Below are 53,560 nucleotides of genomic sequence, written 5' to 3'. Positions count from 1 at the left end.
ATTGTCTAGGTAAGTTTTGACTATATCGAAGCGTTCTTTAGGCAGTAGGCGATAGTAGGCGATCGCCAAAAATGATGACTGAGAGAGAAAACTCATAGACAAGGGTGGGTATTCTAGACTTATATCTTCAATCAAGCAAGCCCAACGTGGCCTCCACCCAAAAGATGCATGATCTCTATATCCTGCTGCCTGTTCATAACCGCTACTCGATTACGCAACATTTTATTCGGCATCTTCAACGACAAACTTTCCAAGACTATCATCTTGTTCTGCTGGATGATGGTTCCACCGATGGCACCGCAACAATGGTCGAAGCCTCAATTCCCAATCTTACAATTATCCAAGGTACGGGTGACTGGTGGTGGGCAGGATCCTTGCATCAGGGTTATCTTTGGCTAAAAAACAAAAATTTGACTATAATCCCGTCATCTTAATCATGAATGATGACACTGAATTTGACGCTGATTTTCTTCAAAATGGATTAAGCCAAATCAAAAATAAATCTAATACACTACTTATGGCTGAATGCCATCAAAAAGGAAATATCGGCAAAGGAACAAAAATCAATTGGCAACAGTTCAAATTCCGCCCAGTACAAAATAATGAAACTCCGGACTGTTTTTGCACCAGCGCCCTTTTCCTTCAGTGGCAAACCTTTGAAAAAATTGGAAGCTTCTACCCTAGATTATTACCCCATTATATTTCTGATTATGAGTTCACTTATCGTGCTAAACGTAAAGGATTTCAGCTTTTAACTCATCCTGACGTGATTATTAACTGGGATAATGAAAATACTGGACATCACCATTTAAATAATTTTATTGAATCTACTTTTCGGCAATCTTTACAAAAATTTTTCTCGCAAAAATCTGCCCATAATCCAGTGACTTTTAGTATTTTTATTTGGTTGGCTTGTCCGTGGCATTTAAAATTGTGGAACTGGAGTATCGTTTGGACAAAAGCTTTTGTAAAAATATTTTACCTTCTTTGGCGAACAACAGTCTCTAAACCCACAAGTTTAATCGTCCACTAAAATTTATAAATACGGAAAATCTTTACGAGATCTTAAAAGAGACAGCTAATGCAGACCCCCGTTGCTTTTTTAGTCTTTAATCGACCTGATACGACCCAGCAGGTCTTTAATGCCATTCGTCAGGCTAAACCCCCAAAGCTTCTCGTTGTCGCCGATGGGCCAAGGGGAACCCACCCCGATGATATTGAAAAATGCGCTGCTGTCCGAGCAATTATTGATACCGTAGATTGGGACTGCGAAGTTATAAAACGTTATTCTGATGAGAATCTTGGAAGTTATAAAAACAACTCAACTGGCTTAACTTGGGTTTTTGAACAAGTCGAGGAGGCGATTATTCTAGAAGATGATTGCTTGCCAAATCTAAGCTTTTTTCGTTTTTGTGAAGAGCTATTAGGATATTACCGAAACGATACCAGAATAGGATTAATTTCAGGGGATAACTTTCAATTTGGTCGTAAAAGAACAAAATATAGTTATTACTTCTCCCGGTATACGCATATTTGGGGATGGGCAACATGGAAACGAACATGGAAATATATGGACCTTAAAATGAAAAATTGGCCAGAACTAAATAATTCGTCTGATTTAAGGTCTATTTTTTCTGATTCTAATACGTATAGATATTGGATAAATAAATTTCAAGCGATGTATCTAAGGAAAAGAAAGCCTGCCTGGGATTATCAGTTAATGATTGCGGCATCATCTCAGAATTTATTGACAATAATTCCAGAAATTAATCTGGTTTCTAATATTGGTTTTGGATCAAGGGCAACTAATACAAAACTAGAAAATAGTCCCTTTAGTAATATGAAGAGTGAATCTATCAATTTTCCTTTAAGACATCCTAGGTACATTATTCCTAATTTTAAAGCGGATCAATTTACACAAAACTATAAGTTTGGCTTTTGGCCTCGCGTCTATAGAAAACTCAGAAATTTAATCTAAGAAAATGAATCTGCAAGAACAATGTCCAGTCTGTACTGCCCAGCAATCAAAATATTTATTCCCCGTTAAAACAGGGAAACTGGTGAAATGTAAGAATTGTCATCTCATCTATTACACTCCACAACCCTCACCACAGGAACTAGAAAAATTTTATAACTCCGAAGCCTATCGTAGCGAATTCTCTGGAAGCCTAATGTCTGGCACTGAATTTGCGACCAACAGATATTTACAGTTTGAAAGTGCACTCAAAAAGTATGCCCCACAGATTTTAAGACAATCTTCTCGAAAGTTACTTGATATCGGCTGCGGTACAGGTGATTTTTTGAAAGTTGCCAAACAATATAACTGGCAGATTTCAGGAACAGAAATATCCCCAATTGCATCAGCTAAAGCAAATCAGCTTCTTGGGGAAACTTGTGTTGCTACGGGTGATGCTTTGTCTCTAGAATTACCCTCTAATCACTATGATGTGGTAACCCTATATCATGTTATTGAACATTTACTCAATCCTAATACTTTAATCCAAAAAATCTATCAACTGCTTAGACCAGGTGGCATTTTCTTTATTGAAACACCAAATATTGCTGGATTCGGCGCTAAGCTTAAAGGCCATAGATGGTCTCAGATAAAACCCCCAGAGCATATTATTTATTTCCAACCCAGTTCTTTGCAATATTGTCTTCAACGTGCTGACTTTAAAACAAATTTTATCTTTACCGCTTCTCCGTCTGTTATCGAAAGTACCCAAAACATGCCTTCTATAAAAAGAAAAATTATTAATGCTTGCTATGATTTTTTCCTTTAATAAATATGGGAGCATTACTACAATCTATTTCCATTAAGCCTCAATAAGACTTCGATATATTTCCAAGAGATAATTAATATTTTGATCAGCAAAATAAATATCATCTAAGTTTTCTAAAACTCTTTGCTTAAGTGTAAGCCATTTTTCTGGATTAGCTTCAATAAAAAATAATGCTTGTGTCAAAGCTTTTTCATCACTTGCTGGATAAGTTAAACCCGTAATTTCATTTTGGATTGCATAGCTCACGGAGCCGATATTTGAACCAATCACTGGTAAAGACTGACTATAAGCTTCCAAAATTGTTAAGGGAAAACCTTCATACCAAATAGACGGAAAAATTAAGGCGATCGCCCCTTGCATATATTGAATAACTTCTTCCCGCGTTCTTTGTCCTAAATATTGAATTTTATGATTCTCAGAGGCATATTGTTCCACTACTGACTGTAAACTACCACTGCCGACAATATATAAAGGATATTCAGATTTTAAATTTTGATATGCATTTAATAAATTTAGAATTCCTTTTTCTGTTTCTAGTCTGCCAACAAAAAGATAATATTTTCCAAAGTCAATAGTTTCAAGTCGCTTAGTCTCGCCTTGAAGAAAATTGGGTTTTAAATAAATTTTTTCCGCAGGAATCCCCATCTCAACAAGCTTATTTCTAACGAATGGACTTACCGCAATATAGGCAGTTATAGTTTCTGTCCAAGTTCTCAATAAACGGTGAACTTGTAACATCAATGCAACCGTTACTGTCTGTAATCTTGAATTTCGATAACATTTATAATAAATACTAAATAGTAAAGACCTATTAATGCATATCTCACAGGGGCTATTATTCCGAAAAAAAGTTCCTTTAGGGCAACTCAAACGGTAGTTTTGAATTGTAACGACCGTTGGAATTGTTCTCTTTTTAGCTGCATAAAAAATGGATGGCGAAAGCAATGGTAGAGTATTATGGACGTGAATGATATCTGGTTTAAAATCATCAATAATCGCTAAAAGCTCCCTGTAAGATTTGCTAGACCATATTGTACTAAGTGCTAATCTTATGGCATCTAAAAAATCACCTACGTCGATGTCTTTATTGTCCTTCGTCCAGACTTGAATAGAATGATTGCTCTGTTGTAATAAAGCAACTTCTTGATCAAAAGTAGAGTCTTCTCCTGCTCTATTACGATATCTATTATGAATAACTAAAATTTTCACTTGGCTTTTTAGTCAGAAAATTACAGCTTAAAGTATTTTTTCACATTCTTCCCAAACAGCCAGGCATCGACCAAGGCTTATCAGTCGGTCTCTGTGAGATCGAGCCAGTAGCGGAGTTCCGTAAAACAGCATTAACCCAGATTTTGGAAATTTCCCATACACAAATACATTATAGTCTGGGGATATTGTCCCAAATTTTTGATATTCACCATGAGCCAAGTGGCGATCGCCAATCTCCTTGAAACCTTTGAACGGTTTGGCATTAACCTCGGTTTAACGCGCATTACCCAACTATTGGCGAACCTTGGTCATCCAGAGCGCCAAGTACCGATTCTCCATGTGGCGGGCACGAACGGGAAAGGGTCGGTCTGTGCTTATTTGTCTTCCATTTTGGCGGCGGCGGGCTATCGGGTCGGGCGGTTTACGTCACCCCATTTGGTGGACTGGACAGAACGGATTTGTTTGAATAATCAGCCGATTCCTTCCGAGCAGTTACTGACGGTTTTGGAACAGGTGAAAGCAGCCATTGATCCCAACCAAGAAACACCGACCCAATTTGAGGTGATTACGGCGGCGGGATTTTTGTATTTCGCCCAGGAACAGGTAGATATTGCGGTGATTGAAGTGGGTTTGGGGGGACGCTTGGACTCGACGAATGTTTGCGATCGCCCCCTCGTTTCTGTCATTACCTCCATCGGCATGGATCACTGGCAACGGTTGGGCAACAGTTTAGATAAAATTGCCGGAGAGAAAGCGGGCATTTTAAAACAAGATTGTCCGGCGGTGATTGGAGAAGTACCGGAGATCGCGGCGAAAGTGATTCGTGAAAAAATCAGTGAGTTAAATTGTCCAGCCACCTGGATTCAATCCGCCCAAGCCATTTATCCCCCTTCAGGAGAGGGACAGAGAAGGAGGATAGCGAAATACGGTGATTTTGAATATTTTTTGCCGCTTTTAGGGGATATTCAACTTCATAATTCGGCGATCGCCATTGAAACTATTTATGCGTTGCGCAAACAAGGTTGGCAAATTGCCGATCAACAATTGCGCGATGGCCTTGCGAAAACTCGCTGGGCGGGTCGCATTCAATGGCACCAATGGCAGGGGCAAAAAATTCTCATTGATGGCGCTCACAATGGCGTGGCGGCGGCGGAATTACGCAAATATGTAGACACCCTCCCCCAACCCGTCACTTGGGTCATGGGAATGCTCTCCACCAAGGATCACCAAAATGTCCTCCAAGCCCTCCTACGAGACGGGGATCACTTGCATCTCGTACCAGTGGGGGGTCATAGCAGCGCCGATCCCCAGAGTTTAGCAATGTTGGCCCAGGTGATTTGTCCGGCCCTCGCCTCCTGTCAAACCCATGAAACCTTATTTGAAGCCCTTGATCAGGCGATCGCCTCCCCCCACACTAGGGTGTTATGTGGTTCGTTGTATCTTTTGGGAGAATTTCTAAGTTATGCAGCCAAAATTTAAAACCCGCAAAGCCTGGAATCAGGCCGAAATGCTACTCCAACCAGCTTTTATTCGGGTCGTCGATAATTTCCGTGCTCAATTAGAAGATTCCCCCTGGACTGGGGAGTACGAAGATATTCAAGACCCCTACCCTGGCTACGTTTTGCGCCTCAAGAAAGACCACATCGAAACGACGGTTAATATCTGGGATCTCTGTTATCAGATCTGTTTTGTTGCCTATCCCACCGGAGCCCTCGTGGAAAATGGCTGTGCCGTGGAAATCGATGAAACCCTGTTCGAGGCGTCCGGGGCCGTGGATTGGCAAAAACTGGAAGCGAAAACCCAACAGTTGATCCACAATATGTTTGAGCAATTTGATCACTTAGGGGGGTAATCGTTGATGGTCACGCAAGTGCAGATTCACGGGGGATTATTGGGGCTTTGTGTGGGGGATGCCCTGGGCGTGCCTGTGGAATTTTCTGAGCGCAGCGCTCGACAGCAGGACCCTGTGACAACGATGCGGGGCTATGGCACCTACAATCAACCCCCTGGCACTTGGTCGGATGATAGTTCCCTCACCTTTTGTCTGGCCGAGGCGATCGCCGAAGTGGGTCTGGGCGAAGAACTCCCCGAACATCTGGGCCGCAAGATGGGTCTCTGGCTCAAGGAAGCCTACTGGACACCCCACGGCGAAACCTTTGATGTGGGCAACACGACCGCTGCCGCAATTCACCAAATTTTAGCGGGTATCAATCCCCTGGAAGCAGGTGGGGTCGGGGAGCGGAGTAATGGCAACGGCTCCTTAATGCGTATTTTGCCCCTCGCCTTTTGTGGTGAGCGACTGCCCTACGCCGATCTTTTGGATCTCGTGCACAACATTTCCTATCTGACCCACCGTCATCCCCGTTCCCTCATTGCCTGCGGCATTTATATTTCCATTGCCCTGGAACTGTTGCAGGGGAAGAGTATTGAAATTGCCTACCAGCAAGGGATACAACGGGCCGAAGAGTTTTATCGCGATTCCATCTACAAGCCGGAACTCAGCCACTACCAGCGTATTTTTGACGGAAATTTAGCAACATTGCCCATCCATGAGCTTCAATCGAGCGGTTATGTCGTCCATGCCCTCGAAGCCGCCCTCTGGTGCTGTTTAAACCATGAAAACTATCAGGATACGGTGTTGGCAGCGGTGAATTTGGGGGACGATACCGATACCACAGCGGCGATCGCCGGGGGGTTGGCCGGACTTTACTACGGCCTCGACAATATTCCCCCTGATTGGTTGGCGCAAATTCCCCGGCGGGATGACATTCTCCAGTTAGGCGATCGCCTCTTCAGGGCTATCTGCTGACCGAGCAGGGGCAAGCAGTCCATTTTCTTTAATGTAAAGTTAAATTAATTCTTCTCCATTAACAAACCCTTGAATCAAGCGCATCGGCACTTTGTATCAAGTGTCACATTTTTTTAGGGGCGGGACTTTTACACTGCAAAGCTTAAACACGACTTAAACTTTTAAGCTTCTTTCCTCCCACACACTATCCCAAAGCCCCTTGAGAAAATCGCATTAACCATGAGTAATCTCGGAAGACGTAAATTTATTCTCTACAGTTCCGCCGCCCTCGGTTCCAGTATTCTCCTCAAAGCCTGCGGCCAACCCACAGAAACCCCTGATACCCCCGATAGTGGCAGCACAACCTCAACCCCCAGTGGTGACACGATCAAAGTTGGCATTCTCCACTCCCTCAGTGGCACCATGGCCATTAGTGAAACCACCGTGGTCGAAGCCGAACAACTCGCCATCAAAGAAATTAATGCCGCTGGTGGCATCAATGGTAAACAGATTGAGGCCATCATCGAAGATGGTGCCTCCGACTGGGATGTCTTCAAAGAAAAAGCCGAAAAACTCATTGACCAAGATGGTGTCGCCGTCGTTTTTGGCTGCTGGACTTCCGCCAGCCGAAAAGCGGTTAAAGATGTCTTTGAAGCAAAAGACCACATGCTGTTCTACCCTGTCCAGTACGAAGGCCAGGAATGCTCGAAGAATATCTTCTACACTGGGGCTGCCCCGAACCAACAAATCGAGCCCGCCGTGGATTGGCTCCTCGAAAATAAGGGCACAGAATTTTTCCTCGTCGGTTCTGACTATGTATTCCCCAGAACCGCGAACACCATTATCAAAGCCCAGTTAGAAGCCAAAGGTGGCACCACGGTCGGCGAAGACTATCTCCCCCTCGGTAATACTGAAGTGACGCCGATTATCACCAAAATCAAAGCAGCGCTTCCCAACGGCGGCGTGATTTTCAACAGCTTAAACGGTGACAGTAACGTTGCGTTCTTCAAACAAATTCGCGATGCGGGCCTCACCCCGGAGCAATATCCGGTCATGTCGGTGTCGATCGCCGAAGAAGAAGTCCGTCAAATTGGCCCCGAATATCTCACGGGTCACTATGCGTCTTGGAACTACTTCCAAACCGTGGAAACCCCTGAAAATGAAAAGTGGGTGGCAGACTTTAAGGCGGAGTATGGTGAAGACCGGGTGACCAATGACCCCATGGAAGCGGCCTACATCATGGTCTACATCTGGAAGCAGGCAGTAGAAGCGGCGATCGCCAATGGGGCGACCGATGCCTATGACCTCGAAGCCGTGCGGAGTGCCGCCATTGGTCAAGAATTTGCGGCTCCCGAAGGCCCGGTGACGATGAATGTTAACCACCACCTCTCAAAGACCGTGCGCATCGGCCAAGTACGGGAAGACGGGATGTTCGACATCGTCTGGGAAACCGACGGCCCCATCGCCCCCCAAGCCTGGAACCAGTATGTTGAATCCACCAAAGGATTTGCCTGTGACTGGAGCGACCCCACAAAGGGTGAAAAATATGCCATCTAGGGTTTAACGCCCAGATGTTTTCCGGGAAAGCTGGGATTCCGCCCTACAGAATCCGGCTTTCTCGCGGTTTTATTGCGCGTATTGTGGTGGGTTTGCCCTGTGACAGAACTTTTAATCGGTATTTTTAACGGAGTCAGCATTGGCTCTGTGCTTTTGGTTTCGGCCTTGGGTTTGGCGATCGCCTTTGGTTTGATGGGGGTGATCAACCTGGCCCATGGCGAATTAATGATGCTGGGCGCCTACACAACCTTCGTGGTCCAAAATGTATTCCGGGGGTTCGGAGAACCTTTTTTTAATCTCTACATTATCTTTGCGATTCCCCTGGCTTTTTTTGTCGCCGCCGCAGTAGGCTTTGGCCTAGAGCGGGGCGTAATCCGCTATCTCTATGGCCGTCCCCTCGAAACCCTCTTGGCCACCTGGGGGGTTAGCCTAATTTTGCAGCAGTTTGTCCGCAGTGTGAACTGGGCGATCGCCTTCGGGGTCATTGCCTTTCTCCTTAAAGATGTGATCCGCTGGGCCGTGCTCCAAGCTTTAAATCTCGCCAAGATCCAATCTGCGACCCTAAAAACGTGGCTGGATAAATTAAACGTGGTTGCCGCCTTTGCCCTTGGTTTTGGGGTGATTTTCGCGGTTAATCTGACGAAAAATGACGCCCTCACAAAGCCGTGGTTTAGTGCCCGAAATGTGGATGTGACTGCGCCGCAATGGCTCCAGGGGGGACTTTCCCTGGGTTCCGCCCAACTGCCCTACAGCCGCATTTTTATCATCGTCTTGACCCTGATCTGTCTGGGGGCAATGTACTGGTTTTTGAACAAATCCAACTGGGGCCTCCGAATCCGTGCCGTCACCCAAAACCGTGAAATGAGTTCCTGTTTGGGGATTCCTACGGCTCGCGTTGATGCTTTGACCTTCGCCCTGGGGTCTGGTTTAGCCGGGATTGCCGGGGTGGCGATCGCCCTGTTGGGTTCCGTCGGGCCAAATACTGGCCAAAACTACATCGTCGATGCCTTTATGGTGGTCGTGGTAGGGGGCGTTGGTAATTTGCTCGGCACCATTTTGGCGGCCCTCGGTTTGGGGATTATCAACTATCTCATCGGTTCTGGCACATTTGTTACCGTTTTTACCTCTCTCCAAGCCCCACAATTTCTCTTGGATTTGGCCACTTTTTTTGCCACCACCAGTATGGCGAAAGTGATGACCTTTGTGATTATTATCGGCTTCCTCCAGTTCCGGCCTGCGGGTCTCTTCCCGCCGAAAGGCAGAACCGCAGAACTATAAGCCCTTGTTCCGATAGCCCAGCCCATAAACAGCACCATGAATGTAGGTTTAACCCGACGTGACCAGCGCAAACAACAGCGCACCAAACTTCTCATTGAGGGAGCAATCATCCTTGCTCTGGTGATCATTACGATGGTCATCTTGCCCTTGATTTTGCCGGAATTTCGCCTCAAACTCGTGGGGCGTTTTCTCTCCATGGCGATCGTCGCCCTGGGGATCGACCTCATTTGGGGCTACACTGGCTTGCTTAGTCTTGGCCAAGGGATTTTCTTTGCTCTCGGTGGCTATGCCCTGGCGATGCACCTCAGTTTGCAACTGCCTGATGGTGCCATTCCCGAATTTTTTATGCTCTATGGCGTCGAAAAATTACCCCTCTTTTGGCAGCCTTTTTACTCGCTACCCCTGACTCTGATTGCCATGGTGCTGGTGCCGGGGATCGTTGCGGGGATCTTGGGCTATCTTGTCTTTCGCAATCGCATTAAGGGGGTTTATTTTTCGATCATCACCCAGGCGGCCTTGTTGGTCTTTTTCAATTTTTTCAATGGTCAGCAAAAACTGATCAACGGCACCAACGGTCTCAAAACAGATACCGCCGTTTTCCTAGGGCAGCGGGTCGGGGATTCAGGGATTCAGTTGCTGTTTTATGAAACAACGATTGTGGCCTTGCTGTTGGTTTATCTCCTTTGTCGCTGGCTAACGAGTGGTCGCTTTGGTCGGATGTTGATCGCCATTCGGGATGATGAAACGCGGGTGCGGTTTACGGGCTACGATCCCACCTGGTTTAAGGTAGTTGTTTTTGCGATCGCCGGGGCGATCGCCGGAATTTCCGGAGCCCTTTATACGGTGCAAAGTGGGATTATCACGCCGAACTACATGGAAGTGGCCTTTTCCATTGAGATGGTGATCTCCGTGGCAGTGGGGGGCCGGGCGACCCTGATCGGCGCAATTATTGGCACGATTTTGGTCAATTTTGCCCGCATTTATTTGAGTGAAAGCTTCCCAGAAATTTGGCTGTTTTTCCAAGGGGCGCTGTTTTTAATCGTGGTGACGGTGCTCCCCGACGGCATTGTGGGCTGGGTGCGGGATGTTCTCTGGGTCAAGGTGGCCCGTCTGTTGGGGATCGGACAACCAGTGAGTTATCCGGCGATCGCCGATGATCCCGATGTGCAAAATATCCAAGAAGACCAATTAGTGACAAAGGAGTAGGGCGAGGCCATGGAAAATATCTTGGAAATTGAGAATTTGACCGTTAACTTCGATGGCTTTAAAGCCCTCAATAACCTCACCTTCCGCATGGGTAAAGGGGAGCTACGGGTGATCATTGGCCCCAATGGTGCGGGGAAAACTACGTTTTTAGATGTAATCACCGGCAAGGTTAAACCCACCACAGGCAAAGTCAAATTTAAAGGTAAAACCATCAGCGGTCTCCCAGAACATAAAGTGGCCCGCCTCGGCATTGGTCGCAAATTTCAAACGCCTCGGGTCTACCAAAATTTAACGGTACGCGAAAACCTAGACCTCGCCTGTAATCGCCACAAAAACGTTTTACCTACTCTTTTTGGGGGAACCAAGGCCACGGAAAGAACCCAAACCCTAAGTCTTTTAGAAACCATTGGCCTCACCGAAAAAGCCGATATCCAAGCGGCCTGGTTAGCCCATGGGGAAAAACAGCGTTTAGAAATTGGCATGCTCGTAGCCCAGTCTCCGGATCTGTTGCTGGTGGATGAACCCGTGGCAGGTTTAACAGACGAGGAAACGGAAAATGTCGGTAATTTACTCCTTGCCCTCGCCGAAAGCCATTCCCTGATCGTGATCGAACATGATATGGAGTTTGTGCGCCAGATTGCGCGGCAAGTAACGGTACTGCACCAGGGTTCTGTGCTCTGTGAAGGCAACATGAATCAGGTACAAAACGACCCCAAAGTGATTGAGGTTTATCTGGGGGAAGCGCCCACCGTCACACCGGAGCAAATGAACCTGATTCGCATCGCCGCCAGTATGGCCTGGGCCGATGGTAACTTTGCCCCGGAGCAGAAACAGGTGATCCTCAGTCGCCTGAGTGAGCAATTTACCAACGACAGTCAGCACCAGGCGCAACTGCAAGGGGAACTCGAAAATTATCTGGCGAGCAATCTGCCCCTAGAGCAGTTGACAGATACCCTAACCACGGAAAACGAAAAATTACCGCCCTAAAGCTCAGTTATGAGGTCATTCGGGCCAATGGGGTCAATGAACTAGAGAGCATTGTCTACCAGCAACTCCTGGGGCAGTTGGGGCTTCCCTTAGAAGTAGTGCGGGAGATTGAGGCCGAGATTGATCAAGTCTATGGTGGCTAGGGAGATGGCGATCGCCTTGGGGCCAAAAGCACCAGAGCAATCTGTTAAGATCCCAGGCTAAACCTTCAGTGAATGCGGCGACCCATGGCTTGGCAAGAAAAACTCACGGCACTGCAACATTTTTTTGAGGCAACGGAACGGGCTTTAATTGCCTATTCTGGAGGCATTGACAGCACTCTGGTGGCAAAGGTAGCCCACGATGTTTTGGGCGATCGCGCCGTGGCGATGACTGCCGTTTCACCATCCCTGTTACCGGAAGAATTGGAAGCGGCGATCGCCCAGGCGAAAACCATTGGTATTGTCCACGAACAGGTGGAAACCCACGAAATGGACAACCCTAATTACGTCAGTAATCCGGCCAACCGCTGCTATTTTTGCAAAAGCGAACTTCACGACACCCTCAAACCCCTGGCCCTAGAGCGAGGCTATCCCTACGTCATTGACGGGGTTAATGCCGATGACCTCCAGGATTATCGCCCCGGAATTCAAGCGGCGAAGGAACGGGGGGCGCGATCGCCTTTGGCAGAGGTGGGGATCACCAAATTAGAAGTGCGGGAAATTTCCAAACAGTTGGGATTGCCCTGGTGGGATAAACCCGCGCAACCCTGTCTCAGTTCCCGGTTTCCCTATGGTGAACTGATCACCACCGAAAAACTCCAGCGGGTCGGTCGTTGTGAAGTTTATCTACGGCGTTTGGGCTGGCGATCGTTGCGGGTTCGTTCCCAAGGTGACACGGCTCGTATTGAGTTGCCCCCCGAACAAATTCGCGATTTTGTCGTCCAGGTAGATCTCGATGCCCTGGTCAAAACGTTCCAAGGCTATGGGTTTCTGTACGTCACCCTAGACCTAGAGGGCTACCGCAGTGGCAAGCTGAACCAAGTCCTCGATCCCCAAACCCGGTCTGCCCAACAATATTCGGGGTCAAATCCCGCTATGATCAAGTCCACCTAGTCCTGTTGTCCAAAAGCACTATGATCCATTCCCGGCAATTTTATTCCGCAGCGGCGATCGCCCTTTGTTTTGGTTCCCTCCTGGTGAGCTGTAATCCCAATCCCAACGGCACCACCCCCAGCAGTGAAACGACGACCATTAGCGCCGATGTCAATAATCGTTTGGCCCTAGGCACCACCGCCAAACCCCGCACCATCGATCCCGCCGATAGCTACGAAATTGCCGGTTTAAATATCATCTACAACGTCACCGAAAGTCTCTACACCTACGAAATCGGGACCACGGAGATCAAACCCCTCCTGGCCGCAGCGCTGCCCACCATTAGCGACGATGGCCTCACCTATACAATTCCCCTGCGGGAGGGCGTCACTTTCCACGATGGCGAATCTTTTAACGCGGCGGCGATGAAATTTTCTTTAGATCGCTTCATGGAAAACAAAGGGAAACCTTCCTTTTTACTGGGGGACATCATCGAGAATATCGAAGCGACCGGGGAATATGAGCTGACCATTACCCTCAAGCAACCCTTTGCTGCGTTTCCTGCATTATTGGCCTTTGCTGGGGCTAGTGCTGTTTCCCCCGCGGTTTATGAGATCGGCGAAGGTGCCTTTAACCCCAGTCAACTGGTGGGCACTGGCCCCTACAAGCTAACGGCCTTTACGAGTGACACCATTACCCTCGACCGCAATGACGATTACTGGGGCGAGACCGCGAAGAATGCCGGGGTTGATATCCAAATTTTCAACAGCAATGCCGCCAATTTATTTAATGCACTCCAGACGGGGGCCGTGGATATCGCCTACCAATCCCTGGAGCCGGAACAGGTGAGTAATCTCCTCCGGGAGGCAGAAAGCGGCGAAATTCAAGCCCTAGAAGCAGAGGGGACAGCGGTGAATTTTATGGTGCTAAACCGTAACCAAGCCCCCCTCGATCAGCTAGAAGTCCGTCAGGCGATCGCCGCTCTCCTCGACCGCAACTTGATCAACGAACGGGTGCTCAATGGCCAAGCGGATCCCCTCTATAGCTTGATTCCGACTTCTTTTCCGGCTTCGCAACCCTTGTTCCAAAGCACCTATGGTGATGCCAACATTGAACAGGCCAAAACTCTCCTCACCGAAGCAGGCTTTACCCCAGAAAATCCAGCGGTGATTCCCCTCTGGTATCCCTCTGGTTCCACCACCCGCGGCATTATCGCCACGACCCTAAGGGAATATGCCAACCGTGAATTAGAAGGACTTCTGCAATTTGAACCCAGCAGTGTCGAGGGAGCAACCTTCTTCCAAAATATTGCCCAGGGGATTTATCCGGCAGCCCTGGGGAACTGGTATCCGGACTTTTTGGATGCGGATAATTACATTCATCCCCTTTTAAATTGTGAGGTGGGATCACCGGAAGCGGGCTGTGAATCCGGGGGCGCGCAAAACCAAGGGTCTTTTTATTGGAATGAAGCGATGAACCAATTAATTGATGCCCAACGGACAGAAACTGACCCGACAAAACGCCTCGAAATTTTTACGCAAATCCAAGAACAAATGGTGGCGGATGTGCCCTATATCCCCATTTGGCAAGGGAAAGAATATGTTTTTGCCCAGGAAAATATTCAAGGTTTAGCAGTAAATCCAAGCCAAAGTTTACCCCTCTGGCTTGTGGCAAAGTAGCGCAAAGATCGCCGATATAATCTCTCAAAAAAGACTAGGCTTTGTTCTCCTCATCGGGGAGTTCAAGGCTTTTGCGGGTACTTTTGAGGGTTTTCCAAAGGTTTTTTATCTCTTGATAGGCTTGTTGTGATGAAATTTTGCCGTTTGTTTCTAGGTTGCAGATAAAATTGACGCGCTGGGCAAACTCCTGGAGGTTGGCATTAAAGATGACTTTCTCCATTTTGAAGTCGCCTCGGTAGCTCTCAATGGGGAATAAAAATTTTTCTTTTTCGGATTCAGACATGGCGATCGCCTTAGGTAACTCCAATGAGGTTTGAATCAATACAAAACACCAAGAGACGCCTCTAGTGTAACGAAAGAATTTCTTCAGGGGAGGTGACAATTGCTGCTTTTTTGAAAATTGCCCCCGCCTCTCGCCACAAAAAAAGGTAAAGCTAAGCCTTACCTCGAAAAAAAATATAAAAAATAATCGCTAAATTGTCTTAACCCTTGGGGCCGAGACCAGTCACTACCAACTGGATTTGACCACACCGGGGAGCAAGCCTTGGTGAGCCCAATCCCGGAGTACGTTGCGGCACAGACCAAAGTCACGGTAGTAGCTGCGGGGTCTGCCGGTAATTTGGCAACGGTTGCGCATCCGGGTCGGAGAGCTGTTGCGGGGAAGATTCTGGATTTTGCGGTGGATTTCGAGTTTTTCGAGGGGATCAGCTGCGTTGTTAAAAGCTTCCTTAAGGGCAGCTCTTTTTGCGGCGTATTTTGCCACCATGCGAGCACGTTTCTTGTCGCGCTCAATCATTGATTTCTTGGCCATGAAATTTAGTCTAAAAATTCTATATAAAGACAGCATTTTCTATCATAGCTTAAATGGCCAAAATTCCTAATCCCTAAGGCTAAATTTACTGACCTATCATTGGGTAATCGGCAGGCGATCGCCTAGAATGAAAGGCCTGTTATTTGTGGCAATTTGCAGACATCTATGGCGATCGCACCAGAGCCCACCTTGGGTTTAGCACTCCACACCACAACCCCCCAGTTAGGGCTGAGTTTACGGAACTTGGTCACAGGGGAACAACGCACGGCCCTGTGGGAACTGGGACGGGATTTATCGGCCCAACTCCATTGCTATCTCCAGGAGTTTATCCAGCCCCATGCTTGGCAAGACATCGCTTTTTTAGGGGTGGCAAAGGGGCCTGGTGGCTTTACGGGCACTCGGTTAGGTGTTGTCACGGCCCGCACCCTCGCTCAACAGTTGAGCATACCCCTCTATGGCATCTCGACCTTAGCGGCGATCGCGCAGCGATCCACGACGGGGTGCGCTTTTCAGAACCGAGAAAATTGTCTGGGTCAAACGGTGGCTGTGGCTTTGCCAGCGCGACGGGGCGCGGTATTTGGAGCGATCTATCAAATCACTGCGACAGGGGTGATCGCCCTCGTGCCGGATCAGTTATTTACCCCCACAGCCTGGGCAGATTGTCAGGGCAATTTTCCTGATTTGCAGGTGATCGATCCTCCAGAAACGATTGGTGATACTGTGACTGAAGTTTTAAGCCTTGCCCAATCCCAATGGCAAGCAGACCCCCAGGGGCCTTGGGGCGCGGTTGTACCGTTCTATGGGCAACATCCCGTTTATCAGTAATGTGTCACAAAGCAGCTCATCTAATTATCTTCACCCGCTACCCGGTGCCGGGCCAGACAAAAACCCGTTTAATTCCCGCTTTAGGGGCGGAGGGGGCCGCAACACTACAACGCCACCTGACGGAACATACCCTGAAAACCGTAGAAGTTTTGAAAAATATCGAGATTTCGATTTACTTTTCCGGTGGTACAACGACCCAAATGGCGGCCTGGCTGGGGGAACAGTGGCATTATCAAGCGCAACAGGGCCAAGATTTAGGCGATCGCCTGATTCATGCTTTTCAAACCAGTGAGCAACAGGGTTATGACAAAACCGTGGTGATTGGTATCGACTGTCCAGGCATTACCGATGAAATTCTCGCAGCGGCCTTTGACAAATTAGATGCGGCTGAAGTTGTCCTTGGCCCAGCAGTGGACGGCGGTTATTATCTGATTGGTCTGCGCCAAAATATTGCTGCTCTCTTTACAAAAATGCCCTGGGGTACAGCTCAAGTTTTCTCGGAAACTGAGGCCCGCTGCCAGCAGTTAAATCTAAGCCTTGCGTTACTGCCAATACTCCAGGACATTGACGAACCCGCCGATCTCAGGGTTTGGGAAAACCTTAAAAACACCCTTAAAAAAGCTGCTGAATAATTCGCTTGGCTTGGTTGCCATAGCCCCCACCAAATAAATTGAAGTGATTGAGCACGTGATAGAGGTTGTACAAATCGCGGCGATCGCCATAGCCAGAATCCAGGGGCCAAGCCTCGTTATAGCCCTGGTAAAAACGTCCCGGAAAGCCACCAAATAGTTCTGTCATCGCAATATCCACTTCGCGATCGCCATAGTAGGCCGCTGGGTCAAAAATAATCGGTTCTCCCTGGGCCGTCACTGCGGCATTCCCTGACCAAAGATCCCCATGGACGAGGGAAGGCTGGGGCCGATGATCCCGCAAAATTCTTCGTACTCCTTCAATGATCCGCTGTGGCTCCGGAAAATCGCCCCCTTTTCGCCTCGCAAGACGCAGTTGATAGCCAAGGCGTTGTTCCGCCCAAAATTCAGCCCAATTGCTTTGCCAGTCATTCATTTGGGGCGTAGAACCAATGGTGTTGGGGTGATCCCAGCCAAATTTTTCCGCCGTACCCCGACGGTGAAGTTCTGCGAGGTGGCGGCCCATGGCTTGCCAAGCATCACCACTGCCACCACCAAGGTCGATCCATTCCAGGACAATATAACTATTACTCTGGGTTTCCCCCCAACAGATGGGGCGGGGGACCCGGATGGTTTGGGTTGTGTCCATTTGTTGGAGGGCCAAGGCTTCTGCGGCAAACATGGCCGTTTGATTCGGGCGATTGAGCTTCACAAAGTACCGCTGGCCAGAGCCGGCTAGGCAGTAACCCTGGTTAATGCAGCCGCCCCCCACGGAACGCTGCTGTTCGAGGGTAAACGGTTGGCCAATGGTTGTCGCAATGTGCTCGGCAATGGCCCCTAGGGAAGTACGCATCGCAATACCTCAATTCGTCGGCGGAGTCTATCTCCAGCTTAGGCGCTCGCCTTTTGTAACGGAAAGCCCAATTCTTCCCGTTGAGCAAGGTAAAGGTGGGCCACCTGGCGGGCCATGTGACGAATCCGCCCAATGTAGCGGGTACGTTCGGCCACGGCAATCACTCCCCGCGCATCGAGTAAATTAAAGGTGTGGGAACATTTCAGCACATAATCAAGGCTCGGCATCACCAACCCTTTCTCAATGAGTTGTTGAGCTTCTGCTTCGTAGAGCGAAAATAGCTGAAACAACATTTCCGGATTAGACGCTTCAAAATTGTAGGTGCATTGCTCAATTTCACTTTGCAGGAAAATATCTCCGTAGCTGGTGGTCTCATTCCAGCGGATCTTGGTGATCGCATCCACTTCCTGGAGGTACATTGCCAGGCGTTCTAGGCCATAGGTGATTTCAATACAAACCGGGCGACAGTCAAGGCCACCACATTGTTGGAAGTAGGTAAATTGGGTGATTTCCATGCCATCAAGCCACACTTCCCAGCCCACGCCCCAGGCACCGAGGGTCGGCGACTCCCAGTTATCTTCTACAAAGCGGATATCGTGGTCTTCCGGCTGAATCCCTAGGGCTTTGAGGGAGTCTAAATAAATTTCTTGAATGTTGTCCGGTGACGGTTTGATGATCACCTGGTACTGGAAATAATGCTGTACCCGGTTGGGGTTTTCACCGTAGCGGCCATCGGTAGGGCGACGGCAAGGTTCGACATAGGCAACGGACCAAGGTTCAGGGCCAATCGCCCGCAAAAAAGTGTGATGGTTCATGGTGCCGGCCCCTTTTTCGGTGTCGTAGGGCTGGGCAATTAGACAACCACGATCCCGCCAAAATTGATTGAGGGTGGCGATGATTTCTTGAAAATTTAACGACACGCTATTTTGCCTCGAACACTTGCTAGGAAATGAACAGAATTATAGATTTTGTTCCCTAATGAAGATATCACAAGACTTCTACCCCTGTGGCGTCCTGGTTTCAGGGAAGCGGCTTCGCAACCACGACAAAAATCCCCATTATGAATAGCGCCGGGGCACACACAGAAAATGGGGATTACCAGGGGGAATAATTCAGAAGCTAGTGGCTAAAGCTAAAGATGGGCATCAGGGTTTTTTTGACCCAGAGTCATCAAAAATAGTGAGCTCTTTGGGAGTACGACACCGTTGTAGGTTTACGTCGATGTTCTGGGCGCCTTCGTTGGTAAGGTCTTCGAGGAAACCGGGCTGGGCGGCGATCGCCTCTTTGCGACTGAGGTAAGGACCAAAGTAGTAGGTACACTCCGGTTGCTCAGTGGTAATTTCAAGCCAATAGGCGCGGCCAATGGTCTCGAAGAGCTTGAGCAAAAGTTCTTTCATATCTGTCCCTGTGGTGGTGAAGTTTGAGGTATGGGTCTACTGGAAAAATACTTGTTGTTGAAGATAGCTTGTCTGGATCCAAACCAACAACTCTTGTTTTATCCCGAAAGCGCTCACTTTGCATACTGCCCTAGGGGGTATCCGGGAGGGTGATTTGCACCTGGCGTACAAGCTTTTGTCGGTACACTTCATATAAGGCGATCGCCGCAGCGACGGAAGCGTTTAGGCTAGGGGTTTTCCCGGTCATCGGAATTGCAACCAGTTCATCACAATGCTTTTGCGTCAACAAACTAAGACCTTGTCCTTCCGAACCGATAACTAATCCTATCGCACCTTCAAATTTGATATTGTGTAAGGCTTTACTGGTTCCGGCGGCAGTGCCATAAATCCAGAAACCAGCTTCCTTGAGTTCTTCCATGGCCCGACTAAGATTGACCACTCGCGCGACCGGGAAATGTTCAAGGGCACCAGCGGCCACCTTCATCACCGTTGAGGTTACCCCCACCGCCCGCCGTTGGGGAATAATCATCCCTTGGGCACCAATCGCTTCGGCAGTACGAATAATCGCCCCCAAATTATGGGGATCGGTGATGCCGTCGGCAATCACAACCACGGGGGATTCTGTTTTGGCCTTCGCTTGCTCAATGAGATCCGGCAACTCCATATATTCATAGGGAGCCGTCTGCACAGCGATCCCTTGGTGGACGCCCCGGTTGGTCAAGTAGTCTAGGCGGGACATGCTCACTTCGTCGATGACCGTGCCTTGGTTCTTGGCGGCCTGGAGGAGGGTATGGAAACGATTGGCATGGCGCAGGCGAGAGGTGACCCAAATTCGGTTGAGGGGACGTTCGCTCTCCAGCACTGATAACACCGCATGTTTGCCGTAGATTAGGTCATTATCTTCTTCTGGGGTGACTGCTTCGGTAACTTCCTCTGGGGCGGTTTGGGGCGTGAGTTCAGGCGCATCTTGGGGGATGAATTCTGGCCCTTGGCTACGCTGGGGTTTGGGACGGTCTGTAATGGGGCGTCTTTTATTCGGGCCAGCACCTTGGCTGCTGCGTTTATCAAAACGTTTAAAGGAGCGCTCTCCTCCTTCGTCTCGTCGGGAAAATTGACCCTTGCGCCGGGGGGCTGGGCGATCGCCCCGTTCAAATTTACCGCCATCTTCGCGGCGATCAGAACGTCGATCCCGATCAAAGGAAGAAGCTTTTCCATACTTTTTGCTCGGCTTGCGGTCTCTTCCCCCAGCAGCTCTACCGTATTTTTTACCCGAATCGGATCGATGTGGCTTGTTCATAAAAAATCAGTCTTTGGTCGTTCAGATGTATTAACTTGTCAAGGAAAATCAGTTGTAGGGGCTGGGGCGATCGCCTAGAGTATGACTCCGGTTATTTAAAGTCAACAAAATCACCTTTTTCAGCCAACCGTTAAATCAACACAAACATATTTTGGTCTTACCTCAGGCGGGGCGCTCCCTAGGGGAAAAGCCCCAACGAAACACAAAAGAGAGTCGATCATATCAGACCCCAGACCGTTCTTGGGGTAAATAGGTAAATAATTCGGCCAAACGCTGCGGGTTTGTGAGATAGAGATATCCGACTAGGGCTTCAAAACCTGTGGCCTGCCGATAAATAGCTAAGCTCAGACGCCTTGGTTTTCCGGTGGCTGCATTGCGCCCCCGGCGAACAATGTCCTGTTCTAGCTCGCTTAAATGGGGTTCCAGGAGAGTTAAATATTGGGCTTGGGTTTCTGCCCGCACCTCCGCCACCACCTTACCGTGGTAATCCGCGATGCGACAGGGGGGCAACAAAAAATAACAGCGGCTGTAGAGTTCATAAACAGCATCCCCCACATAGGCTAAGGACGCGGGGGATAATTGTCGGAGCTGATCAGCGGTAATGTCAGGGACAAACAATGGTTTTCTCGTCCCTATTTTTTCTCGTCTAGGTGGGCGATCGCCTCATCAATGGAGTTCCGTAGAGACAAAAACTTCTCTAGGCGAACTAACTTCACCGTTTGGGTTACTCGTGGATTGGTCACCACTTGCATCGTTCCCCCAGCGTTTTGGGTGTGTTTTACCAACTGCACCAGAGCACCGATACCAGAACTATCCACAAAATCAATTTGGGCTAGGGAGAGGATAATATCGTGGGGGCCTTCATTAATGCGGTTTTTGATGGCTGTACTAAACACAGGCTCGGAAAAAGCATCCAATAACCCAGTTAAGCGGAAAATTTGATATTTGTTGTCAATGACTTCGTAAGTTCCTCTCAAACTTACAGTCAGATTTAGCGGTTCAGGAATAGTCCTCTCCTCCTCAAACTGAACGGATATGCAACGCTAATTTTAGCTCATTGCGACTGCGGGCAGAATAAGGGACGAAAAACAGTACAACAAACTACAGATTTTTTTCTGCATTATCGCCCCCAGTGTCTGTTTAAAATTCATCCCAGCCTGTAATTCCCGATGACATCACGTAGCTGGTCACCCCGGCCTCAAAGAAGTTGGCTTTGGTGTTGCCTTCTTTTTTCGTGTCTGAGAATCGTTCGAGGTGACGGTAGGGGCTTTTCTTGTATTGATCCCCTTTGTACAACGGTTCGAGGCCGATGGCTTGAAGACGAATGTTCGCTAAATACTTGGTGTAAATCTCGGTGCTTTGTTCTGTAATGCCAAGGATATCGTTACCGACAATGTGGTTTGTCCATTGGCATTCATACTGTACAGCCCGTTCCACCATTTCATAGATGTGATCGACAGAGTGATCAAAGGTGGCCATGGCCTCTGGGATCAGTTTTTGGAATAGGCGCACGTGGCTGAGTTCATCCCGGTTAATCATTTTAAAAATATCCGCAGAACCGGGCATCAACATCCGCGAGGCGAGGTTATAGAAGAACACAAAGCCATTGTAAAAATATAACCCCTCTAGGAGGTAGTCGGCGACGAGGGTCGTGAAATAGTTTTCTGGAGTGGGATTGTCAATGTAGCGTTGGTAGTTGCTAGCGATGTACTCACAACGATCGCGTAAAACTTTATCCGTGCGCCAAAAATCATAGACGGCACTGCGGCGATCGCTAGGGATGATCGTCTCAATCATGTATTGATAGGACTGGTTGTGCATCCCTTCCTGGGAGATTTGCTCGGCAATGCAGAGGCTAATTTCTGGGGCCGTAATCGAGCTTTTGATGTGAGGAAGATTACAGGTTTGGACAGAATCAAGGAAGGTGAGGTAGCTAAGGATTCCGTCAAAGGCGCGGCGTTCTGAATCTGTCAGGTTGTGGTAGTCGGTGACATCCTGGGTAATGTCCAGCTTCTGGGGAATCCAAAAGTTTTCCCGCATCTGTTGGTAGAGTCCCACCGCCCAAGGGTAGCGAACATCGTTCAGTTGCATCAGGTTGGTAGTTTCTCCGAACCAAATGGAACGGTGGGCGATATCGTCATTCCCATCGGGATTAAAGATGGGATTGGTGGGCATCCGGTCAAGGAGAGATTGTTGCATAGTGGCTGGGGCCGCGTAGAGGATACAAATCTTAAAAGGTCTTAGTTTAGTTTAAAAGAGTTTGCTGAGAGATACCACACCAGTGATGGGTGCAGTTGGAATGATTGTCCCCCAGAAAGCACTATTTGTAGTCTGATTGCAATTTTTGTTTTTTTCTGGGCGAGCAGATAAAAAAGCCTCCCAAGGAACTGAGAGGCTTCAGGTTGAATTTTACAAGGGGATAAGCTTTAGGATTCAGATTCGGAAGGATTCGGTTGATTAAACATCGGCGCAATAAATGCCACGATCGCCCCCATCATGAAGCCGAGAATATTGCGAAATAGGGGTAACCAATCGGAGGTGCGGGTAACAACGGGGCCAACCCCAAAGGCAAGGAACAGGATGCCCCAGAGGGGAGACATGATTAAGGCCCACTGCCAGGCAAAGGCTTGACCTTCTTTGCGGGGAATGGCAGCAAAGCCACAGATAACGCCCCCAACAACGGAACTAATGAGGGTGAGTAGCCACTGTTCACGGGGTAAGCCAGGCACAACAATACAGCCACCTTCTTTGGTGACACAGACTTTAACGGTTTCTAGGGCATCGGCGATCGCCTGATTTTCGCCATGTTCACGAACGTAGTACATATTGCCGAAGCGGGTCTGGAGTTCGATCCAGAAGGTGCGGGGCATTAGCTCATAAACATCATCACCAATGCTAAAGGCCAAGAGGTTGCCCCCCCGACCATCGGCGACGAGCAAAATACTTTTATCATCGAGACCCCAGTATTCCTTTACGGCCCGTCCGGGACTGCGGTCAAATTGAGTTAAGACGCGCATTTTCCAGCCCGTTTCTGCTTCAAAATTGTTCAGATCCGTCACGAGATTTTCTTCCTGGAGCTGGGGGAGGAAGTTCGCCAAATCCACGACCGGCGTTTCATAATCGGGGAGCAGTTCAGGGTTGTTAACGGCGAAGGCAGCGGGGGCGATCGCCCAGGTCATCACCGCCAAACAGACCGCGAAAAGACTACGGAGCAGGGGACGAGGCAAGAAATGATTCATAGAAATTTCTGAAAATAATGAAGCCAGCAGGGGCCGCTAATTATGAAAATTAATCGCGTTTTTATTACGGCTTGTTACTTTATTTTAAGTATTTTAAGATTTTTCTCAATGCTTTTTCGGGATTTACCTGGATTACACGACCAGTTGACCGCTCAAATGCTGGAGGTGGCGCAGGGCTGGATGGTTGATTTGGAGAGCGTTTAAGGAAAAATCAACTCCCTGAATTGCTTGGAACGGAATCAAGCCCACGACGCTGTTGCTGTAGGCGATCGCCTCGAAGGTTTGGATCAGATCAATGTCCCAAGGAATTTCCTGGACGGGGAGTTGCTGATTTTGCAATTGCCCTAGGAGGTGCGATCGCATCACCCCAGGCAAAATTCCCCCCAGGGGTGGCGTGTACCAAGTGCCTTGTTTAAAACCCCATAAATTTCCGGTGGCGGTTTCGAGCCAGTGGCCGCCGGGAGCTTGCAGAATGGCTTCTCCTGTCCCCAAGGCGATCGCCCGTTGACGGGCCTGCCACGCGCTGAGGTAATTGCCTGTTTTAAAATCCGCCTGGGGTCTCTGGAAATAGGGGCCTTGGGCCAACCAACCTTGGATTCCCTGCTGCTGCTGTTGGGCTAAATGTCCCGGCAGTGGACGACCGAGGATCAGTTCGCGGCCATCATGGAGGATTGTCACCCGCACCACGGGCGCAACGGTGGCCACTTTTTGGGCACCCTGGTTAATGCGCTCCCAATCGGGTGCTGGCCATTGCAAAGTTTTGATGCTGTGGCGGAGGCGATCGCCATGGTGAGACCACAGACTGCGGGGATCCGTGAGGGAATTTTGGTGAACCCGGAGGGTCGTAAAGAGGGTCGCCCCAAATAAAAAACTCGGATCACTAACCGGGAGAGTCAGTTCTGTCCCCTCGTACCAAGCCCCCGCGTACCAATAGCCCATGACCATAAGATTCTAAAATTTTTATCACACCATACTTCAAACTGCTTTTACCTGGCGGAGAGCGTTAAACAGGATTTTCCGGCGCCGTTTGGGATTGTACCCGGCGTAGCAACCAATCAAAGCGGGTGGTAGCGACATTGAGATTTTCTTGAATCATGCTGGGCACGGCTTCGGTAGCGCGACTTTGATTAAACACAAAATCTTTATCCTCGCCGAGGTGACGCACTGTATTCCGGAGACGACTCGCTAAAAAGGTGGCGATCGCCCGATTAAATCGCGCCGAAAAGCCAATGTCTTGATTCAGGCGGTCGGAAATTTTGTCTTGGGATACGGCCAGTAATAAGCATTCACCGCAGGTTTTGACACTAGCACTGGGTAACTGCTGATCAATAAAAGACAGTTCCCCAAAAACTTCCCCACTCTGGAGCACCGCAATATCCTTTGTCACTCCCATGAGGTCAATGAAAACCGATACCGAGCCATCGAGGAGAATATAGAAATTTTCCAGGGGTTGATTTTCCTGGATTAAAACTGTTTGCGGCGGAATTTTGGCAATCTTACCGGCAGTGATAAGCCAGTCAATATCATCATCATTTAATTCTCCAAACAGAAATAATACTTTCTGCATTGCCAATGTCCTTTAGCACGAATGGTGCGGTCTGTGGTTATTTTACCCCGGATCTCCAAGGGACTTAGACCGCTGCGGCGATGTGTAACAAGATTTTTTGATTGGGTTACCGTGTCACTATCTAAATTTCAGTCTCCCCACAATTAATCCGAAAAGGAGTTGGAGGAACTTTATAGTCGTGACCGGAGGGTGAACTGATAATCGCCGCCTGGTTCCAGACGATAATCACTCTGCTCCAAAAATCTGCCCAGGGGTTCGTAAATTAAGGCGCGGCCGAGGGTCGGATGTACCCGCAATTTTCCCTGGCGGAAATGCCACTGAAATTCCCATTGGTAGGAACCCGCTTGCACTTCGCCAATGATTTTGCCCTGCTGCCAGGACTGTTGCAAAATTCGCACATGGGCCGGGGTTTCAGGCACAACAACAACCTTAATTTGGTGCTAAAGAACGTTCCCTATTGTGGAAGTTTTTGCCGCAAAACGCACCATCATTTCAGCATTTCATGGCAAAGTCGTCCCATTTTCTGTCGCTACCAGGGCAAAGGCTCACCATCCCAGTTAAAAAATTTACCCGTATCCTGGGGGTGTAGATTGGCGATCACTTGGCGCAATTGGTTCACTGTCCGTGTGGGCGAAAAGAGCTTTTCGGGGGGGACATTTTTCTGGAAAGGCTGGGAGAGATCGGTAGCCGTTGTCCCTGGGTGCAGGGCCGCCACAATGATATTTGGGGCAACGCGACCCCATTCAATGGCGATATTTTTCAAAAACATATTCAAGGCTGCTTTCGAGGCACGGTAGCCATACCATCCCCCTAGGCGATTGTCTTCGATGCTGCCGACTTTAGCGGAAATAGCGGCAAAAATTGCGGGTTCTGGGTGACGGAGAAAGGGGAGGAGATGTTTGGCCCAGAGGACGGCACCGATGGCATTGACTTGAAAATAGGTCAGTAAATTTTCTGTTTGGATATGGCGGAGACTTTTTTCCGGTTGGAGAGTTTGGTGATGCAGAAGACCGACGCAATAAATTACTTCATCAAGGCGAGAGGTTTGGGCCTTGAGGGTGGCGATCGCCGCTGTGATCTGCGCTTCCTGGGTCACATCCACAGGAATGAGTTGGAGTCGATCAGGGTAGCGCGCCTGTAACGCCAGGAGATCGGCGGAGGGCTGGCGGTAAGTGCCATAGACCCGCTGATACAGATCTGAGGCGAGGTATTGCCGGACAAATTCTAGGCCGATGCCACGACCAGCACCAATAACAAGGGCTTCCATTATGGACGACTCACCTCCGCAGTATTTAAGGTCTGGCTGGGGGCGGCAGGGTTTTCGTGAGCCTCTAGGGTGGGGGGACGTAGGGCAAGGTATAAAGCAGCACCAAGGGGAGGGGTAAAGGCGATCTCCCACAGCAACCAGTTTTGCTCCCCAAGGCCACGGCGGGCTAAATCATCCTTGATCAGGGTCGGGAATAGGAGTGCCAGCAAACAAAAATCTAAGCTCATCACGTGGATAAAGCGATCGCCCCAAAATCTGGTGCCAAAATCACCCCAATCCCCTGCGCTGAATCCATAAATCAGGAGTCCCAGCAACGCAACCAAACAAAATAAGCCCAACAGTCGCGAATCCTGCCACCGGAGCCACCAGTTTTTCTGCCCCGTAAAGGTGGGATTATCACGCCGCAACGCTAAATAGGGCAGCAACGCAAACGCACCGAGGAAAAAACTGCCTGTCGCAAAGACCCAAGCGGGTAATTTTTGGCGATCGCCGTCGAGAAACAAGAGCGCCCCATACATGACCGGGAAAATACCCATGATGTTAAACAGGGCAATGATCAACGGGTTGATGCCGTCCCACTGTCCACTGGATAAAGCGGTAATCAACTCTAGGGTTTCCGGCTGACTGGGTGGTGCTCCTAGAAAGGCATACAACACAAAGGCAAGCCACAGGGAACCAAGGAAAATTGAGCGGGCCATAGCGAGTGAACTCCTAGGGACAGGGAAGAATAATAAATTGGGCCATTGAAACAACTAAAGGGTGCGGAGGTAACTCAACAGATCCGCCATTTCCTGGGGGGCCGGCTGGAATTTCGGCATGGGGGGCGTTTTCCCGCTGATGACCTGTTGAATCAAACGCACGTCGGATTTTCGCTGGGCGACGGCCCGTAAACTTGGCCCCACGTTGCCATCCGCCTGGGGGCCGTGACAGCCAGCACAATTAATTTGAAAAATGGCGTTGCCCCGCAGTTCATCCCCTTGGAGCGCTAAAACCTGTTGAATGTAGGGGTCACTGGCCTGGGTACTGTACACACCAAAGATCCCCAGGGCAGCAATGGCCAGCACTAGGATGATTACGAAGAGGAGCTTCGAAAAATTTGGGACGGAAAGCTCAGAAGAATTAGCCACGGGGTTTGCTGTAGAGGAGATACAACTTTGTTGATATTACGCAATTTTTCTTAATGGTTATCCTACTGCGATCGCCTAAGAATGTCGAATCAAATCCCTTTGCACGGACTTCCTCCATCCCATAGAATGATTAAAAATCTTTAACAGTTAGCTTTAATCTGCCGCCATAAGGAGAAACCCCTGTGATTGAACCCCTCTTACTCGGTATTGTGTTGGGCCTGATCCCCGTAACCCTCGCTGGTTTATTCGTCGCTGCCTATCTCCAGTACAAGCGTGGTAATGACCTCGGCATGGAGTAACTAGCCATCTACGGCTTCTATCCCAGTAGCGATCGCCAATCCTTGCTTTTTTGGAGCAGGGATTATTTTTTACAACACAATGCACCACGGGTTTAAAAGGGAATTTCCCTTGTTAGAATTTTGGGCAGAAACGTTGGTGGGCGACACCGTTGCTGTGGGCGATCGCTCCCCGCCCATGGTTTGGACTGTTTCAACTTACCTTCTCAAGTCTTTAGAGGTTAGCGCCATTGTCATCTAGTACCGTTCGGCACAAAACGAAAAAAGCCCTTGCCCGTCAGTCCAAGGAAAGGCGATCGCCCCAAGGTTTCTTGCGGGGAATTGCCCAAAAGGCCATGGGAACGGTGATTGGTTGCACCATGCTCGGCAGTGCGATCGCCGCTGGGGGGTTAGTGGGTCTCGCCATTAGTTTCCGGAACCTGCCCGATGTGCGGACCCTAAAGACCTATGTGCCCACCGAAACCAGCTATATCTACGACATCAACGGCAAAGTCCTCCTGAGCCTCCATGGTGAAGCCAACCGAACCAATATCGAACTCAGTGAAGTTTCCCCCGAACTCAAGATGGCCGTCCTCGCCATCGAAGATAGCCATTTTTACCAACACAACGGCATCAATCCCACCAGTATCGGTCGGGCAATCCTCTCCAACCTCGAAGCAGGCGGCATCACCGAAGGAGCCTCAACCATCACCATGCAATTGGTGAAGAACCTCTTCCTAGCCCAAGATCGTACCTACAACCGTAAACTCGCCGAAACCGTCCTCGCCCTCCGCATCGAACAGATTTTCCCCAAGGACGCAATCCTAGAAATGTACCTCAATAACATTTATTGGGGCCACAACAACTATGGCGTCGAAACAGCCGCTGAATCCTATTTCAATAAATCCGCCGCCGATCTAACCCTGCCCGAAGCCGCCGTGATGGCCGGGATGATCCAAGCCCCCGAAGATTACAGCCCCTTTCGAGATTACCAAGCCACCAAACAACGGCAAAAAATCGTTCTAAATCGCCTAGAGGATCTCGGTTGGATTACCCCCGAAGAAGCCACCGCCGCTGCCCAAGCTCCCCTCCTGGTGGGCCAACCGACCGCCTGGAAAGCCAGTGCCTCCCCCTATATCACCCAAGCCGTAGTAGAAGAGCTCACCCAACGCTTTGGCGAAGAATTAGTTCGTAAAGGCGGGATGCGCGTCCAGACCACCGTGGATCTCAATATGCAACGCCGTGCCGAAGAAACGGTACAAAAAGCCTTTCAGCAGGCCCGCGGTCGGGGGTTACGGGCTGACCAAATTGCCGTAGCTGCCGTTGATCCGCGTACCCATTTTGTCAAGGTTCTGGTGGGGGGCAGAGACTACGAAGAAAGCCAATTTAACCGGGCGATTCAGTCTCAACGTCAGCCAGGATCAGCCTTTAAACCTTTTGTTTACTACACTGCCTTTGCGAGTGGCAACTATACGCCCTTTTCGACCATCGACGATAGCCCTGTGAGTTACCCCGATGGCAATGGTACCTATTCACCCCAAAACTATGGGGGATCTTTTTCTGGCACCGTGAGTTTGTATGACGCCCTAGTCACTTCCAAAAATGTTCCCGCTGTCAAACTTGGGAAAGCAGTGGGCCTCGAAAAGGTGATCGAACTATGTCGTTTATTGGGAATTGAGAGTCCGCTCCAACCAGTCATTTCCTTGCCCCTCGGCGCAGTGGGGATCAGCCCCCTAGAAATGGCTAGCGCCTACGCTACTTTTGCGAGTAATGGCTGGCAAAGTGAAACAACTTTGATCTTGCGGGTCACCGATAGCCAAGGGAATGTTCTTTTGGATAATACACCCCAGCCACGTTTAGTTTTAGATCCTTGGGCCACGGCCTCCCTGACAACAGTCCTCCAAGGAGTTGTGAATGGCGGCACGGGTCAGGCCGCTAATTTAGGCGATCGCCCCGCCGCCGGAAAAACTGGCACTACCTCCTCAGAACGGGATGTGTGGTTTGTGGGCTATGTACCCCAACTGGCAGCAGCGGTTTGGATTGGCAATGATGACTATCGGCCCATGGGTACTGGTACCACTGGCGGCGGCGATGCGGCTCCTATCTGGCGCGCCTTTATGCAGGAAGCCCTTAAGGGAGAAGAACCCCAATATTTCCCGGCAGCGTCTAAATATCCCCGACCTAAACCGTAGGGGTATCCGGCATAATAGGACAGTCTTTTTCCATTTCCTTGGGTTAAAACTTTGGTTTACATTAGTGTCGTTATTCCCACCTACAATCGCAAACCCATTTTGACAAAATGCCTCCAGGCCCTAGAACAGCAACAGGTGCCGGAAGAGCTAGAAAATGGGGGCTACGAGGTGGTGGTGGTGGACGATGGCTCCACCGATGGCACAGTGGATTGGCTCCAGACCGAAGCGGACCAATATCCCCACATACGACTCTTTGAACAGTCCCACAAAGGGGCGGCGGCGGCCCGAAACCTCGGCGTAGAACAGGCCCAGGGGGAGATTATTATTTTTATTGATAGTGATCTGGTCGTCACAGAAACTTTTTTGGCAGCCCACCTAGAGGGACTCCGCCGGGGTAAACGCAAACTCAAAAGCGATCGCCTATTTACCTACGGACGTGTGATCAATACTGCCAATTTTGAAGATCCCACCAGCGAACCCTTTAAGGTGACAGATTTTTCGGCGGCCTACTTTGCCACGGGAAATGTGGCGATCGCCCGCAAATGGCTCCTCGAAGCTGGCTTATTTGATACTGGCTTTCAGCTCTATGGTTGGGAAGATTTAGAATTGGGTGTTCGTCTCAAAAAACTGGGTCTCACCCTGATTAAATGTCCCGATGCCGTCGGCTATCACTGGCATCCCCCCTTCAGTTTGGCGCAAATCCCTCAGCTCATTGATCAAGAAATTCAGCGGGGCAAAATGGGGGTCATCTTCTACAAAAAACACCCCACCTGGGAAGTTCGCATGATGATCCAAATGACCTGGCTCCACCGTTTGCTCTGGGGCATCCTTTCCCTGGGGGGCTGGCTCAATGAAAAACGTCTAAAACCCCTTTTAGGTTGGCTAATCCAGCGGGGAAAATCACAACTAGCCCTCGAAATTGCCCGCATCTTTCTCAATTGGTATAACGTGCAGGGGGTCTATGCTGCCTACCGGGAAGATCAACTGGCCCGTCGATCTTGAATTGCGCAAAAATTATCTTGACAAGATCATGGGGATTGAGCTATGAATTAGCAACCGTAAAAAATCAATCTCTTTCAGTTCTTAAAAATTGAGTATTTTTTCCTAAAAAAAGCTAACTTTTTGTTGGTTACGGAATCTGTCTCAGGGTTGATTTTTTAACAATTTTATTTGTACTAGGTCTATTTCTCTACACATCCCACGAAAACAACGATTGTGACTCCTTCTGCCTCTAACTTTGCCACTCCCAAGTATTTTGACCCTGCCGCCCGGGAGTCAGAGTTGCAGCTCGTTTCCGGCAAGCCAGACTCCCGCTTAGAAACGGCCATTGGCGAAGATGTCGAATTTTTGCGGGCACAAATTGCGAAGCTCAGCCGAGAGCAAACGAAGGTTCAAGATCTGTTGAGTTCCTTGGGGTTTGCCCTCAGAAGCTTTAACAACCTCAACCAATTTCTTGAGTTGACCCCCTTAATGTCTGCGCGGGTGGTGGATGCTGATGGTGGTGCTTTGGTGCTGTTTGATGCCCAGGGCCAGGTGCAGCTCGAAAAATTTTATTGTGGTGAGGGGGGAGATTGTCAGTTTATTCGACAAGCATTTACGCAGCTTCAGACGGGATCGCGGATCACAAACCCAGAGGCAGCGACCTGTACGGCCCAGGAAGCGTTGCAGTTTGACGAAAAACTCCAGGCCCAGCTCGGCGAAGAAATTCGGGTTTGTAGCACGCCCATCCTTGTCAAAAATGTGACCCGTGGCAAGCTCTATGTATTCAGTCGTGATCCCCAGTATGGCTGGGATATTACCCGGCGAAAATTGGTGCAACTGGTGGCGGATCAAACGGCGGTGGCGATCGCCAACAATGACCTCACCAGCAAACTCCGGAGCAAGGAAAAGCAAGACCGGGAACTAGAAATCGCCTCGGAAATTCAAAACCATCTTTTACCCAGTGAATGTCCGCAAATCAAAGGTTTGGCGATCGCCGCCGATTATCGCAATGCCTACCGGGTTGGGGGCGACTACTACGACTTCATTCCCAGTAACTACGACCGCATCCGCCGCCAGGATGATCCGAAGCTTGTGCAATGTGTCCCCTGGAGTATCGTCATTGGCGATGTCATGGGGAAAGGCGTCCCGGCAGGTTTGATTATGACCATGACCAGGGGGATGCTCCGGGCCGAAGTGCTCAACCGCCACAGTCCCGCCAAAATCCTTGAACACCTAAACCGGGTCATGTACGCGGATCTGGATAATTCCCACCGATTTGTGACCCTATTTTATTCAGAGTACGATCCGAAAACCCGTACCCTGTCCTACAGCAATGCGGCCCATCACCCGCCGCTACTGTGGCGCGCCCAAACCCAAAACATCGAACCCCTCGACACCCAGGGCATGTTGATTGGTCTGGATCTAGATTCGTCCTACGAAGACGCCAAGGTGGTGCTGGAGGTGGGGGATATCATTCTCTACTACACCGATGGGTTTACCGATGCCGTCAACTCCCACGGCGATCGCTTTGACGAAGAAAACCTTGTGCGCGTCTTTCAAAATGCCTGCCAAAATTGCCAAACGCCGGAAGCAATTGTGCAGGAACTTTTTACCCAAGTGGAAAAATTTACCTATCCCAAAGTGCGTGGCGGTGATGATATGACCTTGGTTGTTGTGCAGGTACAATCAGAAGCAATTGAGTCCCATCTGTGTCAACACCATGACTGCTAAATCTCCTTTGCCCTTACCATCCGTAGCATCTGAGCAAATTGTGATCGCCCAAACGGGCTATGTCGAAGATCCTGATATTTTGGGTCAAATCCGTGATGGCTTTCAAAATTTCGTCGATAGTGGTCAAATGTGGGCCTTGATCTTAGGTTTTGTCCTCGGTTATTGGTTTAGTGGCATCCGTCGCGGTTAAGGGATTTCTCTCCTCTGATAAGTACGGTATGCTTAAAAGGAATTTTTCCTGCTTTGGAAAGATTTCTGTCGATATTACTAGCCCCTAGACTGTTTTCGTGTCTAAGTCTTTTCGCTTACGATCATCTCCTACTTTGATTGCGAAGGTGCGCCGTTTCAGTCAGCGCCCGCGTCGATGGTTTGCCCTCAGTCGGTCTGTGGATTGGCTTTGGGTGGGCAAAGTTGGCGGATTGGGGGTCGGCATTACTAGTCTTTGGCTCTGGCAATGGCAACTGCTGGTGGCGATCGCCTTGGGAGCCGGGGCAATGGCTGCGATTTATCTTTTTGAAGCTTCGCCTTGGCAGAAATATTTAGAAGAAGGTTATCGACTCTGGCATAGTCGCCACCGACGGTTACTCCTGGCGGGTATGGGCGGCAGTCTCACGGTGTTACTGAGTTATGGGGCGATCGCCTTTTGGCAATCTATGGCAAACCACTGGCTGACCAGTGTAATGCTCATTCAAGGGTTAATGATTAGTGCGATGTTTGCCCTGATGTTCAGTCGCCACTGGCAGTATCGATCGCCTCAACAACAATTCGAGCAAGCCCTGGAAAATTTAGGCGATCGCAGTAGTATCCGCCGACTCTATGCGATTCGTCAATTGCGGCAGTTATTACAAGAGCAACGATTGACGGCAGAACAGCGCCACACCCTCCACACCTTTTTGCAATTAAGCTGGCAACAGGAACGGGAAAAGCCCCTGCGGGAAGCTCTTCTGGGAACACTGCGCCTCTACACCAGACCCCAAACCCCATCTCCCCAGCCCCTCCAACTCCAAAAATCCCGCCCTCCCCTTAACTTGACCAGGCAGCAGCAAACCCGCAAATCTTTAGTCAAAGAGCAGGTCTAGGGGTTTTTGAGCGACAATGGCCCAACCCTTTGATCTGATTATCCTGACCAATGGCCCCGGTGAAGTGACCACTTGGCTCCGTCCCGTCGTGCAGGCCGTGCGTGCCCATTGGGGAAGCCTCCCGCGCATTTCTGTGGTCTTGGCTCCCTGTTCCCACAGCACGGGTCAAGAAGCGGCGATCGCCCGCAGTTATCCTGAAGTTGACCGGGTTCAGGCCGCCAAGCATTTTTTCCCATTTCTGCTCTGGGGAAAAACCGCTGAATCTTGGTCTTGGTTTTCCCAGGGGGTGGTGCTCTTCCTCGGTGGGGATCAATTTTTCCCCCTGGTGATTGGTAAACGCCTAGGCTTTAAAACCCTAATTTACGCCGAGTGGGAAGCCCGCTGGTGGCGCTGGATTGATGGTTTTGGGGTAATGAATGCCCAGGTTTTAGAAAAAATCCCTCCCAAGTACCAGACTAAATTTCAAGTGGTCGGCGATCTGATGGTGGATATCTCTCAGGAGGCGCAGCAGACTAGCACCACACCGATCATCGGCCTATTACCAGGCTCTAAGGGAATGAAACTCGCCCAGGGAGTCCCTTTACTCGTGGCTACCGCCAGTGTGATCCGCCGCCAGCGCCCAGCGGTAAAATTTTTGCTCCCCGTGGCCCCGACCATCACTGTGCAAACGCTACTACGCTATGGCGATCGCCAACGAAATCCCATGGTAAAACGCTTTGCTGCACCTGCCATTGAGCTTTGTCACACCGGGGATCAGCCCTATTTACGAGTCGCCGATGGCACGCAAATTCAACTGATCACTGACTTTCCTGCTCACCAGGACTTAAGGCAATGTCAACTTTGTCTCACCACCGTTGGCGCAAATACCGCTGAATTAGGCGCTTTGGGTTTGCCGATGCTGGTACTTTTGCCCACGCAACAGTTGGACGCGATGCGTGCCTGGGATGGCATTCCCGGTCTCATTGCGAAAATTCCCTGGTTGGGAACCTGGTTTGTGCGCTGGCTTAATCGACGCATTATTACCCATACCCGCAAACATCGAGTGCGTTATGCTTGGCCAAATATTTGGGCGAAAAAAGATATTGTGCCGGAGCTATTGGGGGAACTAGATCCAGAAACCCTAGGAGCTTTGGTCTTAGATTATTTAGACCATCCTGAAAAACTTAAGGCGATGCAAGCCTCTCTCCAGGCTTGTCGTGGCGAGGCGGGGGCCGCCCACAAATTAACGCTGATGATTGGTGATCTGTTGCACTTAACGACGGTGGATTTAGGCCATCAGCAGCCGCCAGTACACCCTCAGGGTTCCCGCTTAAACCAGGGAGAATAGTTAAGGATAAATACTTAACCTTTGGGGATCAAAGGCGATCGCCCTTTGCCAGACGGGAATTTTTTCGAGATAATAGACCTAAGCATAGCGTAGCCCTTTTTTTGCACCGAATTGCTGCTATTGAAGCGAGGCACAGATTAATAATGTTTCATTTCTTGTTTATTTTGGCATTTGGAATTATCGCCACCATCGCAGCGGTGAACTTGGTGCGCAGCTTTATGATGCTGAGTAATGAAACAAGGGTCTACCCAAATTTTCAGAGTAATACCCAAGGAACGCAATCCCAACGGCCCCGGCCGACCCCCCACCCAGAAATGGTTGACGACTTGGGCCAACCGATTAATGAACCGTTATTGGTCGTGCGATCGCTGGATGTAGAAGACGCGAGGCAACGCCTAGATAATTTATACAACTCATCGCCGAGTGGTGAAAATAACCAAGAAGAGGATGCCTAGAACCGATGGCAACCTTACCCCCTTGGCTCATCGTTGATCCCCTCCTCCAACAATGGTTACAGGAAGATCTCGGACGGGGCGATCGCACCACCCAATCCCTTTTTGCAAATACCCAAGCTCCCATCGGTCAGGCGAAACTGATTTTAAAAGCAGATGGTCGGGTTGCGGGCTTGCCTTTGGTAGGACGGGTTTTTCAGTTACTGAATCCCCAGAATTTTAAATTTGAAACGGCTTTATCAGAAGGCAGTACGGGACAGCCCCAGGATTTAATTGCCACGATGACGGCTCCCCTCGATATTTTGCTCATGGGGGAACGGGTCGCGTTAAATATTTTGATGCGTTTGAGTGGGATCGCCACAATGACGGCGCAGTATGTGGAAAAAATTGCTGATTTGCCGACGCAATTGGTGGACACCCGCAAAACGACTCCTGGCTTACGTCTGCTGGAAAAATATGCGGTGCAGGTGGGTGGCGGGCAAAACCATCGTTTCGGGCTAGATGATGCGGTGATGATCAAGGACAATCACATCCAGGCAGCAGGGGGAATTTCCCAGGCGATCGCCCTTGTGCGGCAAAATATGCCCTATCCTCTAGCGATTGAAGTAGAAGCCGAAACCCCGGAACAGGCTTTTGAAGCGGTGACAGCGGGGGCCGATATTTTAATGCTGGATAATATGTCCGTGGCGATGATGGCGGATTTGATCCCCCAGTTACGGGAAAAAATCCCCGTTTGAAATTGGAAGCGTCGGGCAATATTACCCTCGAAACCTTGTGGGAGGTGGCGTTGACGGGGATCGATTATATTTCCACCAGTGCGACGATTACCCGTGCGCCATGGCTCGATATCAGTATGAAAATTACGGCTTAGTTTTTAAAAATTTTTCGCTGAATGGCTAATCGATATACAACGGATCAACATTAATCGAAAGGCTTACCGGGCGCGGGCAGAATTCCCGCAAAAAAGTCAAATCGGGGATCTCCGTTTTGCGCTGGGGAAATTTCAGCACCACCTGCCAACGGTAACGCCGCGCCACTCGGAGAATATTTGCTGGAACAGGCCCAAGGAGTTCGTCTTCGGGTTCAAGCAGCGGAAAACATTTTTCGGCGATCGCCTCGGCAGTGTAGCGCACCTGATCATGATTTTCCCCACTAAAGCGCAGCAAAATTAATTTGCCAAAGGGCGGATAGTCCAATTCCTGCCGTTGACTTATTTCCCGCTCGGCAAAGGTCAAGTAATCATGGGTTTTCACCGCTTGAATCACCGGATGCTCTGGGGAATAGGTCTGAATGATCACCTGTCCCGGTTCATCGCCTCGACCCGCCCGACCCGCCACTTGGGTCAGGGTTTGGAAGGTGCGTTCCGCAGCCCGGTAATCGCTTTGATGCAACAGGCCATCCGCCGCAATCACCCCCACAAGGGTCACTTGAGACACATCTAAACCCTTCGTGAGCATCTGGGTTCCCAGTAAAATATCCGCCTCACCCCGGGCAAATTGCCCCAATAAGTCGCGGTGCGCCCCTTTGCGACGGGTCGTGTCACTATCAAATCGCAGACAACGTAACTGAGGAAATTCCTTGGCGATCGCCTGGAAGACCTTTTGGGTGCCGTTCCCGAAAAACTTGAAATAGGGGGAATTACAGCTAGGGCAATGTTTGGGTTGGAGCTGGCTATGATCGCAATAATGACAGCGCAATAGGGGCATACTTCCCTCCTGGACATAGTGGTAGGAGAGAGACACATCACAATGGGGACATTCCATCACGTAGCCGCAACTGCGACAGGAAACAAAGGTGCTGTGACCGCGACGGGCAACGAATAAAATGCCCTGTTCGCGGGTCTGGGCGATGCGTTCGAGGGCTTGCCGGAGGGACTGACTAAACAGAGAATAATTGCCGACCCGCAGTTCGTGGCGCATATCAACAATTTCCACGGGGGGCAGGGGACGAGCATACACCCGCTCAGGTAGAGAAACGTAATGGTAATTGGAGTTTTGGGCGGTTTGAAATTTTACCCAGGTGTCTAGGGCCGGGGTCGCAGAACCAAGAATGAGTGGACAATTTTCCTGTTGCGATCGCCACCGGGCAACGGTGCGGGCGTGGTAGGTGGGAGCGGGTTGATCCTGTTTGTAGCTGCTGTCGTGTTCTTCGTCGAGGATGATCATCCCCAGATTGGGCAGGGGGGCAAAAACAGCGGAACGGGTGCCGATGATAATTTGACTGTCGGGGCGTAACATTTGCCGCCAAGTGTCGTAGCGTTCCCCTTCTGATAAACCGCTGTGGTAAGTCAAAACGCGATCGCCAAACCGTGACCGAAACCGATCCATTAGTTGCGGTGTGAGACCAATTTCTGGCACGAGAATAAGGGCAGATTTTTGCTGGGATAATAGGGGGGCGATCACCTGGAGATAAACCTCCGTTTTCCCTGAACCCGTCACCCCATGTAACAAAACTTCCCCGTATCCTTGGATGGCTTGAATGGTGTTTAAAGCCTGTTGTTGGGCGGCAGTTAGGGTTTTTGCTTGATCTGAGTTTTGATCCGGGGCGCGGTGTAGGCGTAATTTTTCCCGTTCGGCGATCGCCACACAACCGACCTTTGCCATTTTCGTCACCGTTGCCGCCGTTGTTTTCGCCACCCCCACCAATTCCGAGAGCCACATTTCGCCCCCTTCATGGCGCAACACCAACAAAATTTCCCGTTGCCGTTTGGTGAGCCCTTCCCGTTCGCCCACGTAGCTCACCCACTTTTGCCGCTGCCCGTGGATGACCTGGGGCGTCGCTAAATATCGTTCTGCGAGGCCCACCTTTTCCAATTCCTGTATCCCCCGATAGACCGACTTAATCTGTCGTTGGAGGTACTTCACACTGTAATCCTGGGTTGATCCCCGCTGGAGTAACTGGAAAAGTTGTTGGGCCGTCGGTGGTAAAGAGTCGATGTCGATGGAGGCGAGATCGGTTTTCAAAAGCCGAACACGGGGTTGCGATCGCCGCAATAAACCCGGCGGCAAAGCCATTCGTACCACCGTCATCATATCCGTTTGATAGGCCTGGGCAACCCGCAATAAAAGCTGCCAGTAATGGGGCGAAAAAAAGCCCCGCGCAATGATCCCCTGCACCGGACGAATTTGCTCAGGATCTAGTCCCTGGGGGAGCTTTGCAATGAAGCGAATGGCGATCGCCCCCACCTGTTGCGCCCCAAACCCGACCAAGACAATGTCTCCTGGCACTACCGTTAATTCTGGCGGCACTCCATAGGTAAAAAGCCCCTGAGTATAACCACAATCAACTAAGACCTCAAGCCAATTCAAATCCCCGATCTCCTAAGATTCCCAAAACTCACTGCAAAAGCACTATACCCCATGATTTTTTATCAATTCAAATAAGCATAATTATTTTTCTCTATATACAACCCTAGGTAGAGTGAAGTAAGAAGTAAATTATGAGAGTTTATCTTTACTAATCAAAACTAAATTTTCTTGAAATTTCCTGGATTACATCACATTAAATAATCCTTAAAAGAAGTGTCGCTGATAATGCAGATGCCGCTAGTCTGCTATGTCAAGCTATTTTGATGGGCAACCGATCTTTTTGGGCTTGGCAAGTGATTTAAGAAAAATTTACACAACTTCCCTGGGCAAAAGATCCACTCAACAAAACCTTAATTTTGTATTTAACAAAACCATATTCTACTCAACCATCTGCTACATTAATTCTGAGAAAAGTCTCGGATTTTTCCCAGAAACCTTTACTAATTGCTGCAATTGTTGATTTTTATTAAAAGCTTATTTACATTCCCAGAGCTCAAACAGGTATAACAGTTCTAAGGAATGAACTGTCTGCTCCTTGAAATTGTTTTAGCTGCATCCTGATAAACGATTATTTGGTATTGAATTCTGCTTATTTTTGTTTTTCTTTAGCTAATCCTCGCTTCCCACCACACATCCCCTGACTCTTTATTTCGTAGGATTATGTTCGACACAACCACAACCAACAGTCTTGACCCTGTGTATGCTCAAGATAGCCATCAAGCCACTGAATTAGAATCGAGCAATTCAATGGTTGAAGCGGAATTTTCAGAGACAGAACTCACAAATTTGCGGGGAGTCCGTAGTCGCAATGAGGATACTGTCGGTGCTTTTTTTAAAGAGATGGCCCGCTACCCTCTCCTCAAGCCAGACGAAGAAATTCAACTGGCCCACAGTGTTAAGTTCCTCAATGATGCCGAAGAGCGTCGCCTTGAACTTCAGGAACAATTGGGGCGATCGCCTACCAATGAAGAATGGGCGAGTGTCCTTGGCCTCGAAACGGTTAAACAGCTCAACTCTGCCCTGTACAAAGGCCGGGTGGCGAAGCGGAAGATGATTCGCTCCAATCTGCGTCTTGTGGTCTCCATTGCGAAGCGCTATCTCAACCGGGGTGTACCGTTTCTAGATCTGATTCAAGAGGGGGCGATCGGCCTTAACCGTGCCGCCGAAAAATTCGACCCCAACAAAGGCTACAAGTTTTCGACCTATGCCTATTGGTGGATTCGCCAGGCGATTACCCGCACCATTGCCAATGATGCCCGGACAATTCGCTTACCGATCCACATCGTCGAAAAGCTCAACAAACTCAAAAAAGCCCAACGGACGCTCAAACAAAGCCTGCAAAGGAATCCAACCGAAGCGGAATTGGCCCAAGAACTCGATATTACCGCTGATCAACTCCACCAACTGCTTCAGCTCCGGCGTCAATCTCTCTCCCTGAACCACCGGGTGGGTAAAGGCGAAGACACGGAACTGGTTGATCTCCTCGAGGATGATGGCCTTCAACTTCCCGAAGAACGGATGAGTGAAGCGATGATGCGCCAAGAACTTTGGGATGTCCTCGGTGACGTGCTCACTGACCGTGAAAAAGAAGTCATTGCCCTCCGCTATGGCCTCTCCTCTGAGCAGCCCCATACCCTCGAAGAAGTGGGTGGAATGTTTAATCTGTCCCGGGAGCGGGTACGACAAATCCAAAGTAAGGCGATGCGCAAGCTACGGCGTCCCCAGGTGGCCCGCCGCCTCAAAAGTTGGCTGTATTGATCCCCTAAATTAATCTTTACCGGATGGATTTGGCGATCGCCAACCTAGATTATTCCTCCTTTCGCTTTTGCCCCCGTAGCCCCTCTGTAATATTTAAGAGGGGTTTTTTCTATGGTTTATTGCTTTTGTGCCCACAAAAAAACCCGCTTGGTGCGGGCGCGCTTTTTATGAATTAATAATCATTTCAACGATTTTAGGTGGTTCCAACCTGTAGCCTCATTCCCAAGACTGTCTAGTACAAGGGAACGTTAGCATCAACTTCTTCACTCCAGGCTTTGATCCCACCTTTGACGTTGATGCCTGTAATGCCTGCTTCCTGGAGAATACCGAGAGCTTTCGCTGAGCGGCCTCCCATTTTACAGTGGGCAATTAACTTTTTCCCTTCTGTCAGTAATTCCTTGACCTGATCAACCCCATCGCCTTGCTCAATATCGGGGAGAGGGATCAGGGTCGCCCCCGGAATTTGGGCAATGTCATATTCATGGGGATTGCGGACATCGATCAAAACATAATCATCAGCACCGCTGTCCAACAATGCCTTGAGTTCTGTAACTGTCATTTCTTCCATAGCTGCCTGCTGTTCTGCCTCTGCTGCCTTTGCTTGGGGAATGCCACAAAACTGTTCGTAATCAATCAATTTTTCGATTACAGGACGTTCTGGGTTAGGACGTAATTTCAATTCCCGGAATTTCATATCGAGGGCATTGAAAAGTAAAAGTCTGCCACTGAGGGTATTCTTCGCCCCAAGAATAATCTTGATGGTTTCTGTGGCTTGGATCGTGCCGATGATCCCTGGTAATACACCGAGGACACCGCCCTCTGCACAGGATGGCACCATGCCTGGTGGCGGAGGTTCGGGATATAAGTCACGGTAGTTGGGGCCGCCTTCGTAGTTAAAGACGGTGGCTTGGCCTTCAAACCGGAAAATCGAGCCGTAGACATTGGGCTTATTTAAAAGCACACAAGCATCGTTCGTGAGATAACGGGTGGGAAAATTATCAGTCCCATCCACAACGATGTCGTAATCTTTAATAATGTCGAGGGCATTACTAGAATTAATCTGGGTCTCGTAGAGATCGACTTGACAGAAGGGATTAATTTCTAGGATTCGGTTTTTCGCCGATTGGATCTTGGGCTTGCCAACCCAGGAGGTGCCGTGGATGATTTGGCGTTGCAGGTTAGAAAAATCTACAATGTCGAAATCGACCAGACCAATCCGACCGATTCCCGCAGCGGCAAGGTAGAGCAGTAATGGCGAGCCGAGACCACCACTACCGATACAAAGGACACTGGCGGCTTTAAGCTTCTTTTGTCCATCTACGCCCACTTCCGGCAGGATTAGGTGCCGTGAATAGCGTTCGTAGTCATCCTTTGTTAGTTCTATAGTGTCTAAATTAGGATTTAACATTTTTGGGTGTTCTGAGGAAATATTTTAGAGTCTGCGGTCTGGGGTCACGACCAAGAACACGATTGCAGTCTTTTAGTCTACTGCGTTGTGGGGTTAGATTCTAGGTTAACTTAAGGGATTGTGCCTTGGGCAGAAAATATTTTGCTCAGGAATAGGCGACGATTGATGAATTTATTGGTATTTTTTGAGGAAAGCATTGTGCAACACTGCGTCAAATTATATTGACGGGGTATAGTCGCTTTTAGGATTCACTAAGCGGGATAATTTTGTATTGATCCCTAGGAGAAACGGTCTTATGGTTCATGGTCAGGAAGTTACGAATGGGGATCATCCCCGCAAAGGCTCCACGAAGCTTCTTCGATCACCGCGCCGCAATCTCTCTCGCCACCCCAAATCTAAGGTTTTTTCGCCTTTTGTGCAGGGACTGTCATGGGGGGTTGGGTTTATGGGGACGATTCTCCTATCTGCTTCTTTAGGAACGGCGATCGCCGTCTATACCCCCATTGCCCAATTGGTATTACCTTTTCTGCCAGCTCCCCTGGGAAGCCTTGCAACCGACGGTTTACGGCAATTAGGGACTTACAGCTTGGGTCGCCCCGTGAATGTCCTTGTGATGGGGGTTGATCGCGTCGAAGGGACGGAGAATCCAGAAGCCGAATTTAATGGACGCAGCGACACAATCCTCTTAGTTCGCTTCGAGCCAGAACAGGGACAAGTCAATATGCTTTCGATCCCCAGGGATAGCCAAGTCAGAATTCCCAATGTGGGCATTACAAAAATTAATGAAGCCAATGCCTATGGTGGCGGTCAGTTGGCAGCCCAGGTTGTGAGTGACGCCTTAAATGGTGTGACAGTCGATCGCTATGTGCGTTTGACCACCGACACCTTCAAAGAGTTGGTTGATGCCGTGGGGGGAGTTAATGTATTTGTCCCAGCGGATATGCAATACACAGACCAGACCCAAGGCCTAGAGATCAACCTCGAAAAAGGCTGGCAAGTGCTAGATGGAGAACAGGCAGAACAGTTTGTCCGCTTCCGGCAGGATCAATATGGTGACATTGGTCGGGTACAACGCCAACAGATACTCCTCAAAGCGCTCCGGGAAAAAATCCAGTCCCCGGCGATTATTCCCCGTCTTCCGGCTCTGATTGGTTTAGTACGTGAACACATTGATACGAATCTAACCTGGGAAGAAATGCTGGCATTGATGAATTTTTCACGACAGCTTGAGCCAGAAAATTTTCAGATGGTGATGCTCCCAGGGCGCTTTAGTGACGTGGGTGAATATAACCGTAGTTACTGGATTATTTCTGACCAGGGTAAAAATCAGGTGATGACAGAATTTTTCGCGGTGGAATCGCCCGTCTGGTCAGCCCCCGGCGAAAATGATGGCACTTTAACGAACAACGTGCGCATTGCGATTCAAAATGCCTCTGGTTCACCGGGAATGGCGCGGCAGGTGTCGGAATTTTTGCAGACCCAGGGCTTTACGAATATTTATTTGTCGAGTGATTATCCAGACCGCCTTGAGCAAACCCAAGTGATTGCCCAACAGGGAAATGTGGCTGGGGCGAATCAACTGCTAGCAAACCTAGGTACGGGCAGGGTTGAAGCTTCTTCCATCGGCGAAATTGAATCGGACTTTACGATCCGTGTGGGCCAAGATTGGCTGGAACGATCCCAGGAATCGTTTGTGTCCAATTAATTTGAAAGTAATTGAATCGATTAGAAACTAAACACTAAGCAAATTAATGGAAAACTTACGGACGCAGGTCTTGGTGGTCGGGGGCGGCACCGGGGGGATAGCCGCAGCAATTCAATGTGCGCGACAAGGAATTGAGACAATTTTGGTGAGTGAGTTTCCCTGGTTGGGGGGGATGCTCACGGCGGCAGGGGTTGCGGCACCGGATGGCAATGAACTCAAGGCCTGGCAGACAGGACTTTGGGGCGCTTTTCTCCGGGAGCTACAACGGCGACATCAGCAAGCAGGCTTGGATCACAGTTGGGTGAGTATGTTCACTTTTGAGCCGCGAGTTGGAGCTGAGATTTTTGCAGATTGGGTTAAAGCAGAGCAGCAGTTAACCTGGATTGCGGGACAGATCCCCCTGGAAGTCAAAAGACAAGGCGATCGCCTTTGTGCGGTACGTTTTCCAGATTATTGGATTGAGGCGGACATTATCCTCGACGGGACAGAATTGGGGGATCTACTGGCCCTGGGGGAGGTGCCCCACCGTTGGGGTTGGGATCGGTCAGAGAAATTTCAGGAACCCAGCGCCCCTACTGCCCCAAACGAAATGACACAAACCTACCCGGTGCAGTCGCCCACCTGGGTTTTTTATCTTAAAGAGAATGGCCGACGACCTCCCGCCAGTAATAAGGATTTTTCGATATTCCAAGGGGCTTGGGAAAAATATGGCCTGGAGCATTTTCTGAATTATGGGGGCTTGCCCAATGGCCACTACATGATCAACTGGCCCCTCGCTGGCAATGATTTTGGTTTGGGGGGCGATCGCCTTTTAGATCCCCAGCAACGCCTTGATTTTTATCGGGAAGCCCAGGCCCACAGTTTGGCGTTTGCGGATTACATTTACCAAGCATCTGGCGGCAAATATGGCCTAGCGACGGGCGTTTTTCCCCATGACTTGTACGGCGGCAGTTTTGCCCTGATGCCCTATTTCCGGGAAAGTCGGCGCTTGATCGGGACAGAAACCCTTACGGAGCAGCAAATTTTACCCCAGGGTACTGTTGCACCTTTGCCGTTAAATTCAGCCGGAGAAGTCCAAGCAATTGCCGTTGGGAATTACGCCAATGACCACCATTATCCGGGCTTTGAGTTTCCCCTCACGCCAAAGTCGATCCCCTGGGGCGGCCGCTGGACAGGTACTCCTTTTACGATTCCCTACATGGCTCTGTGTTCAGCCACGGTGGAAAATTTAATCGCCTGCGAAAAAAATATCGCCGTTTCCCACATCGCCAACGGGGCAACACGCTTGCAACCCCTGGTACTCAATCTTGGTCAGGCAGCAGGCCAAGCAGCGGCCCTGGCAATTCAAAATCGGTGCGCCCCAAAAGAGATTGATGTCCGGCAACTTCAGGAAAAGTTATTGACAGATAATTTTGCGCCCGCAGCAGTGATCCCTTTGTATAATTTGGCCTTTGACCATCCCGAATGGCTAAAGTGGCAACGGTTTTACCTCGATCATCCCGAACAATATCCTGAAAATGGTTTATGCGATCGCAGGCCGTTTGTCTCAGAACCCACACCCCAGGCAAAACTCTACAGCGGTGAAATTTTTCCCCAAGGTAATTGCCAATATGCGATCGCCTTACCCGATCAGTCGAAACCAATTCAGGTGGTAACCCTTGATCCCCAGATGCACCAATGGCTGGGAAATTTGCAGACTCCCCAAAAAATTCAGGCGATCGGCAGAATTAACAAGGCCGCCCCTTGGTTTGTCCTTGAGGACATTGCCTAAAACCTGCTACTGCATTCGGTCGATGGTGCGGTATTGAATCGCTTCGGCAATGTGGGTCGTTTGGATGGTTGGAGCTGCGGCTAAATCGGCAATTGTCCGGGATACCTTCAGAATCCGATCCATGGCCCGGGCCGATAACCCCAACTTACGGATTGCCCCTTCGAGTAAATTACGACTACCTTGGTCAAGGCCACAATGTTGCCGCAGATCCTTCGTCGTCATCTCCGCATTGCAGTGCACTTGGGGGTGATCCTGGAATCGCACTTGGGCAATCTGTCGCGCCTGGTTAACCCGTTCTGCGACGGTGTGAGAATCTTCACCGACACCCTGTTGCATCATTTCCTCTGGCTTCAGGCGATTGACCGCTACCTGGAGATCAATGCGATCCATCAACGGCCCCGATAATTTTGCCCAATATTGTTCACGGGCGCGGGGACTGCAAGTGCAAGCTTGGATCGGGTCGCCAAAATAACCACAAGGACAGGGATTGGTGCTGGCAACGAGGGTAAATTGGGCGGGAAATTCCACTGACTGACGGGTGCGGGAAATGGTGACAAAACCATCTTCTAGGGGTTGCCGCAAAAACTCTAAAACAGTACGTTTGAACTCAGTTAGTTCGTCGAGAAACAATACGCCCCGGTGAGCGAGGGAAATTTCCCCAGGGCGGGGAAAACTGCCGCCGCCAACGAGGGAAGGGCCAGAGGCGGAATGGTGGGGGCTGCGGAAGGGGCGTGCTGTTACCAATGTGCCACGATCTTTGAGTAAACCAGCGACGGAATGAATTTGCGACACTTCTAGGGCTTCATCGAAGGACAGTTTCGGCAAGATGCCCGGTAATCTTCGAGCCAGCATCGTTTTTCCGCTACCGGGTGGCCCCACAAAAACGAGATTATGGCCCCCAGCGGCGGCAATCTCCAGGGCGCGACGGGCTAGGGTTTGGCCCTTGACATCTTTGAGATCGGGGACGAGGTGGGCAGCTTTGGCGATCGCCTCTCGGATATCGATTTTTACAGCTTGATGCTTATGGGGTGCCCCCAACAGATCCGCCACTTCCTTTAAATTTCCACAGCCATAAACCGTTAGACCCGCTACGACTGCTGCTTCCTGGGCGTTAGCAATGGGAACGACCATCCCCTTAAACCCTAACTTTTGGGCGGCGGCGGCGATCGGTAAAACTCCCGCCACAGGCCGGAGGGTGCCATCGAGGGACACTTCCCCCAGGAATAAAAAATCTTCCTGGAGCGTTGTTTCAATTTGTTCCGTCGCGGCCAAAATGCCCACACTAATGGGAAGATCAAAACTAGGGCCTTCCTTGCGGAGATCGGCGGGGGTGAGATTGACTAAAATTTTGCGCACAGGGAAGCCGAAGCCAGAATTTTTGAGGGCGGCCTTGACCCGTTCCCGGGATTCTTGTACTGCTGTATCCGGCAGTCCGACCACCATCATTTTCGGTAAGCCGCCGGAAATATCCACTTCCACCCCGACCCTGAGGGCATCGACCCCGACAATGGTGGCACTCCAAATTTTTGCTAGCATGGCTCTGTTTTAGTGTGCTGTTAGGACAATATTATAGAAAAATTGGCGATCGCCCGCCCTTTGATTTCCCTTTGACCTATGCGCTATGTTCCTTTTCTACGCAGTTTGTTCCTCGGTAGCCTTGGTTTGCTGCTCCAGAGCTGCGTTGGTTATCCGCGCATTGTCAATTTTCCCGTTGATCCCGGTGGCCGCAGTTTAAATAGTCGAGCCCTCGAATTTGACCCGGCGATCGCCGAACCTTACCTCGTTTTCGCCTCAGACCGCAACGGCTCCCAGGATATTTACCTGTTTGATACCAGTACCAGGCAAACAATCCTTTTACCCGGTCTAAATGCCCTGAATGAAATTGCCTCCCATCCTGCCGTTTCTGAAGACGGTCGCTACATTGTGTTTGCGGTCAATCGTCGCGGCGAATCTGATATTTATCTCTATGATCGCGAGTTTGAACAAAAGCGAAATTTAACCGATAACTTAAACCAAGAAGTACGTAATCCAACCATTAGTGCTGATGGGTCTAAAATTGCCTTTGAAGCCGCTGAAAATGGCCAGTGGGATATCCTCGTTTATGATCGCAATGGCCGCCAATTGGATGTCGAATAATATCTCCTGACCTTCTTAGCTAATGCAGCACCAACTGATCACTAGAGGGTAGCGTAGTAGCACTTGGTTTCGGTTTCGGTGTGACTCAAAATGACGCCGAGGTCTTCGAGGATTTCTAGGCAGTTTTGAATCGTTTCTAATTTTTTTGCGCTTGTGCCTTTGAACTGGGCGGCAATTTGGGTAATTGTCCATTCGCCGCCTTGGGTACGCAATAAATCTCGGATCGCGGCGAGTTGGTCTTTGAGTTTTGTCGGGAATTTTTGTTGTTCAGGAGGGGCAATAACGGCTTCTTTTGTTTCCTCTTCTACGCCAATACCTTCTATGACTTTCTGGGTGACGACTTGATCGGGGGCTTGATATTCGGGACGGAGCCAACGGACAAAACCATTACGTTCTTCTTCGGCTCGTTCTGCATTGAGATCGACTAATCTTTGCAGGATGGTTTGTTCGAGTTGTTCTTTGGTTTTGGTGTTGTTGGTCTCGGTTTGACACCCCTCTAAATCTCCCATCCCTCCGCCTTCGGCACCTCCCTTGGGAAGGGAGACAAAATCACCATAGACTTTTTGCCACAGGGGAATCAGGTCTTCCCAACCGTAGGCGCGGAATACGGCTTGATCGAGGTCGTCGTGGATTTGTTTGAGGGTGGTGATCAGGGCCTTGTTGTTAAATTCTCTGTCTGCATCGGTGAAGGGTTCGCCACTCCGCATTTTTTCGAGGCAGTTATACATGGCGGTAATGGTGACTTCAGGATGGGCGGCTTGGACTTGTTTGCGGTAGCTTTCTAAAGCCATACCACCTAATTCTAGACAAAACATCACCAGTAATGCTTATCCAATGCTAGTATGGGTACGCATTTTTAGTTTCGAGAAAGAAATATTCTATGCGTACCCATCTCACAATCAAAACTGCAGCCAAGCAATTACAGGTAAGTGAGCAAAGAGTTAGAACTCTATGTCGTGCCGGAAAAATACAATCTAAAAAAATCGGCAATATGTGGTTACTGGATGAGGGTAGTCTACAAAACTACGGATTACGTTCAGGTAATTTAGTAGCAGAAGATCGTCAATCGTATTCTATTAATTCTTCTTCCAAACCAATTGCTCTCAGTTTTTTTTCTGGGGCTATGGGGCTAGATCTAGGGATTCACAAAGCTGGTTTTGATATTCGTTTAACTTGCGAAATAGATAAATTTTGTAGACAAACTATTGCTCTAAACCAGCCTGATGCAGCATTGTTGGGTGATATCCTTCAGTATAATGCTTCAGAAATCAAATCAGCTGCAGGCTTAAAAAAAGATGATGATATTGATTTGATTATTGGTGGTCCTCCATGCCAAGCTTTTAGTACTGCTGGAAAACGCCAAGGGCTTAATGATAGTAGAGGAAATGTTTTTTTGAAATATGTAGAGCTATGTCTCGATTTAAGACCCAAATATTTTGTCATCGAAAATGTTAGAGGTCTATTATCTTGCCCTTTAATACATAGACCCCATGATCAAAGAGGGGATAATTTCCCACCACTAAATGATTATGAGAAAAAAGGCGGCGCACTCAATTTCATTCTTCAAAGAATAAAAAATTCAAACTACTCTTTCTCATTCAATCTCTATAATTCGGCTAATTTTGGAAGTCCACAAATCCGTGAAAGAGTTATTATAATTTGTTCGCGAAATGGTGGGAGACCACCTTTCTTGATTCCAACACATTCTCAAAATGGTGAATTCAGCTTACCAAAATGGAAAACATTTCGTTCATGTACTATCGGGATTAAAGAACACCATCATTTAAATTTTCCAGAAAAAAGATTGAAATATTATCGATTGCTTAAGCCTGGTCAAAATTGGAAAGATTTACCCATTAGTTTACAAAAGGAAGCGATGGGTAAATCATTTTACTCAGGGGGAGGAAAAACAGGCTTTTTTCGCCGTCTTGCATGGGATAAACCGTCACCCACTTTGGTAACACATCCAGCAATGCCAGCAACTGACTTAGCCCACCCTACAGAAAATAGACCTCTTTCTATTGAAGAATATAGAAGAATACAAGAGTTTCCTGACGATTGGGAATTATCAGGATCTCTAATTCAGCAGTATAAGCAGATTGGTAATGCAGTACCAGTTAGTTTAGGTTATGCAATTGGAACTTTGATTTTTGATTTATTGCATGGAGTCAAAATTAAAAATTTAGAGGGTTTTAAATATTCACGCTACAAAAATACAAGTGACTTAGATTGGAAGAAAGAAATTACTGAGCAAAAACAGCTTACATTGAATTTAGTTTAGCTTTCTCTGTAGCAAGATATGAAGCAACAAACTTTTTAAATCCATCTTCACTCAGATCATATCCTTGCATAGCATCCGGAAGCTTATCCCAACGAGTAAAACTTGTCCTTCCTTTTTTTATATCTTTTGAGAACGAACGAAACCATTTTTGAATGTTGCTTCCATCTCTTATCGCACTGCTAGAGGAATTCTCAGAGTTATCTCTATTTTTTATTTGGAGTAATATCCAACTACCGTCATTTTGTCGATAAATGAAGTCAATAGCTCTCACAAAATCACCACAACACCAGCTCCAGCCATAATCTTTTAGCTGTTCATGAATATAACGCTCAAGCAAGTTGCCGACGCAATTTTCTGCACACATAGAGTATTGGTGCTCGATTTTTATTTCTTGACATTTTTCGGGACTATAACCGTAAGCTTTTTCCATAATAAATGAAACCATTTCGTCTGGAACAGTACTGGGTGCTGCCGGAAAATCAGACCGTCTGTATGCAGAAAAATAGCAAGAAGCTAATATTTTTAGACCTTCTTCTGTATTTACATCTGGCTTATTCGGCTTAGTCTTACTCGTTCTCCAAGATAATTGCTCAGGAAATTCCGACAAAAAATCACAAATATCAACGAATTGATTGATCAAAGATTCGCTGTCGTCGTTTGTACTACTTTCATGTTTTGCTATTTGTTTAGCTATCGTCCGATTAAAAATCAACTTTAACTCTCCTCATTATTGAGTGAAGAAATTGTACATTACTTTATTTGTGAGATCCGTAAACAGAATTTTCGGTACACTGTCATAAGTTCCGTAATTACCATTGGCACTCAGCTACGACTCACTAAAATCCTGCCACACCCGAAAATGATCACCGATATCACAGGTAATTAAAAACGGTGGCTTCGGCTCCACAAACCGCGCATATTTTAGCGCCTGCCCAAACGCCTTTTTCATCTCCTTCCGGTAGGTCGCAGTCCCCCGTTTCCCGTGCCCCTTGTTGCTGCTATTGCTGCCCTGCTTCGTCTCTAGGACAAAACAACCCTCTTTGTAAAAATCAATAAAATTTGTCGTTGCCGCCCCACTCGGCGCAATGATTTTCACATCCCGATCAAAACAATAGCGATTATTCCCTTCCCCCTTTGGTGGGGACTTTTCTACCCCCAGAAATTCACAAAAATCATTCAAAAAGCTCTGGTAATTGGCTCGCTCATTCCCCTCTGAGTTCTGCCATTTCTGAATAAAATCCGTCATACCCTATACACATATTGAGGCGATCGCCCCTTAATTTTACTCCATACACTAAGAGAATCCTCTCTACCTGTGGCATCTCCCCCAAGGGAGGATGGTCGGTGGGCGATCGCGCTTTTGGCTAGTGAAGCTCGGAAATTTTCAATTGAACTTCCTGCCGTTTAAAGGGAATATCCGCATTGATCGCTTCAATTTCCTGTTGCTCCATGACATTAATTTCATCAATATAAGCGTCTAAAACTTGGCCCATGCGGGGTTGATAAAAACGGTGGAGGCTATAGTTTGGTGTTGCCGGGAAACCGCGTCGTCGCTTATGTTTTCCGCCTGCGCCCGGATCGTACATCGTGATCCCCTGTTCGATTGCCCATTGGATCGGTTTGTAATAGCAGGCTTCAAAATGGAGACAGTCATATTCATCAAAGGCCCCCCAATAACGACCATAAAGATAATCATCTTTGCGGATACAAAAAGATAAACCGACGGGATGCTTGTCATCTTCTGGCGTGTAAGCGGCGGCCAGAACAACGCGATGACGATAGGTGGATTCTAGGGTTTCAAAAAAGGGTTTACGGAGATATTTACTGCCCCAAAAAAATTTGTCGCAGGTGCTGCTATAGAAACGATAAATAAGTGGGAAGTAATGGGCTGGAATTTCGTCCCCGGTCATCATCTTGAGGGATAAACCTGCTTTGTCAACGGCTTTGCGTTCGCGCTTAATATTTTTGCGTTGGTTGGAGGTAAAAGCACCGAGATAGTCGTCGAAGTTGTCGAAATTCTGGTTACTCCAGATGTAGCCATGGTGGAGCCAAGCCCGGAAGCCGAGTTGTTCCATGGTTTTTTGCCAGGTGGGATCGACAAACAGAAAATTACAGCCGGAAAGTTGTTGGCGATCGCAAAATTGATCAATGGCAGCGACCATGACCTGGGAGAGGGTCAATTCATCTTCGCCGGGGGCAATGAGAAAGCGGTAGCCCACGGCGGGCGTAAAGGGAGTCATCCCCACGAGTTTTGGGTAATATTCGTGGCCCAGGCGGTAGGACAGATCTGCCCATTGGTGGTCAAAGACAAATTCGCCGTAGCTATGGCCTTTGATGTAGAGGGGGGCCATGGCAATAAATTCTCCATCCCGCTGCACCGAGAGATGGCAGGGTTGCCAGCCCGTCCGGGGGCCGACACTGCCAGACAGTTCAATATTGTGGAGCCAATCCCATTCTAAAAAAGGGGTTTTCAATGGCGCGGCGATCGCATCCCAGGCAGCTTTGGGGATTTCCGCGATTTCACTGTGCCAAGTAACGGTAATTTGCGACGGGGCAACCATTGATTTGGGCAAAATTTAAGAATTTTTTATACCTTAATGGATCTCGTTTGATTTTGCATGGCTCTCCGTGGGCATGGCTCGCCATTTTTCGTAATGCTCAAAGGGTTGCTGAATCCAAGGATTATCGGGTAAATGCTGGACAAAGTAATCGGGCTGAAATTGGGAATGGCCTTTGTACCAGAGGACGGCGGTACGAATTTCTGTAATCTGGGGGGCTTGGGTTTGGAGCCAGGTCTGGGTTTGCTGGAGACTCCGCCCCGAATCAACTAAATCGTCTACCAGTAAAAGGCGATCGCCGAGGGGGCCAAAGTTCGTAAAATGCTCGGCAAAATGGAGTTGACCCTGTTCGCGGTTGCCGGTGCCACCGTAGCTAGCCACATTGAGGATTGCCAAGGGTTGGTCAAAAATGCGCGCCAAAATGTCACCAATCCTTAAGCCACCTTTCGCCAAACAAAGAATTTGATTAAATTCCCACTGGGAACTTTGAATTGTGACGGCCAATTGTTCAATTAAAGCGTGATATTCAGTCCAACTGATCTTGAGGTCTGTCATGGTTATCTTCGGGAAGAACGGGGAGATTTACGACGTTTTTTACGCTTTTTTTGGGAAAAGAAAGAAAATAAGCCTTGTTTTTGGGAACGTTTAACCATGGAACCAAGCCAGTCGCTGACGGAATGACTCATCGCCCCGATTTCTAGCCCCACAAAAAGGGCCAAACTTTCCGCCAAATAATGTTGTTGCCACTGTTGCTGGGCATTGAGAAAAGCAGTGCGCCAATTCCAGGAAAAATCAAGCATTAGTTGGGCGATCGCCACGCCAACCATTGTGACCAACAACAGAATCGTCCCTAGATAAAGAATACGAACAATTGTACCAATTAAAAACCCGTGGGAAAGGGCTGAACGATGGCGGAGATTTTTTTGATAGGGGAGCCAAATCCAGCGGAAGATCCCCCAACGCTTAAACTGCACGGAATGAATATCCAAGTCCGGGCCAAACATTAAGCCGCTAAACAGATAGGCC

General features: G+C 49.0%; 54 protein-coding genes and 2 pseudogenes (1 of these 56 only partly in view). 30 read left to right on the top strand and 26 right to left on the bottom strand.

Annotated elements, in window-relative coordinates:
• Positions 1-164: 164 nt before the first annotated feature.
• From AACR41_RS16560 to AACR41_RS15060, 4 genes are read left to right on the top strand one after another with little or no spacing between them, the layout of a single operon-like run.
• Complete coding sequence (locus AACR41_RS16560) at positions 165-434, top strand: glycosyltransferase family 2 protein (RefSeq protein ID WP_223209857.1); 270 nt, start codon at positions 165-167, stop codon at positions 432-434.
• A complete protein-coding gene (locus AACR41_RS15070; protein WP_152550965.1) occupies positions 392-1,033 on the top strand; it encodes a hypothetical protein in 642 nt (213 codons plus the stop codon). The genes AACR41_RS16560 and AACR41_RS15070 overlap by 43 nt, the downstream gene beginning before the upstream one ends.
• Positions 1,034-1,081: 48 nt before the next feature.
• Positions 1,082-1,978, top strand: coding sequence for a hypothetical protein (locus tag AACR41_RS15065; RefSeq protein WP_030006174.1), 897 nt, complete (start codon positions 1,082-1,084; stop codon positions 1,976-1,978).
• A 4-nt stretch (positions 1,979-1,982) separates the two neighbouring features.
• Positions 1,983-2,783 (top strand): class I SAM-dependent methyltransferase, encoded by an 801-nt coding sequence (locus tag AACR41_RS15060; protein WP_030006173.1) that lies wholly within the window; start codon positions 1,983-1,985, stop codon positions 2,781-2,783.
• 33 nt (positions 2,784-2,816) lie between these two features.
• On the opposite strand, the gene AACR41_RS15055 is transcribed toward AACR41_RS15060, so the two are convergent.
• Positions 2,817-3,992 carry a glycosyltransferase gene (locus tag AACR41_RS15055; RefSeq protein WP_045441456.1) on the bottom strand — a complete coding sequence of 392 codons (1,176 nt, stop codon included), beginning with the start codon at positions 3,990-3,992 and terminating at the stop codon, positions 2,817-2,819.
• Between the two features lie 219 nt (positions 3,993-4,211).
• Here AACR41_RS15055 and AACR41_RS15050 point away from each other — a divergent pair, with 219 nt between their 5' ends.
• The 9 genes and pseudogenes from AACR41_RS15050 to AACR41_RS15010 all read left to right on the top strand — a co-directional run bounded on the left by AACR41_RS15050 (position 4,212) and on the right by AACR41_RS15010 (position 14,560).
• The gene (locus tag AACR41_RS15050; protein ID WP_315862009.1) at positions 4,212-5,471 is read left to right on the top strand and encodes a bifunctional folylpolyglutamate synthase/dihydrofolate synthase; all 1,260 of its coding nucleotides are present in this window, start codon (positions 4,212-4,214) and stop codon (positions 5,469-5,471) included.
• Positions 5,455-5,844 (top strand): hypothetical protein, encoded by a 390-nt coding sequence (locus AACR41_RS15045; protein ID WP_030006170.1) that lies wholly within the window; start codon positions 5,455-5,457, stop codon positions 5,842-5,844. Before AACR41_RS15050 ends, AACR41_RS15045 begins: the two co-directional genes overlap by 17 nt.
• A gap of 6 nt (positions 5,845-5,850) precedes the next feature.
• On the top strand, positions 5,851-6,801 hold the full coding sequence (locus AACR41_RS15040) for an ADP-ribosylglycohydrolase family protein (RefSeq protein ID WP_030006169.1): 951 nt from the start codon (positions 5,851-5,853) through the stop codon (positions 6,799-6,801).
• 219 nt (positions 6,802-7,020) lie between these two features.
• Positions 7,021-8,337: an urea ABC transporter substrate-binding protein gene (gene urtA / locus AACR41_RS15035; protein ID WP_030006168.1), complete on the top strand. Its 1,317-nt coding sequence runs from the start codon at positions 7,021-7,023 to the stop codon at positions 8,335-8,337.
• 99 nt (positions 8,338-8,436) lie between these two features.
• The gene (locus AACR41_RS15030) at positions 8,437-9,615 is read left to right on the top strand and encodes an ABC transporter permease (RefSeq protein WP_030006167.1); all 1,179 of its coding nucleotides are present in this window, start codon (positions 8,437-8,439) and stop codon (positions 9,613-9,615) included.
• Positions 9,616-9,651: 36 nt separating this feature from the next.
• Positions 9,652-10,821, top strand: coding sequence for an urea ABC transporter permease subunit UrtC (gene urtC / locus AACR41_RS15025; protein WP_030006166.1), 1,170 nt, complete (start codon positions 9,652-9,654; stop codon positions 10,819-10,821).
• Positions 10,822-10,830: 9 nt separating this feature from the next.
• Positions 10,831-11,565, top strand: a pseudogene (gene urtD, locus AACR41_RS15020) (urea ABC transporter ATP-binding protein UrtD); the annotation flags it as partial.
• Between the two features lie 470 nt (positions 11,566-12,035).
• On the top strand, positions 12,036-12,902 hold the full coding sequence (larE, locus tag AACR41_RS15015; protein WP_030006165.1) for an ATP-dependent sacrificial sulfur transferase LarE: 867 nt from the start codon (positions 12,036-12,038) through the stop codon (positions 12,900-12,902).
• A gap of 20 nt (positions 12,903-12,922) precedes the next feature.
• Positions 12,923-14,560, top strand: a complete 1,638-nt coding sequence (locus tag AACR41_RS15010; protein ID WP_030006164.1) for an ABC transporter substrate-binding protein — start codon at positions 12,923-12,925, stop codon at positions 14,558-14,560.
• A 34-nt stretch (positions 14,561-14,594) separates the two neighbouring features.
• Here the strand turns inward: AACR41_RS15010 and AACR41_RS15005 are convergent, their stop codons facing one another.
• Positions 14,595-14,843, bottom strand: coding sequence for a DUF7219 family protein (locus AACR41_RS15005; protein ID WP_045441454.1), 249 nt, complete (start codon positions 14,841-14,843; stop codon positions 14,595-14,597).
• A gap of 225 nt (positions 14,844-15,068) precedes the next feature.
• Positions 15,069-15,371, bottom strand: coding sequence for a 30S ribosomal protein S14 (rpsN, locus tag AACR41_RS15000; protein WP_012306025.1), 303 nt, complete (start codon positions 15,369-15,371; stop codon positions 15,069-15,071).
• A gap of 165 nt (positions 15,372-15,536) precedes the next feature.
• Between rpsN and tsaB the strand changes: the two genes are divergently transcribed.
• Both tsaB and AACR41_RS14990 read left to right on the top strand, forming a co-directional pair.
• Positions 15,537-16,196 (top strand): tRNA (adenosine(37)-N6)-threonylcarbamoyltransferase complex dimerization subunit type 1 TsaB, encoded by a 660-nt coding sequence (gene tsaB, locus AACR41_RS14995; protein WP_030006162.1) that lies wholly within the window; start codon positions 15,537-15,539, stop codon positions 16,194-16,196.
• The gene (locus tag AACR41_RS14990) at positions 16,124-16,828 is read left to right on the top strand and encodes a TIGR04282 family arsenosugar biosynthesis glycosyltransferase (RefSeq protein WP_223209854.1); all 705 of its coding nucleotides are present in this window, start codon (positions 16,124-16,126) and stop codon (positions 16,826-16,828) included. Before tsaB ends, AACR41_RS14990 begins: the two co-directional genes overlap by 73 nt.
• Here the strand turns inward: AACR41_RS14990 and AACR41_RS14985 are convergent.
• The 14 genes from AACR41_RS14985 to AACR41_RS14920 form a co-directional block, all read right to left on the bottom strand.
• Positions 16,809-17,678: a fructosamine kinase family protein gene (locus tag AACR41_RS14985; RefSeq protein ID WP_030006160.1), complete on the bottom strand. Its 870-nt coding sequence runs from the start codon at positions 17,676-17,678 to the stop codon at positions 16,809-16,811. The genes AACR41_RS14990 and AACR41_RS14985 overlap by 20 nt on opposite strands.
• Positions 17,679-17,716: 38 nt before the next feature.
• Positions 17,717-18,598 (bottom strand): glycine--tRNA ligase subunit alpha, encoded by an 882-nt coding sequence (glyQ, locus tag AACR41_RS14980; protein WP_030006159.1) that lies wholly within the window; start codon positions 18,596-18,598, stop codon positions 17,717-17,719.
• Between the two features lie 225 nt (positions 18,599-18,823).
• Positions 18,824-19,075, bottom strand: a complete 252-nt coding sequence (locus AACR41_RS14975) for a DUF1816 domain-containing protein (protein ID WP_030006158.1) — start codon at positions 19,073-19,075, stop codon at positions 18,824-18,826.
• Positions 19,076-19,205: 130 nt separating this feature from the next.
• Positions 19,206-20,051 carry a 23S rRNA (guanosine(2251)-2'-O)-methyltransferase RlmB gene (gene rlmB, locus AACR41_RS14970; protein ID WP_045441474.1) on the bottom strand — a complete coding sequence of 282 codons (846 nt, stop codon included), beginning with the start codon at positions 20,049-20,051 and terminating at the stop codon, positions 19,206-19,208.
• Positions 20,052-20,594: 543 nt separating this feature from the next.
• Positions 20,595-20,990, bottom strand: a complete 396-nt coding sequence (locus AACR41_RS14965; RefSeq protein ID WP_030006156.1) for a Mini-ribonuclease 3 — start codon at positions 20,988-20,990, stop codon at positions 20,595-20,597.
• A 14-nt stretch (positions 20,991-21,004) separates the two neighbouring features.
• Positions 21,005-21,361, bottom strand: a complete 357-nt coding sequence (locus AACR41_RS14960; protein ID WP_041443323.1) for an STAS domain-containing protein — start codon at positions 21,359-21,361, stop codon at positions 21,005-21,007.
• 151 nt (positions 21,362-21,512) lie between these two features.
• Complete coding sequence (locus AACR41_RS14955) at positions 21,513-22,571, bottom strand: ribonucleotide-diphosphate reductase subunit beta (RefSeq protein WP_012306016.1); 1,059 nt, start codon at positions 22,569-22,571, stop codon at positions 21,513-21,515.
• A 227-nt stretch (positions 22,572-22,798) separates the two neighbouring features.
• Positions 22,799-23,611 carry a TPM domain-containing protein gene (locus AACR41_RS14950; protein WP_030006154.1) on the bottom strand — a complete coding sequence of 271 codons (813 nt, stop codon included), beginning with the start codon at positions 23,609-23,611 and terminating at the stop codon, positions 22,799-22,801.
• 132 nt (positions 23,612-23,743) lie between these two features.
• Entirely contained in the window at positions 23,744-24,550 is an 807-nt protein-coding gene (locus AACR41_RS14945) for an aminotransferase class IV (RefSeq protein WP_223209853.1), read from the bottom strand.
• Between the two features lie 64 nt (positions 24,551-24,614).
• Positions 24,615-25,178 (bottom strand): cyclic nucleotide-binding domain-containing protein, encoded by a 564-nt coding sequence (locus tag AACR41_RS14940; RefSeq protein WP_030006152.1) that lies wholly within the window; start codon positions 25,176-25,178, stop codon positions 24,615-24,617.
• 170 nt (positions 25,179-25,348) lie between these two features.
• Entirely contained in the window at positions 25,349-25,597 is a 249-nt protein-coding gene (locus AACR41_RS14935; RefSeq protein ID WP_012306012.1) for a DUF3146 family protein, read from the bottom strand.
• A gap of 110 nt (positions 25,598-25,707) precedes the next feature.
• A complete protein-coding gene (locus tag AACR41_RS14930) occupies positions 25,708-26,445 on the bottom strand; it encodes an SDR family NAD(P)-dependent oxidoreductase (RefSeq protein WP_030006151.1) in 738 nt (245 codons plus the stop codon).
• Positions 26,445-27,143, bottom strand: a complete 699-nt coding sequence (locus tag AACR41_RS14925) for a hypothetical protein (RefSeq protein ID WP_030006150.1) — start codon at positions 27,141-27,143, stop codon at positions 26,445-26,447. Before AACR41_RS14925 ends, AACR41_RS14930 begins: the two co-directional genes overlap by 1 nt.
• Before the next feature lie 54 nt (positions 27,144-27,197).
• The gene (locus AACR41_RS14920) at positions 27,198-27,572 is read right to left on the bottom strand and encodes a c-type cytochrome (protein ID WP_012306009.1); all 375 of its coding nucleotides are present in this window, start codon (positions 27,570-27,572) and stop codon (positions 27,198-27,200) included.
• A 182-nt stretch (positions 27,573-27,754) separates the two neighbouring features.
• Here AACR41_RS14920 and petG point away from each other — a divergent pair, with 182 nt between their 5' ends.
• The 10 genes and pseudogenes from petG (at position 27,755) to nadC (ending at position 36,480) form a co-directional block, all read left to right on the top strand.
• Positions 27,755-27,871 carry a cytochrome b6-f complex subunit V gene (gene petG, locus AACR41_RS14915; RefSeq protein WP_012306008.1) on the top strand — a complete coding sequence of 39 codons (117 nt, stop codon included), beginning with the start codon at positions 27,755-27,757 and terminating at the stop codon, positions 27,869-27,871.
• 109 nt (positions 27,872-27,980) lie between these two features.
• Positions 27,981-28,109, top strand: coding sequence for a hypothetical protein (locus AACR41_RS14910; protein WP_255355995.1), 129 nt, complete (start codon positions 27,981-27,983; stop codon positions 28,107-28,109).
• The gene (locus AACR41_RS14905; protein WP_030006149.1) at positions 28,099-30,039 is read left to right on the top strand and encodes a transglycosylase domain-containing protein; all 1,941 of its coding nucleotides are present in this window, start codon (positions 28,099-28,101) and stop codon (positions 30,037-30,039) included. Before AACR41_RS14910 ends, AACR41_RS14905 begins: the two co-directional genes overlap by 11 nt.
• Positions 30,040-30,090: 51 nt before the next feature.
• On the top strand, positions 30,091-31,041 hold the full coding sequence (locus AACR41_RS14900; RefSeq protein ID WP_030006148.1) for a glycosyltransferase family 2 protein: 951 nt from the start codon (positions 30,091-30,093) through the stop codon (positions 31,039-31,041).
• Positions 31,042-31,254: 213 nt separating this feature from the next.
• Positions 31,255-32,751: a PP2C family protein-serine/threonine phosphatase gene (locus AACR41_RS14895; RefSeq protein WP_228657473.1), complete on the top strand. Its 1,497-nt coding sequence runs from the start codon at positions 31,255-31,257 to the stop codon at positions 32,749-32,751.
• Positions 32,741-32,941, top strand: coding sequence for a hypothetical protein (locus tag AACR41_RS14890; RefSeq protein WP_012306004.1), 201 nt, complete (start codon positions 32,741-32,743; stop codon positions 32,939-32,941). The genes AACR41_RS14895 and AACR41_RS14890 overlap by 11 nt, the downstream gene beginning before the upstream one ends.
• A gap of 97 nt (positions 32,942-33,038) precedes the next feature.
• Positions 33,039-33,830, top strand: a complete 792-nt coding sequence (locus tag AACR41_RS14885) for a hypothetical protein (RefSeq protein ID WP_152550964.1) — start codon at positions 33,039-33,041, stop codon at positions 33,828-33,830.
• Between the two features lie 16 nt (positions 33,831-33,846).
• Positions 33,847-35,157: a lipid-A-disaccharide synthase gene (locus tag AACR41_RS14880; RefSeq protein ID WP_045441450.1), complete on the top strand. Its 1,311-nt coding sequence runs from the start codon at positions 33,847-33,849 to the stop codon at positions 35,155-35,157.
• A gap of 143 nt (positions 35,158-35,300) precedes the next feature.
• Positions 35,301-35,612, top strand: coding sequence for a DUF2973 domain-containing protein (locus tag AACR41_RS14875; protein ID WP_030006144.1), 312 nt, complete (start codon positions 35,301-35,303; stop codon positions 35,610-35,612).
• A 5-nt stretch (positions 35,613-35,617) separates the two neighbouring features.
• Positions 35,618-36,480 (top strand): annotated as a pseudogene (nadC, locus tag AACR41_RS14870) (carboxylating nicotinate-nucleotide diphosphorylase).
• Between the two features lie 25 nt (positions 36,481-36,505).
• Here the strand turns inward: nadC and priA are convergent.
• A complete protein-coding gene (gene priA, locus AACR41_RS14865) occupies positions 36,506-38,917 on the bottom strand; it encodes a primosomal protein N' (RefSeq protein WP_030006143.1) in 2,412 nt (803 codons plus the stop codon).
• A gap of 660 nt (positions 38,918-39,577) precedes the next feature.
• Between priA and AACR41_RS14860 the strand changes: the two genes are divergently transcribed.
• On the top strand, positions 39,578-40,675 hold the full coding sequence (locus AACR41_RS14860; RefSeq protein WP_030006142.1) for an RpoD/SigA family RNA polymerase sigma factor: 1,098 nt from the start codon (positions 39,578-39,580) through the stop codon (positions 40,673-40,675).
• A 232-nt stretch (positions 40,676-40,907) separates the two neighbouring features.
• Here AACR41_RS14860 and moeB read toward each other — a convergent pair whose 3' ends face one another.
• Positions 40,908-42,083: a molybdopterin-synthase adenylyltransferase MoeB gene (gene moeB / locus AACR41_RS14855; protein WP_012305997.1), complete on the bottom strand. Its 1,176-nt coding sequence runs from the start codon at positions 42,081-42,083 to the stop codon at positions 40,908-40,910.
• Positions 42,084-42,378: 295 nt separating this feature from the next.
• On the opposite strand from moeB, the gene AACR41_RS14850 reads away from it, so the two are divergent.
• On the top strand, positions 42,379-43,788 hold the full coding sequence (locus AACR41_RS14850; RefSeq protein WP_030006141.1) for an LCP family protein: 1,410 nt from the start codon (positions 42,379-42,381) through the stop codon (positions 43,786-43,788).
• Between the two features lie 46 nt (positions 43,789-43,834).
• A complete protein-coding gene (locus AACR41_RS14845) occupies positions 43,835-45,559 on the top strand; it encodes an FAD-dependent oxidoreductase (protein WP_030006140.1) in 1,725 nt (574 codons plus the stop codon).
• 6 nt (positions 45,560-45,565) lie between these two features.
• Here AACR41_RS14845 and AACR41_RS14840 read toward each other — a convergent pair whose 3' ends face one another.
• Positions 45,566-47,095 carry a YifB family Mg chelatase-like AAA ATPase gene (locus tag AACR41_RS14840; protein ID WP_030006139.1) on the bottom strand — a complete coding sequence of 510 codons (1,530 nt, stop codon included), beginning with the start codon at positions 47,093-47,095 and terminating at the stop codon, positions 45,566-45,568.
• Positions 47,096-47,173: 78 nt separating this feature from the next.
• Here AACR41_RS14840 and AACR41_RS14835 point away from each other — a divergent pair, with 78 nt between their 5' ends.
• Positions 47,174-47,695: a TolB family protein gene (locus AACR41_RS14835; RefSeq protein ID WP_030006138.1), complete on the top strand. Its 522-nt coding sequence runs from the start codon at positions 47,174-47,176 to the stop codon at positions 47,693-47,695.
• Between the two features lie 41 nt (positions 47,696-47,736).
• On the opposite strand, the gene AACR41_RS14830 is transcribed toward AACR41_RS14835, so the two are convergent.
• Complete coding sequence (locus AACR41_RS14830; RefSeq protein ID WP_030006137.1) at positions 47,737-48,486, bottom strand: hypothetical protein; 750 nt, start codon at positions 48,484-48,486, stop codon at positions 47,737-47,739.
• Positions 48,487-48,575: 89 nt separating this feature from the next.
• Between AACR41_RS14830 and AACR41_RS14825 the strand changes: the two genes are divergently transcribed.
• Positions 48,576-49,976, top strand: a complete 1,401-nt coding sequence (locus tag AACR41_RS14825) for a DNA cytosine methyltransferase (protein WP_030006136.1) — start codon at positions 48,576-48,578, stop codon at positions 49,974-49,976.
• Here AACR41_RS14825 and AACR41_RS14820 read toward each other — a convergent pair.
• From AACR41_RS14820 to AACR41_RS14800, 5 genes are all read right to left on the bottom strand, one after another.
• Positions 49,957-50,688, bottom strand: a complete 732-nt coding sequence (locus AACR41_RS14820) for a SinI family restriction endonuclease (protein WP_030006135.1) — start codon at positions 50,686-50,688, stop codon at positions 49,957-49,959. The genes AACR41_RS14825 and AACR41_RS14820 overlap by 20 nt on opposite strands.
• Before the next feature lie 114 nt (positions 50,689-50,802).
• On the bottom strand, positions 50,803-51,222 hold the full coding sequence (locus AACR41_RS14815) for a type IIL restriction-modification enzyme MmeI (RefSeq protein ID WP_030006134.1): 420 nt from the start codon (positions 51,220-51,222) through the stop codon (positions 50,803-50,805).
• A 118-nt stretch (positions 51,223-51,340) separates the two neighbouring features.
• On the bottom strand, positions 51,341-52,537 hold the full coding sequence (locus AACR41_RS14810) for a GNAT family N-acetyltransferase (protein ID WP_030006133.1): 1,197 nt from the start codon (positions 52,535-52,537) through the stop codon (positions 51,341-51,343).
• Positions 52,538-52,570: 33 nt separating this feature from the next.
• A complete protein-coding gene (locus AACR41_RS14805) occupies positions 52,571-53,089 on the bottom strand; it encodes a phosphoribosyltransferase (RefSeq protein WP_045441447.1) in 519 nt (172 codons plus the stop codon).
• Positions 53,090-53,091: 2 nt separating this feature from the next.
• Positions 53,092-53,560 carry the 3' portion of a metal-binding protein gene (locus tag AACR41_RS14800; RefSeq protein WP_030006131.1) on the bottom strand. Its footprint extends 110 nt past the window's final position, so 469 of the gene's 579 nt are visible here — the last part of the coding sequence; its start codon lies beyond the right edge, outside the window; its stop codon occupies positions 53,092-53,094.

Source organism: Picosynechococcus sp. NKBG042902 (assembly GCF_963864045.1).
GTDB lineage: Bacteria > Cyanobacteriota > Cyanobacteriia > Cyanobacteriales > MRBY01 > MRBY01.
This window is presented reverse-complemented; position numbering and strand designations above follow the sequence as displayed.

What these genes read in the sequence shown, in the direction of transcription:
- AACR41_RS14835 (WP_030006138.1), top strand. Translation starts at nt 47,174, where the DNA reads ATGCGCTATGTTCCTTTTCTACGCAGTTTGTTCCTCGGTAGCCTTGGT.
- AACR41_RS15065 (WP_030006174.1), top strand. Translation starts at nt 1,082, where the DNA reads ATGCAGACCCCCGTTGCTTTTTTAGTCTTTAATCGACCTGATACGACC.
- AACR41_RS14880 (WP_045441450.1), top strand. Translation starts at nt 33,847, where the DNA reads ATGGCCCAACCCTTTGATCTGATTATCCTGACCAATGGCCCCGGTGAA.
- AACR41_RS14975 (WP_030006158.1), bottom strand. Translation starts at nt 19,075, where the DNA reads ATGAAAGAACTTTTGCTCAAGCTCTTCGAGACCATTGGCCGCGCCTAT.
- larE (WP_030006165.1), top strand. Translation starts at nt 12,036, where the DNA reads ATGGCTTGGCAAGAAAAACTCACGGCACTGCAACATTTTTTTGAGGCA.
- AACR41_RS15045 (WP_030006170.1), top strand. Translation starts at nt 5,455, where the DNA reads ATGCAGCCAAAATTTAAAACCCGCAAAGCCTGGAATCAGGCCGAAATG.
- rpsN (WP_012306025.1), bottom strand. Translation starts at nt 15,371, where the DNA reads ATGGCCAAGAAATCAATGATTGAGCGCGACAAGAAACGTGCTCGCATG.
- tsaB (WP_030006162.1), top strand. Translation starts at nt 15,537, where the DNA reads ATGGCGATCGCACCAGAGCCCACCTTGGGTTTAGCACTCCACACCACA.
- AACR41_RS14845 (WP_030006140.1), top strand. Translation starts at nt 43,835, where the DNA reads ATGGAAAACTTACGGACGCAGGTCTTGGTGGTCGGGGGCGGCACCGGG.
- AACR41_RS14940 (WP_030006152.1), bottom strand. Translation starts at nt 25,178, where the DNA reads ATGCAGAAAGTATTATTTCTGTTTGGAGAATTAAATGATGATGATATT.
- AACR41_RS15005 (WP_045441454.1), bottom strand. Translation starts at nt 14,843, where the DNA reads ATGTCTGAATCCGAAAAAGAAAAATTTTTATTCCCCATTGAGAGCTAC.
- AACR41_RS14945 (WP_223209853.1), bottom strand. Translation starts at nt 24,550, where the DNA reads ATGGGCTATTGGTACGCGGGGGCTTGGTACGAGGGGACAGAACTGACT.
- AACR41_RS14815 (WP_030006134.1), bottom strand. Translation starts at nt 51,222, where the DNA reads ATGACGGATTTTATTCAGAAATGGCAGAACTCAGAGGGGAATGAGCGA.
- AACR41_RS14985 (WP_030006160.1), bottom strand. Translation starts at nt 17,678, where the DNA reads ATGCGTACTTCCCTAGGGGCCATTGCCGAGCACATTGCGACAACCATT.
- AACR41_RS14925 (WP_030006150.1), bottom strand. Translation starts at nt 27,143, where the DNA reads ATGGCCCGCTCAATTTTCCTTGGTTCCCTGTGGCTTGCCTTTGTGTTG.
- AACR41_RS15060 (WP_030006173.1), top strand. Translation starts at nt 1,983, where the DNA reads ATGAATCTGCAAGAACAATGTCCAGTCTGTACTGCCCAGCAATCAAAA.
- AACR41_RS14860 (WP_030006142.1), top strand. Translation starts at nt 39,578, where the DNA reads ATGTTCGACACAACCACAACCAACAGTCTTGACCCTGTGTATGCTCAA.
- AACR41_RS14930 (WP_030006151.1), bottom strand. Translation starts at nt 26,445, where the DNA reads ATGGAAGCCCTTGTTATTGGTGCTGGTCGTGGCATCGGCCTAGAATTT.
- AACR41_RS14990 (WP_223209854.1), top strand. Translation starts at nt 16,124, where the DNA reads ATGGCAAGCAGACCCCCAGGGGCCTTGGGGCGCGGTTGTACCGTTCTA.
- AACR41_RS14950 (WP_030006154.1), bottom strand. Translation starts at nt 23,611, where the DNA reads ATGAATCATTTCTTGCCTCGTCCCCTGCTCCGTAGTCTTTTCGCGGTC.
- moeB (WP_012305997.1), bottom strand. Translation starts at nt 42,083, where the DNA reads ATGTTAAATCCTAATTTAGACACTATAGAACTAACAAAGGATGACTAC.
- urtA (WP_030006168.1), top strand. Translation starts at nt 7,021, where the DNA reads ATGAGTAATCTCGGAAGACGTAAATTTATTCTCTACAGTTCCGCCGCC.
- AACR41_RS15010 (WP_030006164.1), top strand. Translation starts at nt 12,923, where the DNA reads ATGATCCATTCCCGGCAATTTTATTCCGCAGCGGCGATCGCCCTTTGT.
- AACR41_RS14825 (WP_030006136.1), top strand. Translation starts at nt 48,576, where the DNA reads ATGCGTACCCATCTCACAATCAAAACTGCAGCCAAGCAATTACAGGTA.
- AACR41_RS14805 (WP_045441447.1), bottom strand. Translation starts at nt 53,089, where the DNA reads ATGACAGACCTCAAGATCAGTTGGACTGAATATCACGCTTTAATTGAA.
- AACR41_RS14830 (WP_030006137.1), bottom strand. Translation starts at nt 48,486, where the DNA reads ATGGCTTTAGAAAGCTACCGCAAACAAGTCCAAGCCGCCCATCCTGAA.
- AACR41_RS14840 (WP_030006139.1), bottom strand. Translation starts at nt 47,095, where the DNA reads ATGCTAGCAAAAATTTGGAGTGCCACCATTGTCGGGGTCGATGCCCTC.
- AACR41_RS14955 (WP_012306016.1), bottom strand. Translation starts at nt 22,571, where the DNA reads ATGCAACAATCTCTCCTTGACCGGATGCCCACCAATCCCATCTTTAAT.
- AACR41_RS14875 (WP_030006144.1), top strand. Translation starts at nt 35,301, where the DNA reads ATGTTTCATTTCTTGTTTATTTTGGCATTTGGAATTATCGCCACCATC.
- urtC (WP_030006166.1), top strand. Translation starts at nt 9,652, where the DNA reads ATGAATGTAGGTTTAACCCGACGTGACCAGCGCAAACAACAGCGCACC.
- AACR41_RS14850 (WP_030006141.1), top strand. Translation starts at nt 42,379, where the DNA reads ATGGTTCATGGTCAGGAAGTTACGAATGGGGATCATCCCCGCAAAGGC.
- AACR41_RS14810 (WP_030006133.1), bottom strand. Translation starts at nt 52,537, where the DNA reads ATGGTTGCCCCGTCGCAAATTACCGTTACTTGGCACAGTGAAATCGCG.
- AACR41_RS14890 (WP_012306004.1), top strand. Translation starts at nt 32,741, where the DNA reads ATGACTGCTAAATCTCCTTTGCCCTTACCATCCGTAGCATCTGAGCAA.
- AACR41_RS15040 (WP_030006169.1), top strand. Translation starts at nt 5,851, where the DNA reads ATGGTCACGCAAGTGCAGATTCACGGGGGATTATTGGGGCTTTGTGTG.
- AACR41_RS16560 (WP_223209857.1), top strand. Translation starts at nt 165, where the DNA reads ATGCATGATCTCTATATCCTGCTGCCTGTTCATAACCGCTACTCGATT.